This is a genomic window from Streptomyces sp. NPDC058697, from assembly GCF_042715345.1.
Taxonomy (GTDB): domain Bacteria; phylum Actinomycetota; class Actinomycetes; order Streptomycetales; family Streptomycetaceae; genus Streptomyces; species Streptomyces liliifuscus.
The window spans coordinates 1-55678 of record NZ_JBHXSU010000044.1 but is presented as its reverse complement, the minus strand read 5'-3'; the positions used below and the strand labels follow the sequence as shown (position 1 = coordinate 55678).

The 55678-nt window shown below is 70.6% G+C and carries 52 protein-coding genes (1 of these 52 cut by a window edge); 25 read left to right on the top strand and 27 right to left on the bottom strand.

The features are described from left to right. Window positions 1–987, bottom strand: partial view of an amidase gene (locus ACFWXQ_RS45640; RefSeq protein ID WP_383954418.1) — the 5' portion only. It extends 645 nt beyond the left edge of the window; the window shows 987 of its 1632 coding nt (coding positions 1–987); it begins with the start codon at window positions 985–987; the stop codon falls past the left edge of the window. A gap of 916 nt (window positions 988–1903) precedes the next feature. On the opposite strand from ACFWXQ_RS45640, the gene ACFWXQ_RS45635 reads away from it, so the two are divergent. Then, a complete protein-coding gene (locus tag ACFWXQ_RS45635; RefSeq protein ID WP_383954417.1) occupies window positions 1904–3184 on the top strand; it encodes an MFS transporter in 1281 nt (426 codons plus the stop codon). Window positions 3185–3248: 64 nt separating this feature from the next. On the opposite strand, the gene ACFWXQ_RS45630 is transcribed toward ACFWXQ_RS45635, so the two are convergent. After that, the gene (locus tag ACFWXQ_RS45630) at window positions 3249–3659 is read right to left on the bottom strand and encodes a VOC family protein (RefSeq protein ID WP_383954415.1); all 411 of its coding nucleotides are present in this window, start codon (window positions 3657–3659) and stop codon (window positions 3249–3251) included. Window positions 3660–3770: 111 nt separating this feature from the next. Next, window positions 3771–4163, bottom strand: a complete 393-nt coding sequence (locus tag ACFWXQ_RS45625) for a helix-turn-helix domain-containing protein (RefSeq protein WP_383954413.1) — start codon at window positions 4161–4163, stop codon at window positions 3771–3773. Window positions 4164–4347: 184 nt separating this feature from the next. On the opposite strand from ACFWXQ_RS45625, the gene ACFWXQ_RS45620 reads away from it, so the two are divergent. From ACFWXQ_RS45620 to ACFWXQ_RS45605, 4 genes are all read left to right on the top strand, one after another. Next, window positions 4348–4971, top strand: coding sequence for a tellurite resistance TerB family protein (locus ACFWXQ_RS45620; RefSeq protein ID WP_384090516.1), 624 nt, complete (start codon window positions 4348–4350; stop codon window positions 4969–4971). Window positions 4972–5175: 204 nt separating this feature from the next. Further along, on the top strand, window positions 5176–6093 hold the full coding sequence (locus tag ACFWXQ_RS45615; protein WP_383953708.1) for an SGNH/GDSL hydrolase family protein: 918 nt from the start codon (window positions 5176–5178) through the stop codon (window positions 6091–6093). 126 nt (window positions 6094–6219) lie between these two features. Then, window positions 6220–7581: an NAD(P)/FAD-dependent oxidoreductase gene (locus ACFWXQ_RS45610; protein WP_383953710.1), complete on the top strand. Its 1362-nt coding sequence runs from the start codon at window positions 6220–6222 to the stop codon at window positions 7579–7581. A gap of 222 nt (window positions 7582–7803) precedes the next feature. Continuing rightward, on the top strand, window positions 7804–8232 hold the full coding sequence (locus ACFWXQ_RS45605) for a cupin domain-containing protein (protein WP_383953730.1): 429 nt from the start codon (window positions 7804–7806) through the stop codon (window positions 8230–8232). A gap of 33 nt (window positions 8233–8265) precedes the next feature. Here the strand turns inward: ACFWXQ_RS45605 and ACFWXQ_RS45600 are convergent, their stop codons facing one another. The 6 genes from ACFWXQ_RS45600 to ACFWXQ_RS45575 all read right to left on the bottom strand — a co-directional run bounded on the left by ACFWXQ_RS45600 (window position 8266) and on the right by ACFWXQ_RS45575 (window position 14718). Next, complete coding sequence (locus ACFWXQ_RS45600; protein ID WP_383953712.1) at window positions 8266–9159, bottom strand: Gfo/Idh/MocA family protein; 894 nt, start codon at window positions 9157–9159, stop codon at window positions 8266–8268. A 146-nt stretch (window positions 9160–9305) separates the two neighbouring features. After that, a complete protein-coding gene (locus ACFWXQ_RS45595; RefSeq protein WP_383953714.1) occupies window positions 9306–11375 on the bottom strand; it encodes an iron ABC transporter permease in 2070 nt (689 codons plus the stop codon). 50 nt (window positions 11376–11425) lie between these two features. Continuing rightward, the gene (locus ACFWXQ_RS45590) at window positions 11426–12406 is read right to left on the bottom strand and encodes an iron-siderophore ABC transporter substrate-binding protein (RefSeq protein ID WP_383953716.1); all 981 of its coding nucleotides are present in this window, start codon (window positions 12404–12406) and stop codon (window positions 11426–11428) included. After that, window positions 12403–13272: an ABC transporter ATP-binding protein gene (locus ACFWXQ_RS45585; protein ID WP_383953718.1), complete on the bottom strand. Its 870-nt coding sequence runs from the start codon at window positions 13270–13272 to the stop codon at window positions 12403–12405. The genes ACFWXQ_RS45590 and ACFWXQ_RS45585 overlap by 4 nt, the downstream gene beginning before the upstream one ends. A 56-nt stretch (window positions 13273–13328) precedes the next feature. Then, a complete protein-coding gene (locus tag ACFWXQ_RS45580; protein ID WP_386270356.1) occupies window positions 13329–13892 on the bottom strand; it encodes an MSMEG_1061 family FMN-dependent PPOX-type flavoprotein in 564 nt (187 codons plus the stop codon). Between the two features lie 61 nt (window positions 13893–13953). Next, entirely contained in the window at window positions 13954–14718 is a 765-nt protein-coding gene (locus ACFWXQ_RS45575; protein ID WP_383953722.1) for a class I SAM-dependent methyltransferase, read from the bottom strand. 169 nt (window positions 14719–14887) lie between these two features. On the opposite strand from ACFWXQ_RS45575, the gene ACFWXQ_RS45570 reads away from it, so the two are divergent. Beyond that, the gene (locus ACFWXQ_RS45570; RefSeq protein WP_383953724.1) at window positions 14888–16039 is read left to right on the top strand and encodes an acyl-CoA dehydrogenase family protein; all 1152 of its coding nucleotides are present in this window, start codon (window positions 14888–14890) and stop codon (window positions 16037–16039) included. 6 nt (window positions 16040–16045) lie between these two features. On the opposite strand, the gene ACFWXQ_RS45565 is transcribed toward ACFWXQ_RS45570, so the two are convergent. From ACFWXQ_RS45565 to ACFWXQ_RS45540, 6 genes are all read right to left on the bottom strand, one after another. Continuing rightward, entirely contained in the window at window positions 16046–16591 is a 546-nt protein-coding gene (locus ACFWXQ_RS45565; protein ID WP_383953726.1) for a PaaI family thioesterase, read from the bottom strand. Between the two features lie 16 nt (window positions 16592–16607). Further along, window positions 16608–17582 (bottom strand): LLM class flavin-dependent oxidoreductase, encoded by a 975-nt coding sequence (locus ACFWXQ_RS45560; RefSeq protein WP_200393894.1) that lies wholly within the window; start codon window positions 17580–17582, stop codon window positions 16608–16610. Then, window positions 17579–20185 (bottom strand): GNAT family N-acetyltransferase, encoded by a 2607-nt coding sequence (locus ACFWXQ_RS45555; RefSeq protein ID WP_386270355.1) that lies wholly within the window; start codon window positions 20183–20185, stop codon window positions 17579–17581. Before ACFWXQ_RS45555 ends, ACFWXQ_RS45560 begins: the two co-directional genes overlap by 4 nt. A gap of 35 nt (window positions 20186–20220) precedes the next feature. After that, window positions 20221–21300 carry an amidohydrolase family protein gene (locus ACFWXQ_RS45550; protein ID WP_383953757.1) on the bottom strand — a complete coding sequence of 360 codons (1080 nt, stop codon included), beginning with the start codon at window positions 21298–21300 and terminating at the stop codon, window positions 20221–20223. A 98-nt stretch (window positions 21301–21398) separates the two neighbouring features. Further along, complete coding sequence (locus tag ACFWXQ_RS45545) at window positions 21399–22361, bottom strand: electron transfer flavoprotein subunit alpha/FixB family protein (RefSeq protein ID WP_383953758.1); 963 nt, start codon at window positions 22359–22361, stop codon at window positions 21399–21401. 60 nt (window positions 22362–22421) lie between these two features. Next, a complete protein-coding gene (locus tag ACFWXQ_RS45540; protein ID WP_383953776.1) occupies window positions 22422–23183 on the bottom strand; it encodes an electron transfer flavoprotein subunit beta/FixA family protein in 762 nt (253 codons plus the stop codon). Between the two features lie 174 nt (window positions 23184–23357). Here ACFWXQ_RS45540 and ACFWXQ_RS45535 point away from each other — a divergent pair, with 174 nt between their 5' ends. The 7 genes from ACFWXQ_RS45535 to ACFWXQ_RS45505 are packed head-to-tail and all read left to right on the top strand — an operon-like array spanning window position 23358 to window position 30316. Further along, complete coding sequence (locus tag ACFWXQ_RS45535) at window positions 23358–24683, top strand: phenylacetate--CoA ligase family protein (protein ID WP_383953760.1); 1326 nt, start codon at window positions 23358–23360, stop codon at window positions 24681–24683. Further along, complete coding sequence (locus ACFWXQ_RS45530; RefSeq protein WP_383953762.1) at window positions 24683–25420, top strand: hypothetical protein; 738 nt, start codon at window positions 24683–24685, stop codon at window positions 25418–25420. Before ACFWXQ_RS45535 ends, ACFWXQ_RS45530 begins: the two co-directional genes overlap by 1 nt. Continuing rightward, on the top strand, window positions 25420–26331 hold the full coding sequence (locus tag ACFWXQ_RS45525; protein WP_383953764.1) for an SDR family oxidoreductase: 912 nt from the start codon (window positions 25420–25422) through the stop codon (window positions 26329–26331). The genes ACFWXQ_RS45530 and ACFWXQ_RS45525 overlap by 1 nt, the downstream gene beginning before the upstream one ends. Window position 26332: 1 nt before the next feature. Beyond that, a complete protein-coding gene (locus tag ACFWXQ_RS45520; RefSeq protein WP_383953766.1) occupies window positions 26333–26803 on the top strand; it encodes a Zn-ribbon domain-containing OB-fold protein in 471 nt (156 codons plus the stop codon). After that, entirely contained in the window at window positions 26800–27948 is a 1149-nt protein-coding gene (locus ACFWXQ_RS45515) for a thiolase family protein (protein WP_383953768.1), read from the top strand. The genes ACFWXQ_RS45520 and ACFWXQ_RS45515 overlap by 4 nt, the downstream gene beginning before the upstream one ends. 29 nt (window positions 27949–27977) lie before the next feature. Then, entirely contained in the window at window positions 27978–29198 is a 1221-nt protein-coding gene (locus tag ACFWXQ_RS45510) for an acyl-CoA dehydrogenase family protein (protein WP_383953770.1), read from the top strand. Continuing rightward, window positions 29195–30316 carry an acyl-CoA dehydrogenase family protein gene (locus ACFWXQ_RS45505; RefSeq protein ID WP_383953772.1) on the top strand — a complete coding sequence of 374 codons (1122 nt, stop codon included), beginning with the start codon at window positions 29195–29197 and terminating at the stop codon, window positions 30314–30316. The genes ACFWXQ_RS45510 and ACFWXQ_RS45505 overlap by 4 nt, the downstream gene beginning before the upstream one ends. 12 nt (window positions 30317–30328) lie before the next feature. On the opposite strand, the gene ACFWXQ_RS45500 is transcribed toward ACFWXQ_RS45505, so the two are convergent. The 7 genes from ACFWXQ_RS45500 to ACFWXQ_RS45470 all read right to left on the bottom strand — a co-directional run bounded on the left by ACFWXQ_RS45500 (window position 30329) and on the right by ACFWXQ_RS45470 (window position 37850). Further along, the gene (locus tag ACFWXQ_RS45500; protein ID WP_386270354.1) at window positions 30329–32281 is read right to left on the bottom strand and encodes a protein kinase; all 1953 of its coding nucleotides are present in this window, start codon (window positions 32279–32281) and stop codon (window positions 30329–30331) included. Window positions 32282–32395: 114 nt separating this feature from the next. Further along, window positions 32396–33553 carry an acyl-CoA dehydrogenase family protein gene (locus ACFWXQ_RS45495; protein WP_383948570.1) on the bottom strand — a complete coding sequence of 386 codons (1158 nt, stop codon included), beginning with the start codon at window positions 33551–33553 and terminating at the stop codon, window positions 32396–32398. 37 nt (window positions 33554–33590) lie between these two features. Then, entirely contained in the window at window positions 33591–34115 is a 525-nt protein-coding gene (locus tag ACFWXQ_RS45490) for a DoxX family protein (RefSeq protein ID WP_383948568.1), read from the bottom strand. Then, a complete protein-coding gene (locus tag ACFWXQ_RS45485; RefSeq protein ID WP_383948565.1) occupies window positions 34112–35023 on the bottom strand; it encodes an SDR family NAD(P)-dependent oxidoreductase in 912 nt (303 codons plus the stop codon). The genes ACFWXQ_RS45490 and ACFWXQ_RS45485 overlap by 4 nt, the downstream gene beginning before the upstream one ends. Before the next feature lie 37 nt (window positions 35024–35060). After that, window positions 35061–36215 carry a CaiB/BaiF CoA transferase family protein gene (locus ACFWXQ_RS45480; RefSeq protein WP_383948562.1) on the bottom strand — a complete coding sequence of 385 codons (1155 nt, stop codon included), beginning with the start codon at window positions 36213–36215 and terminating at the stop codon, window positions 35061–35063. Between the two features lie 98 nt (window positions 36216–36313). Then, window positions 36314–37093, bottom strand: a complete 780-nt coding sequence (locus ACFWXQ_RS45475) for an enoyl-CoA hydratase/isomerase family protein (protein WP_386270353.1) — start codon at window positions 37091–37093, stop codon at window positions 36314–36316. 1 nt (window position 37094) lies between these two features. Beyond that, a complete protein-coding gene (locus ACFWXQ_RS45470) occupies window positions 37095–37850 on the bottom strand; it encodes an SDR family NAD(P)-dependent oxidoreductase (protein ID WP_383948556.1) in 756 nt (251 codons plus the stop codon). 95 nt (window positions 37851–37945) lie between these two features. Between ACFWXQ_RS45470 and ACFWXQ_RS45465 the strand changes: the two genes are divergently transcribed. From ACFWXQ_RS45465 to ACFWXQ_RS45440, 6 genes are all read left to right on the top strand, one after another. Then, on the top strand, window positions 37946–39088 hold the full coding sequence (locus tag ACFWXQ_RS45465) for an acyl-CoA dehydrogenase family protein (RefSeq protein WP_383948553.1): 1143 nt from the start codon (window positions 37946–37948) through the stop codon (window positions 39086–39088). 118 nt (window positions 39089–39206) lie between these two features. Then, window positions 39207–40697 carry an aldehyde dehydrogenase family protein gene (locus ACFWXQ_RS45460; RefSeq protein WP_383948550.1) on the top strand — a complete coding sequence of 497 codons (1491 nt, stop codon included), beginning with the start codon at window positions 39207–39209 and terminating at the stop codon, window positions 40695–40697. 27 nt (window positions 40698–40724) lie between these two features. Further along, window positions 40725–42323, top strand: coding sequence for an AMP-binding protein (locus ACFWXQ_RS45455; RefSeq protein ID WP_383948547.1), 1599 nt, complete (start codon window positions 40725–40727; stop codon window positions 42321–42323). A gap of 4 nt (window positions 42324–42327) precedes the next feature. Next, window positions 42328–43479 (top strand): thiolase family protein, encoded by a 1152-nt coding sequence (locus ACFWXQ_RS45450; RefSeq protein WP_383948544.1) that lies wholly within the window; start codon window positions 42328–42330, stop codon window positions 43477–43479. Continuing rightward, on the top strand, window positions 43476–43895 hold the full coding sequence (locus tag ACFWXQ_RS45445; protein WP_383948541.1) for a Zn-ribbon domain-containing OB-fold protein: 420 nt from the start codon (window positions 43476–43478) through the stop codon (window positions 43893–43895). Before ACFWXQ_RS45450 ends, ACFWXQ_RS45445 begins: the two co-directional genes overlap by 4 nt. A gap of 17 nt (window positions 43896–43912) precedes the next feature. Next, window positions 43913–44662: a FadR/GntR family transcriptional regulator gene (locus tag ACFWXQ_RS45440; RefSeq protein WP_234048055.1), complete on the top strand. Its 750-nt coding sequence runs from the start codon at window positions 43913–43915 to the stop codon at window positions 44660–44662. Window positions 44663–44694: 32 nt separating this feature from the next. On the opposite strand, the gene ACFWXQ_RS45435 is transcribed toward ACFWXQ_RS45440, so the two are convergent. Genes ACFWXQ_RS45435 through ACFWXQ_RS45425 form a run of 3 tightly spaced genes read right to left on the bottom strand, consistent with a single transcriptional unit; the run spans window position 44695 to window position 47700 of the window. Beyond that, complete coding sequence (locus tag ACFWXQ_RS45435; RefSeq protein WP_383948537.1) at window positions 44695–45717, bottom strand: LLM class F420-dependent oxidoreductase; 1023 nt, start codon at window positions 45715–45717, stop codon at window positions 44695–44697. Then, window positions 45714–46901 carry an acyl-CoA dehydrogenase family protein gene (locus ACFWXQ_RS45430; protein WP_383948534.1) on the bottom strand — a complete coding sequence of 396 codons (1188 nt, stop codon included), beginning with the start codon at window positions 46899–46901 and terminating at the stop codon, window positions 45714–45716. Before ACFWXQ_RS45430 ends, ACFWXQ_RS45435 begins: the two co-directional genes overlap by 4 nt. 4 nt (window positions 46902–46905) lie before the next feature. After that, window positions 46906–47700, bottom strand: coding sequence for an enoyl-CoA hydratase/isomerase family protein (locus ACFWXQ_RS45425; protein WP_383948531.1), 795 nt, complete (start codon window positions 47698–47700; stop codon window positions 46906–46908). A gap of 126 nt (window positions 47701–47826) precedes the next feature. Between ACFWXQ_RS45425 and ACFWXQ_RS45420 the strand changes: the two genes are divergently transcribed. Together ACFWXQ_RS45420 and ACFWXQ_RS45415 are read left to right on the top strand one after the other, a co-directional pair. Continuing rightward, window positions 47827–48693, top strand: coding sequence for a crotonase/enoyl-CoA hydratase family protein (locus tag ACFWXQ_RS45420; RefSeq protein WP_383948528.1), 867 nt, complete (start codon window positions 47827–47829; stop codon window positions 48691–48693). 247 nt (window positions 48694–48940) lie between these two features. Then, entirely contained in the window at window positions 48941–50350 is a 1410-nt protein-coding gene (locus ACFWXQ_RS45415) for a family 1 glycosylhydrolase (protein WP_383948524.1), read from the top strand. Here ACFWXQ_RS45415 and ACFWXQ_RS45410 read toward each other — a convergent pair. Continuing rightward, window positions 50329–50829, bottom strand: coding sequence for a MaoC/PaaZ C-terminal domain-containing protein (locus tag ACFWXQ_RS45410; RefSeq protein WP_200393868.1), 501 nt, complete (start codon window positions 50827–50829; stop codon window positions 50329–50331). The genes ACFWXQ_RS45415 and ACFWXQ_RS45410 overlap by 22 nt on opposite strands. 55 nt (window positions 50830–50884) lie before the next feature. Continuing rightward, window positions 50885–51706: an enoyl-CoA hydratase/isomerase family protein gene (locus ACFWXQ_RS45405; RefSeq protein ID WP_359724392.1), complete on the bottom strand. Its 822-nt coding sequence runs from the start codon at window positions 51704–51706 to the stop codon at window positions 50885–50887. A gap of 109 nt (window positions 51707–51815) precedes the next feature. On the opposite strand from ACFWXQ_RS45405, the gene ACFWXQ_RS45400 reads away from it, so the two are divergent. The 4 genes from ACFWXQ_RS45400 to ACFWXQ_RS45385 are packed head-to-tail and all read left to right on the top strand — an operon-like array spanning window position 51816 to window position 55520. Further along, window positions 51816–52934 (top strand): acyl-CoA dehydrogenase family protein, encoded by a 1119-nt coding sequence (locus ACFWXQ_RS45400; RefSeq protein ID WP_383948521.1) that lies wholly within the window; start codon window positions 51816–51818, stop codon window positions 52932–52934. Window positions 52935–52954: 20 nt separating this feature from the next. Beyond that, on the top strand, window positions 52955–54211 hold the full coding sequence (locus ACFWXQ_RS45395; RefSeq protein WP_383948518.1) for an acyl-CoA dehydrogenase family protein: 1257 nt from the start codon (window positions 52955–52957) through the stop codon (window positions 54209–54211). Next, window positions 54208–54756, top strand: coding sequence for a nuclear transport factor 2 family protein (locus ACFWXQ_RS45390; protein WP_383948515.1), 549 nt, complete (start codon window positions 54208–54210; stop codon window positions 54754–54756). Before ACFWXQ_RS45395 ends, ACFWXQ_RS45390 begins: the two co-directional genes overlap by 4 nt. After that, window positions 54756–55520: an SDR family NAD(P)-dependent oxidoreductase gene (locus ACFWXQ_RS45385; RefSeq protein WP_383948512.1), complete on the top strand. Its 765-nt coding sequence runs from the start codon at window positions 54756–54758 to the stop codon at window positions 55518–55520. Before ACFWXQ_RS45390 ends, ACFWXQ_RS45385 begins: the two co-directional genes overlap by 1 nt. The last annotated feature ends 158 nt before the right edge of the window (window positions 55521–55678 follow it).

Here is a 55678-nt window from a genome sequence, read left to right as displayed (position 1 = left end):
GGCGTGGTGGCTGTAGCCGAAGTACACCGCTCGCGGTACGCCGATGCGGGCCCCGCGCAGTCCGTCGGCGTCGAGGAAGCGGGTGTAGTCGCGATGGAAGTGGCCCCGGCTCGCCCCGGTCGCCGGATCGCGGTCGTCCACCCCGACGAGCGTGCCGAGCAGGATCGCGGCGTCGCGGACCGTCCGCGCGATCGGACCGACGCTGTCCTGGCTCGGCACACCGGGGATCATGCCGCCGCGCCCGACCAGTCCGACGGTCGGCTTCACCCCGACGACGCAGTTCGCCGAAGCCGGGTCGATGATCGAGCCGTTGGTCTCCGTACCGATTCCGGCCACACACAGGTTGGCCGCGGCGGCGACCGCGGTGCCCGAACTGGACTCGTTCGGTGACCGGTCCAGTTTGTAGGGGTTCCTGGTCTGGCCGCCGCGAGCACTCCAGCCGGCGTGGTGGGTGAGCGACATTCCGCCGGCCCATTCGCTGAGATTGGTCTTGCCGAGGATGACGGCACCGGCCGCGCGCAGCCTGGCGGCGACCGTGGCGTCCCTCGTCGGGCGCAGACCCTCCAGGGCGAGTGATCCGGCCGTCGTGTGCATCCGGTCCGCGGTCTCCACCAGATCCTTGAGCAGGATGGGCATGCCGTGCAGGGGTCCACGATGAGCCCCCTCGGCGTCCAGGCGCCGAGCCTCTCGCAGCGCTTCGGGATTGACCTCGATCACCGCGTGCAGGAGCGGGTCGACGCGTTCGATGCGCTCCAGATAGTGGCGGGTGAGCTGTTCGGCGGTGAGCCGTCCGTCGTCCATCCGCCGGCGAAGCTCGACGATGCCGAGCTCGTCCAGTTCCGTTGTCGCCGGGTGTGCCGTGTCCGCGGCTCGTCCCGTGGTCGAGGCGTCGGCGCGGGCGGGGGCTGCGCCGAGCCAGGGTGCGGCTGCCGCGGTGGTGCCGAGGGCGAGCACGGTGCGGCGGCGTGGGGCGTTGATCCGGTCCATGCACTGGACGTTAGAGGCGCGGCCGAGGTTTCTCGCTCCGGCTGTCCCCCGGCTCCGTGCTGGAAGCAGCCCCCGGTCACCCAGGGGGCCAGCCGGAACGCCGTGCACGGCAGACCTCTGCGGACGATTCCATCGCTTGTGTGGATTCAAGTCGTTTGTCTGGTACGGGCGTTGGGCCACGGCCAGCGTGCCGGACCGGACGCCGCGTACAACGAACCGAACACCTGTCAGCTGTACTTCCGGCAGTTCGACCCGTCCTCGCCACCCCGACCGGTCGGTCCGGGACGACCCGAACTGTCCATCTCCCCGCTGGAGTTGACACCTGTGTCCGGGCGGCGGTGTGGGCGTGGCGCGCCAAACTCGTGCGCAATCCGTGGTTGATTGCGCAACAAGGCGTATGGCAAGGTCCTTTCACAACTGTCGGGCGTGCCGCTTCATACCGCAGGCCTGATTTCCCTCTTGCCCCCACTCGAGTGGAGTCCGCGTGCCCAAGAGCTCGCACCCTGGCGTGGACGGACAGCGTCCCCGTCACAGCCATGCCCGCCGCCGAGCGGAGCGGCACGAGTGGGCCGGCCGGCATTCCTTCGGCGCACGGTCGAGGGAAACCCAGAGGCATGTCCGACGAGGCCACGCAGCCGTTCAAGGGCCCGCGCCCACGGTGCGCGGACGGCGGTGCGACGGCCGCGTATCGCGTACGAACAACGCCTGATGCCCTGCTGATCGAATGCGGAGCCGCCCGCTCGACGCGGCCGATGACGGAAGCTCCCCGAGTGCCGGTCGCCGCCTCGCAGGAACGGCTCCCGTGCATACTTCCGGCCTCAGGCCATGAACCCTCGACCGGGTCCTTCATGTGGAGGACCGCCAGGTCGGCCCTCCCCTTTTGTCATGCCATCGCTGACTGAAAGCACCCCACTCCGTGACCATCTCCGTTTACGAGGGCCAACCGGCCGGTCGGCACGCAGCCATTCCCCAAGGCAGCCTGCTCCGCCGGGTATACGCACCCCGAGCCTTTGACGCGCTCGCCTTCTCCATGTGCACCTACGCCATGCCGCTCCTGGTACTGGCCACGACCAAGTCCGCGTCCCTGACAGGCCTGGCCTTCGCGCTCGAATGGCTCCCGCGGGTGGCGGCCTTCGGTCTGGCGGGCGACCTCGTCGACCGGCGTGGGGCCGCGATCGTGTTCTTCCTCGCCTCCCTGGCACGGGCGCTGCTCGTCGCGGCGGGAGGCGTCGCCCTGTTCATGCTTCCGAGCGGGACGGCCGAAACGGTCACCGTGATGGCACTGGCCGCCGGAACAGGCGCCCTGACACAGTTCAGTTTCATAGCCAACGAAGCCGTGGGCGCGATCGTCAGCCGGCGTACGGCGGGCCAGGCGCACAAGGTGCAGGCGGTGCTGATCGGGATCGACCAGACCGCCACCCTCACCGGGCCCGCGCTGGGAGGTGTGCTCCTGCTCGCCGGGCCGAGCCATATGCTCGCCGTCCTCGGGGTGTTGTCCGTCCTCGCGGCCTGTCTCGCCCTGCAGACCCCGCCCACGCCCCTGCGCGGCTCCGCGAAGAACGGGGTGCGACGGCAGGCTGGGCTCAGGACCGGGTGGAACACGCTGAGTTCACTGCCTGTGCTGAGCTGGCTCGTGGCCGGGCTGGTCGTCTCCAACCTCGCGCTCGGGCTGCTGCAGGCGGCCAGCCCGATCATCGTGATCGAGCGCTTCGGACTGACCTCGGCAGCCGTCGGCACCCTCTGGTCGGCGGCGGCGGCATCCACCCTGCTCGCCGTAGCGGCCTGCCGGCTCGCGCTCAACCGGCTGGGCCTGTGGGGCGTCGGCGTGGTCTGTTCCACCGTCGCGTCCGCGGCCTGCCTCGCCCTGGCCCAGGCGCCCACCTACATCTCGTACGTCCTGGTCATGGCGCTCTTCATGGCCGCGGACGGCGGCCTGACCGTCGTGCTGCGCACCCTGCGCTCGCTCCTCATACCCCCGGCCGCCTTCGGAAGCACCCTCTCGCTGACCATCCTGCTTCTGCTGCTGCCCTTCCCGGTCGCGGGAATCGTGGTTGCTCTGACACCGTTGTCGGCGCTCCAGCACGCCATCCTGGTGTGCGGCATACTCCAGGCCCTCGCCCTCGGCCTGGCGTTCATGCGGCTGCGGGGCGATCCGGTCCTGCAGGGTTCCGGGAACATGACCCGGGCGACAGCCTGACCACTGACCCGGCGGGTATCGGCGTCCGGCCACCGGTCGGGCGCCGATACCGCTGTCCGGAGCCCTACTCCTTCGGCTGGGTGAAGCGGATGCTGTTGCCGAAGGGGTCGCGGAGCCCGCAGTCGATTCCGTACGGACGCTCGGTGGGCTCCTCGGTGAACTCGACGCCCCGGGCCAGCAGCTTCTCGTACGTCTTGCGGCAGTCGTCGGTGGTGAAGATGAGGTGGCCGCCCATCGCCCCCTTGGTCAACAGCTCCCGTACCTGCTGTGCCGTCTCCTCGGACAGCGCCGGAGGGCCCGGCTTCTCCAGCAGGATCTGGCGGTCGGGGTGACCGGGGACGTTGACGGTCAGCCAGCGCATGAAGCCCAGGGGCACGTCGGTGTTGACCTCCAGGTCGAGCTTGCCCACGTAGAAGTCGAGGGCCTCGTCCTGGTCGAGGACGTAGATCTGCGAGTGCGTGATAGCGGTGAACATGTCCATCACGCTATCGAGCCGGCCGGACGAAAACTTATCCAAAACTGCTCAGCCGACGGGACGGTGCGGGCCGTGCCGACGGTATGGGCCGTGCGGCCGGTCAGCGGACCGTCAGTCGCTCGGGCGCATCCACGCCATGGCGAAACACGTCGGTACGGCGGCGGTCACCGCTTCCCGGCGGTACGCCCTCGGTGACCGGCCGACGATGTCGCGGAACGTGCGGCTGAAGGTGCCCGGGCTGCCGAAGCCCACCTCGAAGCAGATGTCCGTCACGCTGTGATCGGTCTCCCGCAGCAGGAACATCGCCCGCTCGACCCGGCGGCGCTGCAGATAGCGGTGCGGTGTCTCGCCGAACGTGGCCCGGAAGGTGCGGGTGAAGTGCGCCTGGGAGACATGGGCGATCCGGGCCAGGGCCGGGACGTCCAGCGGCTGTGCGTAGCCGCGGTCCATCGCATCCCGTGCCCGAAGCATGCGACGGTTGCTCTCCTCTGCGGCACGACTCACGCCGCCATCACATCACGGACCCGCGCGGCCCGTGAAAGACGCCGCAGACAGGGATTGTTTTACGTTGCCTTTGCCATTCGGGAACCCTGGTGGCCGCGAAGAGCGTTCACTTGTCGCGGGGCGTGAACCAGCGCCACCGATGATCAGTACCGGACAGGCAACAGCAGAAGCCGAGGTGGCAGTAGTGGCGATGTGGGACCGGCTCAAGGACCAGGCCAAGAACCTCCAGCAGTCCCAGGGTTCCAGGGGATCGGGCGGACAGGGGCAGGCCCCCTATGGGCAGGGTCAGGCTCCGCACGGGCAGGGCCAGGCCCCGTACGGACAGGGCCAGGGCGGTGGCCACGCGTCCGGTTCGTCCTCCGGTGGCTCCAAGGCCAAGCTGGTCGGGCTGCTCAAGTCCCAGCTCGCGTCGGTCAAGACCGAGCTCAAGAGCGGCTCCTACCGGGACGCCAGCATGGCCATGTGCGCGCTCGTGGCCGCGGCCGACGGACATGTGGAGCAGGCGGAGAGGCAGCGTGTGGAGGAGCTGATCGTCTCCAACGAGGTGTTGCAGAACTTCCCGGCGGACCAGCTTCGCCAGCGCTTCAACAAGCACCTGGACCAGCTCATCGCCAACTTCGAGCTGGGCAAGGCCGAGGCGCTGCGGGAGATCGCCAAGGCCGCCAAGAAGCCGGCGGAGGCCCGCGCGGTCATCCAGACGGGCATCGTGGTCGCGGGTGCCGACGGGCACTTCGAGCAGTCCGAGCAGTTCGCCATTCGCGACGCCTGCGCCGCCCTCGGTCTGTCACCCACGGAGTTCGGCGTCTGACAGGGGCTGCCGCCGACTCCGCACCCCCCCGCGGAGTCGGCGGCTTCGTGGTCACGCCGAAGCCGATCCACGGCGCGAACCCGTCTCCTCCTCCGTCCTACCTGCCTCTGTCCTGAGGGCGAACTGGCCGGTATACAAGTTCAGTCACCGTGCAAGGGAGCGCCGTCGGCGCCCCGGCTCGCGGTACTGGACCCAGGGGGAATCTTGAAGAACCGTCGCACCCAGTCCGGCAGCACGGCCCCGAACCGCCGACGGGCGACCGCCGTGGGAGCGGCGGTCAGCGGCTGCGCCCTCGTCGTCGCGTCCGCGGCACCCGTCGCGGCGCACGGTGGCGGCCACGGCCGGGGCACGGACTACGTCTCGCTCGGGGACTCCTACACCTCGGGGCCGGGGATCCCGACGCAGGTGGACGCGAACTGCGCCCGCTCCGACCACAACTACCCCTCACTCGTCGCCGCGGAGCGCAGAACGTCCACCTTCAAGGACGTGAGCTGCGGCGGCGCCACCACCGAGCAGATGTGGAAGGCACAGGGGACCAACCCTCCACAGCTCAACGCCGTCCAGCGGGACACCGATCTGGTGACCGTCCAGATAGGCGGCAACGACATCGGGTTCAGCTCCATCATCAGCACCTGCGCCCAGCTGAGTTCGCAGGACCTCTCGGGGGACCCCTGCCGACGGCACTTCACGTCCTCCGGGGTCGATCAGCTGACCCTGAGGATCCTGGAAACGGCACCCAAGATCACCCGTGTGCTGCGGGCCGTGCACGCCAGGGCGCCGCACGCCCGCGTGCTCGTCGTCGGCTACCCCGCTCTCCTGCCGGACGACGGCAGCGGCTGCTACCCCTCGGTGCCGTTCGCGGCCAAGGACTTCCCCTATCTGCGCGACACCGGCAAGCGTCTCAACCTGATGATGCGCGTGGTGGCGCGGTTGAACGGGGCCGAATACGTTGACACGTACGGACCCACGATCGGACACGACATGTGCAAGGCCCCGGACATCCGCTGGGTCGAACCCCTGCGACCTGCCTCGCCCGCGGCCCCGGCCCACCCCAACGCCAAGGGCGAGGCGGCCATGGCACGTGCCGTGCTGCGGAGCCTGAGCAAGGGGCACGGACACTGACGGACCTCCCACGAGGAGCACGAGGAGTGCGTCCGCTCGCCTCATCGGGGGATCAGCACGTGCGAAGGGGGGACTCAGGGGGCAGAGGGTCCGTGGGAAGCCAGAACGTGCGCGGCCGGTGAAGGGATGGACATCGTGGTACGACCGAAGATCTTGGTGGTGGGAGCGGGCTTCGCGGGAGTCGGGTGCGTCCGGCGCCTGGAGCGCAAACTCGGATCCGACGAGGCCGACCTGGCGCTGGTGACGCCGTTCTCCTACCAGCTCTATCTGCCGCTGCTCCCACAGGTCGCCTCAGGAGTGCTGACCCCGCAGTCGATCGCCGTGTCGCTGCGCCGCAGCCGCAAGTACCGCACGCGCATCATCCCCGGTGGTGCCATCGGTGTGGATCTGAAGGCCAAGGTCTGCGTCGTCCGCAAGATCACGGGCGAGATCGTGAACGAGCGGTACGACCACATCGTGCTGGCTCCGGGGAGTGTCACGCGCACCTTCGACATCCCGGGTCTTACGGACAATGCCCGCGGTATGAAGACGCTCGCCGAGGCCGCGTTCCTCCGTGACCACGTCATCTCGCAGCTCGACCTCGCCGACGCCAGCCAGGACGAGGCCGAGCGGGCGGCGCGGCTTCAGTTCGTGGTCGTCGGCGGCGGCTACGCCGGTACGGAGACCGCCGCGTGCCTGCGGCGCCTGACGCAGAACGCGGTCAAGCGTTATCCGCGGCTCGACCCGAAGCTGATCAAGTGGCATCTGATCGACATCGCACCGAAGCTCATGCCCGAACTGGGTGACAAGCTCGGACGAAGCGCTCAGGAGATCCTGCGCAAGCGGGGTATCGACATCTCGCTGGGCGTCTCCATCGCGAAGGCGGGCCCGGACGAGGTCACCTTCACCGACGGCCGGGTGGTCCCGACCCATACGCTGATCTGGACCGCCGGAGTCGCGGCGAGCCCGCTCATGGCCACCCTGGGCGCCGAGACGGTCAAGGGGCGGCTGGCGGTCAGCTCGGAGATGTCCCTGCCCGGCCACGACGGTGTCTTCGCACTCGGCGACGCCGCCGCCGTACCGGACGAGGCCAAGGACACGGAGGGCGCCATCTGCCCGCCGACCGCCCAGCACGCGATGCGCCAGGGCAAGCACGTCGCCGACAACGTCATCGCGTCGCTGCGCGGGCAGCCGATGACCCCGTACGTCCACAAGGACCTGGGACTGGTCGTCGACCTCGGTGGCACCGACGCCGTGTCCAAGCCGCTCGGTATCGAGCTGCGCGGCCTGCCCGCCCAGGTCGTCGCCCGCGGCTACCACTGGTCGGCGCTTCGCACCAATGTGGCGAAGGTCCGGGTGGCGACGAACTGGGCGCTGAACGCAGTGGCCGGCCATGACTTCGTGGGCACCGGACTGCTGTCCCGTTCGTCCGCGAAGCTGCGGGACTTCGAGCACACCAACGCGTACCTGACCCCGGAGCAGATCCGGGAGCGTACCGAGAGCGGGTGACGCGCGGGCCGCGAGCGTACGTGTCCCGGCGGGACGCGAGTGGACCGGTGGGCGCACGAGTGACCCGGAGCGATCCGGGTCACTCGTGTGTGGACGGCGATGCGCGGGGGCAGTGAGCCTGTCGGGCCCAAGTCGACGGAAGGGCCCATGAGTTGGCCGATCCGGAGGGGGAGTCCCATGAGCAGCATGTCTCGGCTGGGCAAGGTCCGCAGAACGTTCGTCATGACGGGCTGTGCGGCCGCACTGGCCTTCGGGTCGTCGTCCGCGCTCGCCACTCCCGGCAGCGGGGTCACCGGCACGGTCCTCGCCCAGGGCACCTCGGCCGGAACACTGAAGGTCAAGGCCAAGGGGCGTACGGACGTCATCGTGCGGTCCATCACCATCGCACCGGGCGGCACGACCGGCTGGCACTACCACCCGGGCCAGCTCATCGCCGTCGTCAAGTCGGGCACACTCACCCGCACCTTGCAGGACTGCTCCGTGGAAGTCAGCACGGCGGGCACGTCGTTCATCGAGCCCGCCGGGTCCCGCCACGTCCACGTCGGCCGCAACCTCGGGACCGAGCCGGTCGAGCTGTACGTCACCTACCTCGTGCCCAAGGGCAGCCCGCTGTCGCTCGACGCGGACGCTCCGGCGTGTGCCGGGAGCTAGGCACACGTCGGAGAATTCGGTTCCGCAGCGCTCTCAGTGGACCTGGGGGGCGGTGCCGAGCTGTGCCTCGGCGTCGGTGAGGATCTCCGTCACCCGCAGGCCGAAGGCGGCGTCGCACGGATGCGGGCGGCCGGTGCGGGCGGCTTCGAGGAGGGCGTCGGCAGCCCGGGTGAGCGCCTCGACCGCTCCTTCGGCGGACCCGGGCAGAACGCTGACCCCGGCCTTGCCGCGCAGCTCGACGGCGGCTCCGGCGGCCGCGGGCGGGGCCGTCAGACTGAGAGTCAGGGTGCTCGACGCCCCGCTGACGTGGTGGAGCACCAGGTGAACGGTGTCCTTCGGGCCCCGTGCGGCGGCGGCCACGCGCTCGACATCGCCGAGAATCGGCAGCAGCACGGACAGGGCGTGCGGGCCGACATCCCACAGGCCGCCCTTCTCCTGCCGCCAGGGCGACGCCGCGAACGGGCTGTCACTCGTGAACACGGCGCCGAGCCACTCCGCACGCGCGGTGAACCAGCCCTCCGTAGCGGCCTGCTCGGCGATCCAGTTCTGAATCTCGGGCTGGAAGCGGCTGGTGAAGAAGACGACCGATGCGACGCCGGCCCGCTCCACCGCCTCGACGACGGCACGCCCCTCCTCCACGGTCGCCGCGAGAGGCTTGTCGAGCAGCAGATGGCAGTTGGCCCGCGCGGCGCGCGCCGCGAGCGGGGCCTGCACGGACGGAGGCAGGGCAATGGCAACCGCGTCCACCTCGGCGAGGAGGGCGTCGACATCCTCGTACGCGCGCGTCCCGTGACGGTCGGCCAGCGCCTTGGCCGCGTCGGCGCTCCTGCCCCACACCCCCACGAAGTCCAGTTCGCGATGCCCGCTCAGGGCGGGAGCGTGAGCCAGGTCGGCCCAGGGCCCAGTACCGAGCAGTCCGATGCGCATGCCGCCACCTCTCGTCGTGCCTGTCTCATGAGGGGCCGCCGTCCGTGATCGTCCGGCGCCACCCGGGGTGAGCTTTTCACGCAGGCCCGGGCGCTGCCCAGCCCCACCCACCGCACCGGACAGCGCGAGCACGCGGTCCTGCGGGGCTAGCGCCGGCTTCGTACCAGCAGATACAGGAAGTACGGCGTGCCGATGACCGCCGTCATCAGGCCGGCGCCCAACTGGGCGGGGGCGATGACCGTGCGGCCGAGGAGGTCGGCCGTGCAGACGAGCGCTGCGCCGAGGAGGACGGCGACCGGCACCACCCGTACGTGCCGTCGGCCCACGAGGGCACGTGCCGCGTGCGGGGCCACGAGGCCCACGAAGCCGATGGTGCCGGCCGAGGCGACCGCGGTCGCGCTGAGCAGGACACCGACCACCAGGAAGCCGAGCCTGGCCGGGGAAAGTCGCAGACCGAGGAGCCGCGGTGTGTCCGCGTCCAGGGAGATGAGGTCCAGCTCGGTGCGCCGGGCGACCGCGACGACAAGGCCCAGCACCAGCACGAGCGCGACGGGCAGCACGTCCGGCATGGTCCGGCCGTACGTCGAACCGGACAGCCAGGTCAGCGCCTTGGTGGCGTTGAACGGGTCGGTGAGCACGATGAGCAGGCTGACCAGCGCCGTCGTACCGGCGGCCATGCCGATGCCGACGAGGACCAGCCGGTTCTGCTGGTAGCCGCCCCGGGCGGCCAGCCCGAAGACGATGACGGAGGTCACCGCGGCGCCCGCGAACGCGGCACCCGCCACGCTCCAGGTACCGGCGACCGGCACGGTGGTGACAAGGAGTACGGCGCCCAGCGCGGCTCCGCCGGACACGCCCAGGACACCCGGCTCCGCGAGCGGGTTGCGGGTCACGGCCTGCACCAGCGTGCCGGCCAGGGCGAGCGCCGCGCCCGCGCACAGGGCCGCGAACACCCGGGGCATCCGGGTGTCGAGGACGAAGGACACGGTCTGACCGGCCCGCCCCTGCGCCCAGTTCACGACATCGCCGAGCAGCAGCTTGCTGTCGCCCAGCAGCGCGCCGGCGATCGTGACGCCGACGACCACGGCGACGAGGGCGGCCAGCGTGACCAGGAACGCGGCCCGGCTGGGGATGCGCAGCCGGGCCGGTGCCTCGGCTCCGGACGTGTCCCGCAGCCGCAGGGCCATCACCACCAGGAACACGGCGCCGATGAGGCTGGTGACGACACCGGTGGGCACGGCGACCGCCGTGTCGGAGGGCACCAGGGCACGCAGCAGCACGTCCGACCCGAGGACGAGCCCCGCGCCGACCACACCTGCCACGGGCAGGCTCGTACGGGTGCGGACGAGGCCCCGGAACCGGCGGGCGAGCGGACGCACGAGGGCCGGTGCGCACAGCCCGACGAAGCCGATGGGCCCGGCGAGCGTGACGGCCGCCGCGGACAGCAGCGTTGCCAGTACGACCACGGTCACGCGGGTGGCACGGACCGGGACGCCCAGGCCGCGCGCGGCGTCGTCGCCGAGGGCGAGTGCGTCGACCCGACGGGCGGTCAGCAGCAGGCCGACGAGTCCGATCAGGGCGACGGGCAGCATCTGCAGGACGCCGTCGAAGCCGTTCTGGCTGATGCTGCCCTGGTTCCACTGGTAGAGGCCCTCGGTCTGCTCGGGGAACAGCAGGAGCAGGCTCTCCGTCATGGACGTCAGGCCCAGCGCCAGCGCGGTACCGGCGAGGACCAGTCGTACGGTGCCCGTGCCGAGTCCGGACAGGGCGAGTACGACGGCCGCGGCCAGGAGCCCGCCGGTGAAGGCGACCCCGGAGGAGGCGAGCAGCGGGAGCGAGACGCCGGTGGCGCCGACCAGCCCGAGCGCCAGGTACGAACCGGCGTTCACCGCGAGGGTGTCGGGAGCGGCGAGCACATTGCGGCTGACGGCCTGCAGTACGGCGCCCGCCACGCCGAGGATGACGCCGACCAGGATGCCGGCGGTCATCCGCGGCAGCCGGGAGGCGATCACGACCGACGCGTCGGACGGATCGGCCTGCCCGGTCAGGGCCTTGAACACCTCGGCCGGTCCGACGGCGGCGGTGCCCTGGGTGATGTCGACGACGCCGAGGACGGCGACCAGGAGGACGAGCCCGGCCGTCACCGCGGCCGCGCCCGTCCGGGACGCGGCCGTCGGCGGACGGGTGACGGCGGGAGGCGTTGTGGTGACGGCCATGGCTCCGTTACTTCGTCTGCTTCTGCTTCTTCTGCTTCTTTCCGGGTCGTCTACTTCGTCAGCGCGTCGACGACGGCGTCGATGTACGCCTCCATCGACTGGGGGCCGCCGAACATCCAGATGCCGTCGGGGAGTCGGTGCACCTTGTCGGCCTTCACGAACGGCAGGGATGTCCATACGGCGTTCTTCGCCAGCGCGCCGGTGAAGGGCGTGCTGCCCTTGTCGCCGTCGTTGCCTATGTAGGCGAACTGGACGTCCTTCGGCAGGGCGGTGAGGCCCTCGACGTCAGTGGTCCCCAGGCCGTAGGCCGCGTCACCCTTGATCTTCCAGGCGTTCTTCAGGCCGATCTGCTCGTTGACGGCCCCGATGAGCGAGCCGCTGGTGTACGGGCGCAGGGAGACCTGGTTGGAGGTGACGTAACCGTCGGCGAACGCGAAGTCCGTGCCGTCGAGACCGGCGTCGGCCAGGGCCTTCTTGCCCTCGGCGACCTTGGCCTCGAAGTTCGTACGGGCCGTCTCGGCCTTGTCGGTGGTGCCGGTGGCCTTGGCGATGAGGTCGAGGTTCTCCAGCATCTGACCGACCTGGTCCGAGGCGTCCGCGGACTTGATCCCCAGCACCGGGGCGATCTTGCGCAGCTGCTTCACGGCCGCGGGCGGCAGGTCGGAGGAGGCCACGATGAGGTCGGGCGAGAGGGAGGCGACGGTGTCCATGCTCGGCTCGCCGCGCGTGCCGATGTCCTTCGGCTCGTTCTTCAGCGGGACGGCGCTGTCCCAGGTCTTGTAGCCCTTGACGTCGGCGACGCCCACGGGGTCGACGCCGAGCGTGATGAGGCTCTCGACCTCGTTCCACTCGGTGGCGACGACTTTGGTGGCCGGGCCGTCGAGCTTGAGCTTCGCGCCGGTGCCGTCGGTGAGGGTGATGGCCTCCGACTTCGTCTCGGACTTGTCCGCGGCGGGCTCGGTGGTGCCGCAGGCGGCAAGGGCGAGTGCGGCGGCGGTGGTGGCGGCCGCAGTGAGCAGGAGGCGTCTCATGAGGTGGTGCCGAGCCTTTCGGTTCGAGTGTTCCGTGTGTGATGGCGACCGATCGGGCGGGTGCGCAGTCGGCCGGTGAGGGGGTCTGTGTCGACGTCGATCCGGATGCCGTAGACGGCGGTCAGGCGTTCCGGGGTGAGGACGTCCTCGGGCAGGCCGTCGGCGACGATCCGGCCCGCTTCGAGCAGCGTGATCCGGTCGGCGATGGCCGCCGCCTGGTCGAGGTCGTGCAGGACGACTCCGACGGCGATCCCGTGGTCGTCCGCCAGGTCGCGGATGAGGTCGAGGAGTTCGACCTGATAGCGCAGGTCGAGATAGGTGGTCGGCTCGTCGAGCAGCAGCACACCGGTTTCCTGGGCGAGGCAGCTTGCGAGCCACACCCGCTGCAGCTGACCGCCGGACAGGTGGTCGGCGCCCCGCTCGGCGAGGTCCGTGACACCGGTCAGGGCGAGCGCGCGGTCGACCGCGGCCGACGCGTCCGGATCGGGCCGGCCGAAGCGGCCCCGGTACGGGTAGCGGCCGAACTCGACGACGTCCCGCACGGTCAGTCCGCTGGGCGTGGGGCGGCCCTGGGTCAGCAGGGCGACGTGGCGCGAGAACTCACGGGCACTCAGGGCGAGGCCGTCGGTGTCGCCGTCGATCCTGAGCGTGGCGTGGCGGCCCCGCTGCAACCGGGCGATCGTGCGCAGGAGCGTCGACTTGCCGCTGCCGTTGGGACCGACCAGAACGGTCACCTCGCCGGGCCGGAGCGCGACCGCGGCATCGTGCACGACGTCGACGCCGTCGTACGACACGGTCACACCCGTGGCCGACAGTTCATGACCGCGCAGACGAGGGGTTTCGGCTGCTTCTTCACCAGATCTCACGCGGTGAAGGTTAGCCTAACCTTAATTGATCTTGATGGGGGTGCCCTGGTGCCGGCTCAGCCGGTCTGCCAGGACGCCGGATTCCACACTCCCGAGCGGCGCAGCGACTGGGGGCAGTGCAGGTAGATCTCGTCGATCTCCAGGACCAGGGCCAGCTCGGGGCGCTGGTCGTCCAGCTTCATGGCGTCGAAGAACGGGGCGTCGGTGAGGATACGGGCCCGGCCGTTGACCCGCAGGACCTCCTTGCTGCCGGGTATCAGGTACAGCAGACCGGCGTGCGGGTTGTCGAGGATGTTGTGGAAGCTGTCGCCGCGCCGGTTCCCCGGCCGGTCGGGCAGGGCGATCGTGCCGGAGTCGATGACGTACGTGAAACCCGGGGCGTCCCCGCGCGGGGAGACGTCACAGTTGCCGCGTGCGTCGGAGGTGGCCAGCAGGCAGAAGGGTGAGCGGGCCACGATGTCCTGGTCCTTGTCGGTGAGCCGGTCGTGAACCTTCTCGATCACCACGGGCCAGGGCTCGCCCAGCAGTTCACGCAACTCGGCGCTCGACCCCAGCTCGACCCAGCCTTCTTCGGTCGCCGTGTCCGGCCTGTTCCCGGCGGTATCGATCGTGTGCGGCAAGGCCGACTCCCAACGTACGTCCAGCGAGCAGTCGCGTATGGAACATCATCCGACGTTAGGCTTACCTTACTTCTCGGTCCGGACGTGCGTGTACGACGGTCAGGCCGCACCGGTACGGCTCGTCGAGCTCGCTGTCGGAGAAGAGCCGGGCCAACTCGGTGCGGTTCGCGTCGAGGAGTCGGACTCGCTCGGCGGGGTCCATGACCACGAAATGCGAGTGCGTGCCGAGGTTGCGGATGTGCTCCTCGACGGTGATCCGGCGCGACCATGTGACCTCACGGGTGGCCACCCCGACCGGGAACGGGGCGAACAGCTCGGCCACCGTCGTCGGGAAGCCGCGGGTGAAGGGCGCGAGCCGGTCCTCCTCCGCCGCGACCCATGGGACGCGGACGTCGGCCTGGTTCCACCACAGGGCAAGCACGCCGTGCGGGCGCAGCACGCGCAACGCCTCGGGGACGGAACGGGCCGGGTCGGTCCAGTGCCAGGCCTGCGCATAGGCGACCACATCGAAACTGCCGGCGGCGAACGGCAGGCGATTCCCCTCGCCCCGAACCAACGGCACCTCGGGCTCCGCCCGGCGCAGCTCCGCGGCCATTCCGGCGCCCGGCTCCATCGCTACGACACGGGCACCGCGCTCGCACAGGAGCCGGGTGGCGATGCCGGTGCCGGCCCCGCAGTCCAGCACGTCGGCGCCGGCCAGCGGTTGGCCGGCGAGTTCCTCCATGGCGTCGAAAAGTGCGGGCGGATAGCCGGGGCGGGTGGCGGCGTACTGCGTGGCGACGGTGTCGAAGGACAGGGCGCGGGCCTGGTTCGCGGGTAATGCCATGCCTGCGATCTTTCCGGGCGGAGGGCGCAGTTGTCACTGGTTGACCCACCCTGCCGGGGGATTCGGTGGAGTTGGCGCAGCCCTCATCCGGGAGTACCCGCCCCGCCGCCTATCCGCTAACATAGAATAATTAGATAGATGAATAGGCTAGTGGTGGCGAGGAGTGGCCGTGGACTTCGGGCTGACCGACGAGCAGGACATGTTGCGCGCGACGGCACGGCAGTTCGTCGCCGATGTGTGCCCGGCCGAGAAGGCGAAGCAGTGGGACGAGGAGGGCGTGGTACCGCCCGAGCTGTTCCGGGGGATGACCGAACTCGGTTGGTTCTCGCTGCCGTTCAGCGAGGAGGAGGGTGGGGATGGTGGCGGACCACTTGAGCTCGTTCTGATCGCCGAGGAGCTCGGGCGGGCCAGTTTCGACGTCGCCATGTGCTACATCGGCGTGCTCATCCCGGGAATCACCGTGTTCCGGTGGGGCAACGAGGCACAGCGTGACTTCATCCGCGAGCAGGTCATGACCGGACACCACCGGCTCGCCGTCGGCCTCAGCGAGCCGGACAGCGGCTCCGACGCCGCCGCGCTGCGCACCACCGCGGAGGACCACGGCGACCACTTCCGCGTCCGCGGCCAGAAGGCGTGGTGCACGGGCGGCGGGCTCCCCGACACGACCATCGCGACCTATGTGCGCACGGGGCCCCGCGAACCCAAGCACGGCGGAATCAGCCTGCTGCTCGTCGACCCCGCGACCGACGGAGTCGAGGTACGCCGGACCCCGACGCTGGCCCGGCACATCCTGGGTACCAACGAGGTCTTCTTCAACGACGCCCTCGTACCGAAGGAGAACCTCGTGGGGCCGCGCGACGAGGGCTGGAAGGTCATGCTCTCCAACATCGAACTGGAGAAGGTGATCATCAGCGGGGGGTATCTGGGCGCCGCACAGGCCACGCTGGACGAGATGCTGGAGTACGCGCGCACCCGGCACGCCTTCGGCCGTCCGATCGGCAACTTCCAGGCACTCGCCCACGCGATGGCCGATCTGCAGACCGAGATCGACTCCGCCCGGCTGCTCGCGTACCGCGCCGCCTGGCTGCTCGCGCAGGGCAGGCCGTGCACCCGTGAGGGTTCGATGGCGAAGCTGAAGGGTTCGGAGACGTACGTGGCGGCTGCCAGGCTCGGAATGCAGGTCTGCGCGGGGCACGGGTTCTCGACGGAGAGCGTGATGAGCTTCCGCTACCGCGAGTCGATCGTCGCCACGATCTCCGGCGGGACCAGCCAGATCCAGCGCAACGGGATCGCCCGCAGCATGGGCCTGCGGTCCTACTGACCGCTCTCACCGGTTCTCGGGGTCCCCGCCCTGTCCGGCCAGCCACTGCGCGTGCCGCGTGTAGTGGCTGTGATCGCGCGTCACCCAGATTCCGGAGGCGCGGGCCAGCACCGCTCCGCCCGGCGGCAGCGTCAACTCGCCCGCGATGTACCAGCGGGAGCCCTCCCTCCGGTCGGCCCACACCCGCAGTTCCAGGGGCCGTTCCACCGGTACCGGCTTCACGAAGCTCACCGTCAGTTCGGCCGTCACGCTCATCACGCCGTGCAGCAACGGGAGATGGCCGAGGCAGTCGTCCAGGACGGCCGCCGTCCAGCCGCCGTGCGCGACATCGGGCCCGCCCTCGTGGGAACGCGGGCAGCTCAGCTCGAACCTCGCCACACCGTCCTCGTCGAGCCGTTCGCGCTCCACGCCGAGCCGGCAGGAGCCGAGGGCGCGGCACCCACCACAGAGGGTCACGCCCCCGGCGGTCCGGGGCGGCTCCGGCAGCCCCGCACCCGCCCAGTGCCCGTTCGGGGGCGTCACACCGGTCTTGCCTGTTCCCGTCGTCGACATGGCGGAACTCCTCGTGTCAGACATCGGCAAGCAGCGGGCGCAGCTTCCCGGCGATGAGCTGGACCTGGCGGGCGACCATCTCCTCGGGCATCCCGGCCAGCGAGGCCCACAGGAACACCCCTTCGACCGGCAACCCCGCCACGTACGCCTTGATGGCATCGGCGGTCTCCTGCGGTGTGCCGTACAGGAACTGGCCGACGCCGGTCGCGCTCAGCCCCGTCTCCCGCCACTTCTCGGGGTTGATCGGACGGGGAGCCGGCTGGTCGGTCCCCTCCACCATGTACCGGCGGTAGCTGTCCCATTGGTAGGAGAGATGCTTGCGGACCACCGGCCAGTCGGCCTCCGGGTCCTCGGTGACGAACGTGGTGAACGAACCCTGCATCCGGCCCGCCGACACGTCGTAGCCGCTCTCGGCGAGTCCTTCCCGGTACGGCTCCAGCAGCGCGGGGTTGAGCGACAGCAGCCCGGTGCCCAGCCGGCCTGCCCGGCGGGCGCCCTGCGGACCCTGGTAACCGAGCCAGATCGGCAGCGGGTCCTGGACCGGGCCGGGCGTCACCAGCGACTCGGCCCACAGCCCGCGGATCTCCCGCACCCGCTGGTCGGTCGTGGAGTAGCGCTTGGTCAAGTCGGCGTCGTACAGCCGGTATTCGGGCACGCGATAGCCCGTGCCGAGTCCGAGGTCCAAGCGGCCGTCGCTGATGATGTCCACGAGCGCGGCCTGTTCGGCGATCTCGGGGGCCGCGTGCAGCGGTGCCGGGATGACCGCGGTACCGAGGCGGATCCGCCGTGTACGGGCGGCCGCCGCGGCCGCCATGGTGAGCGGCTGAGGGAGGTATCCGTCCTCGAAGCCGTGGTGTTCGGAGAACCAGACCGAGTCGATGCCGAGCCGGTCCGCCTCCTCGCACATCTCCAGGGCGAATCCGTAGACCCGGGACCAACTCTGCCGCCAGGGCGGGGGATTGCGCATGTCGAAGTAGATGCCGACCCTCACGAGGGGCCACCTTTCCTGGTTTCGTCAGCGAGCCGGATCGTCGCGCGGGTGACGGCGACCCCGTCCCCGGGCGGCAGCAGCCGTATCGGACGCAGCTCCATCGCCTCGATCTCGGGCAGGTCCTCGACCATCGCGGAGATCCGCAGGACGGTCTCCTCCAGCGCCGCGAGGTCCACGCCCGGGCCGCCCACCCTGCCGTCCAGCAGCGGAGCCGCCCGCAGCGAGCGGACCATCTCCCGGGCGTCCCGGTCGCTGAGCGGAGTCACCCGGTGGGCGACATCCGCCATCAGATCGGCGTAGTCCCCGGTGAGGCCGAAGGCCACCACCGGGCCGAACACCGGGTCGGCGCCGACGGAAAGAAACGCGTCCGGGCCGGAACCCAGCCCAGTGCCCGGCCCAGTGCCCAGCTCAGAGCCCGGCCCGGAGCCCGTTCCGGTGTCCCGTACGGCGATCCCGTACGAGTCCAGCAACTCCGTGGCGATACGCGGCGGTACGGGTCCGGGAGCGCATCCGGCGAGCAGTGACTTGGCCCGGCCGGCGTCGATCCGGGGGAGATCCGGGATGACACCCGCGGGCGTACTCCGCCATGCCTGATAGGCGGCCGCATGCCCGAGCGAGGCCGCCGCCGATTCGGGGAACGCGTAGGTGGGGACGACGAGTTCGCCGCGGTGGAGGAGATCGGCGACGCCCGCGCCGCCCAGGAAACTCGCCACCACCGGCTTCGAGGGCGCGGCCTCGGCCGCGTCGAGAATCGCCGCAGCCACCTCGTCGGGCTTGTCCGCCAGCGGGGGCATGAACAGGACGATGGCCGCGTCGATCCCGTTGTCGGCCAGCACGGCGTCCAGTGCCCGCCGGTAGTGCGCGGCGGTCGCCATCGGGGTGAGGTCGACCGGGTTGGCGACCTCCGCCCCGGGGCCCAGGGCCGCGCGGAGCGTCTCCCGGGTGCGCTCGCCGAGCGGGGGCACGCGCAGGCCGCTCGCCGCGCATGCGCCGACGGTCAGTGCCGCGGGGCCGCCCGCGTTGGTGATCACCGCGACGCTGTTGCCGGGCGGGGGAGGCTGGTGGGCGAGCAGCAGCGCCGCGTCGAACAGCTCCTGGAGGCTGCGCGTACGGATCACGCCGGACTGGGCGAACAGCGAACTGACCGCCGAATCGGAGGGACCGGCCGCCGGATCCACGCGACCCACCGAATCCCCTCGACGTGCCGGGCCTCCACGAACTCCGGGGCCTCCTCGAACCCCCGAGTCCACCTGACCCGTCGCGGGCGCGTGACCCGGGTGGACCGCGATGATCGGCTTGCGCGGTGCGACGCGGCGGGCGATGCGCGCGAACCGGCGCGGATTGCCGAAGGTCTCGACGTGCAGCAGGATCACCGAGGTCTCGGGGTCCTCCTCCCACCACTGGAGCAGGTCGTTGGTGGACACGTCCACGGCATGGCCCACCGATACGAACCCGGAGAAGCCCAGCCGCAGCCGCCGGGCGAAGTCGAGCACCGCGAGTCCCAGCGGCCCGGACTGGCTGGACATCGCCACCCGGCCGGGTGTGGGCAGGGCGGGCGAGAAGGTCGCGGCCAGCCTCGCCGCGGGTGTCGTGTTGACCACGCCCATGCAGTTCGGGCCCACCAGCCGCATCCCGGAGGCGCGGGCGAACCGGGACAGCTCCAGCTCGGCCGACCGCCCGGCCGCACCTGTCTCCCCGAAGCCGGTGGAGACGACGACCACCGCCTTGACGCCGGCCTCCGCGCACTCCCGTACGACCTCGGGCACCGCCTCGGCGCGTACGGCGATCAGCGCCAGGTCCGGCGGCTCGGGCAGCTCCCGGACGCTCGGGTACGCCCGGGCTCCGGCGACCTGCTCGGCCCGTGGATTGACGGGGAACACGCTGCCGCGGAAGCCGCCTCGCAGCAGGTTGGCCACGATCTCGTGACCGATCGTCAAGGGGCGCCGGTTGGCGCCGATCACCGCGACCGACCGGGGTTCGAGCAGGGGGCGCAGAGAGCGTCGTACGGCCGTGTGCTCGCGGCGCTCGGCCCGGGCGACCGCCTGGGCCTGCGGGTCGACGGCGATGTCGAAGTGCACGATCTGGCCGGGCGGCCCGGACTCGACCCGGTAGCCGGAGCCGAGGAACACGTTGATCATGCGGGTGTTGTCGGCGAGGACGTCGGCCTTGAGGACCCGGATGCCCCGGGCGCGGGCGGCAGCGGCGATGTGTTCCAGCAGCAGCCTGCCGAAACCTTCGCTCTGGTCGTCGTCCCGGATGGTGAAGGTGACCTCCGCGTGGTCCGGGTTCTCGGTGTCACGGACATAGCGCACCAGGCCCGCGATCTCGTCACCGGCCAGCGCGACCAGCGCCAGCTCGTTGAGGTAGTCCACGTACGCGCCGCGCCGGATCACGTCGTCGCGCGCCCGGATCACCGGGCCGAGCGAGCGGTAGGCCAGAGTCGCCCGCGACAGGCCGCCGACGAAGGCGACCAGACGGTCGGCGTCCTCCGGCCGGATGGGCCGGACGAAGGTCGACCGCCCGGTCCTGACGAGTCCGGGCTGTTCCAGGTCATCGGGATACGCGGGCTGTTCCAGGTACTCTGGATCCGGGGGAGTGGTCACTGTGCCGTCCGGTGTCCTCGCGTCGCCGACGCCGCTCAGACGGCCGCCTCCTGGGGAGTCTGCTCGGGCAGACGGAACAGTTCGTTGAAGGTGCCGCGGGTGACGCGCTCGCGGATCTCGTCGGACACACCGTCGAACAGCTCGTGCAGGGTGGACTGCGTGTGCCCGTACGTGCCTTCCAGGTGCGGGTAGTCGTCGCCCCACATCACATTGCGGTAGCCCGTCGACTCGACGATCTCCACCGAGCTCTTGTCGTGCTGGAAGGAGGCGTACACCTGCTGCCTGATGATCTCGCTGGGCAGTCGGCTCAGCTTCGGCCGTACGAACATGCCGTGCTGGCGGTAGGCCTCGTCCATCCGGTCGCCGATCGCCGGCACCCAGCCGGCGCCGCCCTCCGCGATGAGGATCTTGAGGTCGGGGTGACGGTCCAGGGCACCGCCCGCGACCATGTGCGAGACGACGCGCATGCCCGGGTAGGTCGTCTCCATGTAGTTGACGACTGCGCCGCCGGGTCCGCGGAAGACGACGTTCTCGCCGCCCGTACCGATGTGGAAGCCGAGCACGAGACCGGCCCGCTCGGCCGCGGTCCACAGCGGCTCCCACAGGTCGAGGCCGTACTCCTCACCGGGCCGGGTGGAGCACGGCAGGAAGACCGACTGGAAGCCCAGCTCCGCGACCCGCTCGACCTCGGCGACCGCGTCCTCGACGTTGGTCGTCGAGACGCAGGCGGGGGTGATGATGCGCTTCTGCTTCCCGAGGACCTCGGAGTGCGCCCAGTCGTTCCAGGCCCGTACGGTCTCCCGGGCGAGCTCCCGCTCGGTGATCGAGCAGAGCCAGAACCCCATGGAGGGAAAGGCGAGTTGGCCCCAGACGCCCTCCTGGTCCAGGTCCTTGAGCCGGACGTCGAGGTCCCGGGCGCCCGGTGGCCGCATGGCGTCCATGAAGTCGTTCAGCTGGCGGTCGATGCGCTCGCCGTCGATGTAGAGCACCTCGTACTTGTCGCCGCGTTCGCTGCGCGGCGCACGGTCGGCGAGGCGCGGCGGCAGCGCCCGGATCCAGAGGTCGTCGGGTTCCATCACATGGGAGTCCCCCGAGTTGACCCAGATCTTCGTCATGGCGCTCCTTCGGGTCAATGGATGTAATCAGTTAGCGATTTTAATCGTATCGGCCTCCGGGTGGAAGGCCGGGAGGGGTGGAGATCAGCAAGCGGAGATCAGCTTCGGTGCCGCTCGATCTCCTCCACCAGCTGCGGGAGCACCTGGAAGAGGTCCCCCACGACGCCGTAGTCGGCCAGCTCGAAGATGGGGGCGTCCTGGTCCTTGTTGACCGCGACGATGGTCTTGGAGGTCTGCATGCCCGCGCGGTGCTGGATCGCCCCCGAGATGCCGGCGGCGAGGTAGAGCTGCGGGGAGACCTGGGTGCCGGTCTGGCCGACCTGGTGGCTGTGCGGATACCAGCCCGCGTCCACGGCGGCGCGGGACGCCCCGACGGCCGCGCCCAGGGTGTCGGCGACGCGCTCGATGACCGCGAAGTTCTCGGCGCCGTTCACCCCGCGGCCGCCGGAGACCACGATGTCGGCCTCGGTCAGCTCGGGCCGGTCACTCCGTTCCCGTGGTGTGCGGGACAGGACCTTGGCGGCGGCGGAGGCGGGGCCGAAGGTGACGTCCCACTTCTCGACCTCGGGTGTGACGGGGGCCGGTTCGGGGGCGGCGGCGTTCGGCTTGACCGTGATCACCGGGACGCCCCGGGTGACATGGGCCGTCACCTGGTACGTCGCCGCGAACGCGGACTGCTCGGTGACCGGGCCGTCCTCGCCGGCGACGACATCGACGGCGTCCGTGATCAGCCCCGACTCCAGGCGGAGCGCGACCCGCGCGGCGGTCTCCTTGCCGTCCGGGTTCGAGGGCAGCAGGATCGCCGCCGGACCGGTGCTCCCGGCGATCTGGGTGAGCGCGTCCACGGCCGGAGTGACGAGGAGCTCGTCGACCTCGGGTGCGTCCACGACGTACACCTTGTGCGCGCCGTACCGGCCGAGCGCCTCGGTCGCGGAGTCCGCGTTCCGCCCGAGGAAGACGGCCGACGGTTCGCCCAACCGGCGCGCCAGGGTGAGTAGTTCGAGGGTCGGCTTGCGTACGACGCCGTCGGTGTGATCGACGAGTACGAGGATCTCGGCCACGGTGATGCACTCCTCCTGTTGGAACGGTTCCGGGGCGGGGCGGGGCAGCGCGGGGCTCGGTCAGGCGAACTTCTTGGCGGTGAGGAACGCGGCCAGCCCGGCGCCGCCCGTACCGTCGTCGGCGACGATCTCCCCCTTGGAGCGCGGCGGACGTCGGGTCGCGGTGTCCACGGCCGACCGCGCACCGGCCCGGCCGACCTGCCCGGCGTCGATGCCGAGGTCGGTGAGATCGAGGGTCTCCAGGGGCTTTTTCTTCGCGGCCATGATCCCCTTGAAAGAGGGGTAGCGGGCGTCGCCGGAGCGGTCGGTCACCGACACGACGGCGGGAAGTGAGCCCTGGACCCGCACGGTCGCGGAATCGCCCTCGCGGCGGCCGGTGACCGTGCCGTCCTCGACCGTCAGCTCCTCCACGTGGGTGACGGCGGGGACCCCGAGCCGTTCGGCCAGTAGCGCCGGTACGACGCCCATGGTGCCGTCCGTCGAGGCCATCCCGCACAGGACGAGGTCGAAGCCGTGCCGTTCGATCGCCCTGGCCAGCACGAGTGAGGTGCCGAAGGCGTCGCTGCCCTCGATGTCCTCGTCACTCACATGTGTCGCAGAGTCGCCTCCCATGGCGAGCGCCTTGCGCAGGGCGTCCTTCGCGTCGTCGGGACCGACGGTGAGATAGCTGATCTCGGTGTCGACGCCCGACTCGGCGATCCGCAGGGCCTGTTCGACGGCGTACTCGTCGAGTTCGGACAGCAGGGAGTCGACCGACTCGCGGTCGGTGCTCCCCTCCTCGGTGAAGGTGCGGTCCGCCGTGGCGTCGGGCACGTGCTTCACGCAGACAACGATCTTCACAGTGTTCTCTCCGTGCTCTGCCGAAGGTCTAATGAGTGCTAATAGTTAACTATATGGATCGCGGGAGCGCGAGAGTCTCCCGAAAATCCGTCGAATTGGTTGACTGATTGTGCTGATAGCTGGAAGATCTGGGCAGCCGAGCCGCGAGGAGGCGCCATGGGCGGTGACAGGGACACCGGGGACAGGTACTTCGAGCCACAGGTGGAGACCATGCCCCGCGACCAGCTGCGGGCACGGCAGGAAGAACGGGTCGTGGAACTCGTCGAGTACGCCTACGGCAACTCCGCCTTCTACCGCGAGCTCTGGGACGAGCACGGGGTGCACCCACGTGACATCCGGTGCCTGGAGGACTTCCGGGCGCGCATACCGTTCATCACGAAGGACATGGTGCGCGCCCACCGGGCCCGCACCGGCGACCCCTTCGGCGGCCTGCTCTGCGTGCCCGTCGAAGGGCTGACCTCCGTCTCCTCCAGCTCCGGCACCACCGGCGACCCGGAGTTCTTCGCCGAGATCTGGGAGGACGCGCCGCCCCTGGTCACCGCACAGGTGCGTGACCTCTGGGAACTCGGCCTCAGGCCCGGCGACCGGGTGCTCAGCCCGCCAGGCACCTTCCGCAACCTCATGGACCCCGGCTACCAGGCGCTCGGCGCCGTGGTGATCGAGGTGGACACCTGGCTCGGGAAGATGAACGAGGTCGTCGACGCCCTGCGCACCTACCGGCCGGCCTACCTGCAGATGATGTATCCGCAGATGGTGGAGCTGGAGCACCTCGCCGAGAAGACGGATCTCAAGGAGGCGTTCTCCTCCCTCAAGGGCGCCTCGTGCGCCGGGCAGCCCCTCAGCCGGAAGATGCGCGAACGGATCCGCGACGACTGGGGCATCGACGTCTACGAGTACACCAGCGCGGCCGACACCGGCACCGCCTGGGAGTGCCGGGAGCACGACGGCTTCCACCTCTGGGAGGACACCGTCTTCGCGGAGTGCGTCGAGGTCGACGAAGAGGGCGGATGGCGTGACGTCCCCGAGACGGACCTCGGCGAACTGGTCGCCACCGACCTGGACAACCGGGCCGCCCCGCTGATCCGCTACCGCAGCGAGGACCTGGTCCGCCTCTCGGGCGACCGCTGCGGCTGCGGGCGTACCCACGCCCGGATGTGGGTGGCCGGGCGGCGCGGCGACGAGACGCTGGTCCAGGGGCGTTCCGTGGTCCTGCGGGACATCTGGCAGGCCGTGGAGGACCAGCCGGAGACGGCGTCGGGGGTCTTCCAGATCGTCCGGGACCGACGCGAGGTCGACGAACTGCGCCTGCGCGTCGGCTACGACCCGGGGCTCACCGCGGATGTCGACGCCCTGGCAGGGCGGCTCGGCGAGGCCGTGCGGGAGCGGACCGGAGTCAAGCCGGTGCTCGACATGCGCACCGAGGAGGACCTGTTGAAGACCATGACCAGCGTCGCCAAGTTCCCCCGGGTGGTGAAGAGTTGATGGCCCGCGCCGACACCCTGGCCCGCGCCAGGACACTTGACCGCCCCGAACTGGCCTACCTCGTACGCTTCCCCACCGCCGACGGCATGCGGGACATGGAACTGACCTGGGCGGAGCTCGCCCGGGACACCGACTGGGTCACCGCACGGCTGAGGGAGCACGGACTCACCGCCGGGCAGCGGGCGTTGCTGACCACCTCCGGCTTCGAGGGGTTCTGGGGCCGCGCGGTGATCGGTGCTCTGCGAGAGCTGAAGGTGACATACGGAATCGCCGAGGCGATGGGCTGGGACCACCGCCGGACCTCGGTCTTCCACCGCGAACTGAACCCGCACGCGGTGATCGGCCTCTCGGCGGAGACCCTGGAGGGGCTCGCCGGAGCGGCCGATCTCGGTGAGATGTTCAGCTCGACGTCCCTCGTACTGGCCCGGCCCGCGGCCGTACCGATACTCCGCGGAGTGGGCGTGTCCGCCTGCCTGATCTCCGCCGTGGGGCCGGCTCTCGCGCTGGAGTGCCCCGAGCGGTGCGGCGCGCACGTCAACGGTGCCGAATGGCGCCTCGGCGAGCGTGCGGACGGACAGCTGTACGTCGCGGCGGGGGAGGGGCGTGCCTCGCCGCTCCCCGAGACACCGCTCGGCATGGCGGGCCGCGTCGCCACCGGCAGGTGCGCCTGCGGCAGCGAGGACCCGCGAGTACTGCTCGGCGACGCCAACTCGCCGTATTCAGCAAGGAGTCGATGATGTCCGAAGGAGTGGTCGACGGCCGTGTCGTGGTCGTCACCGGGGCCGGCAACGGGATCGGCAGGGCGCACGCCCTGGCGTTCGCCGCGCACGGCGCGAAGGTCGTGGTCAACGACCTGGGCGGTACACGCGACGGAGGGGGCTCCTCGGCCGGGCCCGCTCAGACCGTGGTCGACGAGATCGTCGAAGCCGGCGGCGAGGCGGTGACCAACACGGACGACATCTCCACCTGGGAGGGCGCCGGCCGGCTCGTCCAGCAGGCCGTGGACACCTACGGCGGCCTCGACGTACTGGTCAACAACGCCGGCATCCTCCGCGACCGGATGATCGTGTCGATGACCGAGCGGGACTGGGACAGCGTGCTCGCCGTCCATCTCAAGGGCAGCTTCGCCACCCTGCACCACGCGGCCGCGTACTGGCGGGTGCGGACCAAGTCCGGTCACGACAACGACGCCAGGGTGATCAACACGACGTCGCCGTCCGGCATCTTCGGCAACCCGGGCCAGTCGAACTACGGCTCGGCGAAGGCGGGCATCGCGAGCCTCACCGTCATCGCCGCGGCCGAACTCGCCCGCTACGGCGTGACGGTGAACGCCATCGCGCCCACCGCGCTCACCCGGCTGACCGAGGACATCGAGATGATGAAGCTGGCCGCCGAGAGCGAGGACCTGACCCCGGAGGCCATCTCGCCGCTCGTGGTGTGGCTGGGCTCGGCGGCGTCGCGCGAGGTCACCGGCCGGGTGTTCGGCGTCGTCGGCAACCGGATCACCGTACTGGAGGGCTGGGTCAACGGCCCCGGCGCGAGTGCCGAGACCCGGTGGACGCCGGAGGAGCTGTCCTCCGTCGTCCCGAACCTGGTGGCCAAGGCGGCTCCGAACGCCGACGCCCTCGGCAACCGGAACGGGGCGTGACATGACGACAACGCAACAACCGGTCGCCGAAGGCCTGTTCACCTGGCCGCCCTCCGAATCCGAACCCCTCCGGCTCATCGGCTCCGAGTGCACGGCATGCGGTCTGGTGAGTTTCCCGGCGGCCTCGGACTGTGTCCGGTGCGCGAGCGACGAGTCGAAGACACGGCTGCTCGCGGACCGCGGGACGCTGTGGACGTACACGGCTCAGAACTTCCGCCCGCCGTCCCCGCCCTACGACGGCCCGGAGACCTTCGAGCCGTACTCCGTCGGTTACGTCGAACTCCCCGGCGAGCTGCTGGTCGAGGCCCGGCTGACCCAGCCCGACCCGGAGAAGCTGCGGATCGGGCAGGACATGCGGCTGACGCTCGTGCCCTACGCCGTGCGGGCCGACGGCACCGAGGTCATGACGTTCGCGTTCGCCCCGGCCGAAGCGTCCGCCCAGGCAGATCCGGTGGAGGAGGAGTCGTCATGACCGAGGCAGTCATCATCGGGGTGGGGCTCCACCCCTTCGGCCGGTTTCCCGGCAAGCCCGCCATGGACATGGGCGCGGACGCCGTACGGCTGGCGCTCGCCGACGCGGGCGTGACCTGGCCACAGATCCAGGGCGGTTACGTCGGCAGCTTCGAGGTCGCGAACCCGGACGCGATCGTCGGCAAGCTGGGCCTGACCGGCGTTCCGCTGCGCGGCGTGTTCAACGGCTGCGCCACGGCCGGTACGGCGGTGGCCCTCGCCGCCCGGGCCATCGAGACCGGCGAGCACGACCTGACCATCGCCATCGGCCTGGACAAACACCCGCGCGGCGCGTTCGCCGCCGACCCCTCCGTGGCCGGCATTCCCTCCTGGTACGGACAGACCGGGCTCTTCCTCACCACCCACTTCTTCGGCATGAAGATCAACCGCTATATGCACGACCACGGCATCTCCCACGAGACGCTCGCGCGCGTGGCGTCGAAGAACTTCCGCAACGCGGCCGGAAACGAGAAGGCCTGGCGCCGAACTCCCCTCACACCGGAGGAGATTCTTGCTTCCCCGGTCCTCAACTACCCGCTCCGCCAATACATGTACTGCGGCCCGGACGAAGGCGCCGCGGCCCTCGTGCTGTGCCGTGCCGACCAGGCCCACAAGTACACCTCCACGCCCGTACGGATCCGGTCCACCTCCCTGCGCAGCCGCAGGCTCGGCGCCTTCGAGGTGCAGAGCCCGTCGTTCCCCGTCGGAGAGCCGGTGGAAAGCCCGACGGTGGACGCCGCGCGCGAGGCGTACGAACGGGCCGGCATCGGACCCGAGGACGTCGACGTCGCCCAGCTCCAGGACACCGACGCCGGGTCCGAGATCATCCACATGGCGGAGAACGGCCTCTGCAAGGACGGCGAACAGGAACGCCTCATCGCCGAGGGCGCCACCGAGATCGGCGGCCGCCTCCCGGTCAACACCGATGGCGGCCTGCTCGGCAACGGCGAGCCCATCGGGGCCTCCGGCCTGCGCCAGATCCACGAGATCGTGCTCCAGCTGCGCGGCACGGCGGGCACCCGGCAGATCCCCGGCACACCGCGCGTCGGCTACACCCACCTGTACGGCGCGCCGGGCGTGTCCGCGGTGACGATCCTCTCGACCTGAGAGCGACACGAGAACACAGGGAACCCGTGATGGAACAGGACATGCAGGACTTCGCCGCCGAGGCGCGCCGCTTCCTCGACGCCCACGTGGCGAAGGCCCCCGACCGCACCGCCTTCACCTGGGGCGAGGGCGACGACTCGATGGCGTACTTCAGCAGCCTCCCGCCCGAGGAGGAGCGCGAGCACGTGCGGCGGGCGCGGGACTGGCAGCGGATCCGCCACGAGAACGGCTTCGGCTGGATCACCGGCCCGCCCGAGTACGGCGGCCGCGGCCTCACCCCCGTCCACGACCTGCTCTACGACGCCATCGAGTCCGAGTACGACGTCGCCGACACCGGCACGCTGAGCGTGATCGGCCTGGGCATGATCGGCCCGACGATCCTCGCCCACGCCCAACCCCACCTCAAGGACCGCTGGCTGCCCGCGATGTACCGCGGGGACGCCATCGCCTGCCAGCTGTTCAGCGAGCCGGGCGCGGGATCCGACCTGGCGAGCGTGGCGACCCGGGCCGTGCGGGACGGCGAGGACTGGGTGCTCAACGGGCAGAAGGTGTGGACGTCGGTCGCCCAGCACAGCCAGATCGGCCTCGCGCTGGCCCGAACGAACCCGGACGCGCCCAAGCACCGCGGCATCACGGCCTTCCTGGTCCCCATGGACGCCCCCGGTGTCGAGGTCCGGCCGCTCAGGCAGATGACCGGCGGCGCGGACTTCAACGAGGTCTTCCTCACCGACGTACGCGTCCCCGACGACCACCGCCTCGGCGAGGTCGACGGCGGCTGGACCGTCGCCCTGACCACCCTGATGAACGAGCGCGCGACGGTCGGCAGCGAGGGCGCGGGACCTGTGGCCGCCGCTCTGTCCCCGGACCGGCTCTCGGCTCTGATGCGCGCCACCTGGACCTGGGACGACCGTGCCCTGCGCGCCCGTCTCGCCGAACTCCTCGTGGACGCCATGGCGACCGAACACCTCAACACGCGCGCCCTGCGCACCCTGCGGGCGGGCGTCACACCTGGCCCGGAGAGGTCCGTTGCCAAGCTGATGTACGGTCAGAACCTCACCAGGGCCGCCCACTTCGTCGCAGACTGCCTCGGACCCCGGATCGTCGCCGACACCGGCAAGTGGGGCACGTATGCCTGGTCCGAACTCCTCCTGGCCACCCCGGCTTTGCGCATCCTCGGCGGCACCGAGGAGATCATGAAGAACATCCTCGCGGAACGGGTCCTCGGTCTGCCGAAGGAGGCACGCGCATGAGCGCCGACGAAAGCGAGCTGAGGGAACTCCGGGCCTCCGTAAGGGAGTTCCTGGAAGCCAGGTCTCCTGAGGAGGCGGTCCGCAAGCTCATGGAGAGTGATCCGCGCTTCGACCCCGACGTGTGGGCCCAAGCGGCCGATCAACTGCGGCTGCCCAGCCTGGTGATCCCCGAGGAGTACGGCGGCGACGGCTTCGGCCCGGTCGAACTCGGCGTCGTACTGGAGGAGATGGGGCGCGCCCTGCTGTGCGCGCCGTTCTTCGCCACCGTCGTCCTGGCCGCCCAGGCCCTGCTGGCCTCGGGCGACAGCGAGGCATGCGCCCGCCACCTCCCCGGCATCGCCTCGGGCCGGACCACGGCCGCCCTCGCCGTCGCCGAGGACAGCGGCTCCTGGGACCCCGCCCTGATCTCCGCACGTGCCGTGCCGGACAGGGGTGGAGACGGCGCCTGGCGACTGAGCGGGCGCAAGGCCTTCGTCATCGACGGTATGACGGCCGATCTGCTCCTCGTCGTGGCCCGCACGGTCGCCGGCCCTTCACTGTTCGCCGTCGACCGGCGGGCGACGGGGCTGGAGTCCGAACCGATGGAGACCCTGGACGCCACCCGCGCGATGGCCCGGCTGACGTTCGACGCCGTGCCCGCCACCCTCGTCGGCGCGGACGGGGCCGGTGGCCGCGTCATGGCGAAGGTCCTGGACATCGCCACGGTCGGACTGGCCGCCGAACAGGCGGGCGGGGCCCGCCGGTGTCTGGAGACGAGCGCCGACCACGCCCGTACCCGGCACCAGTTCGGCCGGCCGATCGGTTCCTTCCAGGCGGTCAAGCACAAGTGCGCGGACATGCTCGTCCAGGTGGAGCTGGCCGAGGCGTCGTCCCGTGAGGCGGCGCGGGCGGCCGCCGAGGGTGACCCCGATTTCCCGGTCGCCGCCGCCGTCGCCCACGCGTGCTGCTCACGGGCCTACGTGTTCGCGGCCATGGAGAACATCCAGGTCCACGGCGGCATCGGCTTCACCTGGGAGCACTCCGCCCATCTGTACTTCCGGCGGGCCAAGTCCTCACAGCTGCTCTTCGGCGGCCCGGCGGTGTACCACGAGCGACTCCTGGACCGGCTCGGCATCTGAACCGGCCCTGCGTCAGGACCAGTTCCACATCTGGTTGCTGTTGCCCGCGCAACTCCATCCCTGCACCCGTTGACCGTCCTGGCCGGAGGTTTCGGCCTCCGCGTCCAGGCAGCGGCCGTCCGGGACGCCGACCAGTGTTCCGCCGCCACCGAGCCGCCATCTCTGGGCGCTCTTCCCGTCGCAGTTCCTGGCGCGGATCTGCTGGCCGTCATGGCCTGCCGTGCCGGAGTCCAGGCAGAGCTGGTTGCCCTGGTTGACGACGAGATACTGGGAGTCCTGACCGGACACCCGGTACAGCGCCCACTTCTGGGTGGCCGTGCCCTGGCATCCCCACACCTGTGCGTCCGGCTCGCGGACGTCGAGGCACCGGGCGACGGACGCGCCGTTGATGCTCTGGGTCACGGTGACCGAGCCGGCCCTGACCGGCCCGGGCGGCCTGCCGTACAGCAGCTTCTTGGTCGCCTCGGCGACCTTCCCGTCGACGGTGACACCGCCCTGGCTCTGGAGAGCCCTGACCGCGGTGACCGTCGCGTCCCCGAACCGTCCGTCGATCGTGACGCGCAGGCTGTGCCCGACGAGAAGCATTTGCAGTGCCTCGACGCAGACGCCCTGGGACCCCGGCACGATCTCGGCGGGACAGGGGGCGGTTCGGATGTCCAGCGTGGCGGGATCCGGTGAGTCCCCGGCACTGGGGGACCTCTCCGCCGCCTGGCCGAGGCCCGACTTCGACGGACCGGCCGTGGGCGCCTTCTGTGAACCGGTGGGCACCGAGGCCGGGTTCTCCGTCAGGGCGGACGACGCCTCCGGCCCGGCGCCGGCCGAGGGTGCGGTGTCGCCCTGCCGCAGCAGGGCGACGGTGATGCCCCCGGCGACCAGGACGCCCGCCATGGCAGCGGCGCCCGCCAGCAGTTTTCTGCGCCTCCCGGGCGTCGGCGCGGTAGACGCGCCGGACGCGACGGAGCCGGTGGTCGGGTCCATGGGCGGCGTCGCGGCGAGGGCGGCGGCCCGTGTGTCGTGCAGGGGCGCCCACTTCGGTGCGGACCGGGGCGGCTGGCCGTCCGGGGCCGGCAACTGGTGCCCGATGGCGGTCCTGAAGACCGCCTCCGGTAAGGGGCGGCTGCGAGGATCCTTGTCCAGACAGGCACGGATGAACGCGGCCAGCTCCACGTCGACGGCCGCCACCTTGGCGAGGACTTCCTCCCGCGGCGGTTCGAAGGCCACCCGGTGCAGGACGTCGACACCCGTCCCCTCGCCGAACGGCGCCCGCCCGGTGACGGCGTAGGCGAGGGCGGAGGCCAGCGCGAAGACGTCGGAGGCGACGGTCACCTCGTTGCCCCTGACCTGTTCCGGGGACATAAAGGCGGGGGTGCCCACGTTCTGGCCAGTGGCGGTGATCGAGGCGCTGTCGGTGGCCTGGACGACACCGAAGTCGATGACGCGGGCACCGTCGGCCGCCAGGATCACATTGGACGGCTTGAGGTCACGGTGGACGATCCCCGCGCGCCAGATGGCTTCGATCGCACGCCCCATGTCGGCCGTCAGCCGCCAGGCCACCGTGGCGTCGATCGGCCCGCGCGCGGTGACGACTTCGTCGAGCGTCGGCCCGGGCACGTACTCGGTGGCGACCCACACCAGGTCCTCGTCGAAGCCACTGCCCAACAGCCGTACGATGTGCGCCCCCTGGACGCGGTCCAGCGCACCGACCTCGCGCTCGAAACGCTTGCGAAAGAGGGGGTCCTCCGCGTATTCGGAGCGGATCACCTTGACCGCGGCCATTCCCGTCCCGCCGACGGTGTCCCGGCCCAGATAGACCCGGCCCATCCCGCCGCTGCCCAGTCGTGACATCAGCACATAGGGGCCGACCCGTGCGGGATCGTTCTTCCGGAGCGGGACCGGGGCCGGCGGGTCCATGCCGACCGCCGCGTAGGCGAGCGCGACGGACCGGTTGAGCTGGAGGTCAGTCATGGGGGATCCCGGTCTCTCGCGTGACATGTGCGACGAGCGCGGCGTGCGCGACTGACGTCGGTCAGCGGGAGACTATCCCAACATCCTTGCGAAAATGGCGAGTTGGTGTTCGATTCAACCTTGTGTCGCCTTTCCCAGCAGTGCCTTCGCGATGATCACCTGCTGGACCTGGCTCGTGCCCTCATAGATACGGAACAGCCGGGCGTCGCGGTAGAAGCGCTCGACGGCGACCCCGCGCATATAGCCCGCGCCGCCGTGGATCTGCACCGCGCGGTCCGCGACCCGCCACACCATCTCGCTGGCGAAGTACTTCGTACAGGACGGGCCGATCTTGGTGTCCGTACCGGCGTCGAACGCGCGGGCTGCCTCCAGGACCGTGGCGCGTCCGGCGTAGTAGTCGGTCATCGAGTCGGCGACCAGACCCTGGACCAGCTGGAAGGAACCGATCAGCCTGCCGGACTGGCGGCGGGTGCCGGCGTACTCGACCGACTCGTGGACCAGCCGCTCGGCCATGCCCACGCAGAGCGCCGAGATGTGCACCCTGCCGTGCGCGATGCAGCCCATCGCCGTGCCGAAGCCCCGGTTCAGACCGTCCTCGCCCCCGACGAGCGCGGCGGCCGGTACGCGTACGTCGTCGAAGAACACGTCCGCCGTCCAGGCGCCGAACTGGCCCATCTTGTGGTCCTTCGGAGCCACGGTGAGGCCCGGCGTGCCGGCCGGGACCAGGAACGTGGAGATCCCACGGGTGCGCGGGGCATCGGGGTCGGTGCGGGCGAACACCATGAACACGTCGGCGAGCGGGGCGTTGGTGATGTACCGCTTGGCGCCGTTGATCACCCACTCGTCGCCTTCCAGGTGGGCGCGCGTGGTCAGCGTCGACGGGTCGGACCCGGCCTCGGGCTCGGTGAGCGCGAACGACGCCAGTACGTCACCGGAGGCGATCCTCGGCAGCCACTCGGCCTTCTGTTCCTCCGTGCCGCCGACCATGAGGACATGACCCGCGATGCCGTTGTTGGTCCCGAACATCGACCGCAGGGACGGGGTCGTGTAGCCGAGCTCGAACATGAGCTGGGCCTCCTCGTACATCGACAGACCCAGCCCGCCGTACTCCTCGGGCAGCGCGAAGCCGAACAGGCCCATCTTCTTGGCCGCCTCGCGGATGTCCGCGGGCATCTCGTCCTTCTCGTCGATCTCCGCCTCCAGCGGCACGACACGCTCCCGGACGAAGCGCCGGACCTCGGACAGCACCGCGCTGAAGTCAGCCGCGTCCATGTCGACTCCCTGATAGTCCTGATAGCCCTGGTTGTAATCAGTGATCTGTTTGTGTCTCGTCCGGCTTCCGCTCCGGCCGGTAACACACCGCGAGCAGCGCCGCCGCGCTCGCCGTGCCGATTCCCGTGGCCAGCAACGCGGGCCCCACACCCGCGCGTTGGCGCTGCAGCAGCCCGTCGAGCGAGTACCTTCCGTTGCCCAGCGCCGCCAGCGCGACGGCCGCGCCGCCCACGACACCGACGTACTCCCAGCCGCCCTTGAAGACGAAGAAGCCCTTGCCCCGGTGGTCGGTCCGGGCCGCCACGGCCATCAGGCCGACGGCTGCCGCCGCCGGGAGGGGGTTGGCCGCGCCCAGGGTGATGCCCACGCCCGCCGCCATCTCGGTCCCGGCGGCCATCCGGGCGTGTACCTCGGGCGGCTTCAGGCCGAGCGCCTCGAACCAGCCCGTCGTGCCCTTGATCCCGCCCGGCCCGGCGACCTTGTTCCAGCCGTGCGCGAAGAGCATCGGGCCGAGCGTCGCGCGGAGCACGAGAGCCGCGACGTCGTGTCCCCGGGCCTTCACTGGCCCACTCCGGTGGCCCGGCCGGCGGGGGCGACCCCGTACAACTGCGGTACGGCGTCGACGAGTTCGTCGTACGTCAGTGCCTCGCCCGACCGGCTGGGATGGACGCCGGCGACGGTCCAGCCCTGCAGCCGGTTCAGCCGGTTGCCCTCGATGCGCAGGACCTGGCCGGTCAGCCAGGCCGAGGCGTCGGAGGCCAGGTAGACGACGACACCGGAGGCGTTGGCGGGATCGCGCGGATCGAAGCCGTCGACGGCCTGCAGGGATGCGCCGACGTCCAGTCCGTCCGTCATCCGCGTGGCCGCGATCGGTGAGATGGCGTTCGCGGTGACGCCGTACCGGCGCATCTCCAGGGCCGTCAGGACGGTGAGCCCGGCTGTCCCGGCTTTCGCCGCGCCGTAGTTGGACTGGCCCTGGTTGCCGAACAGGCCGGTCCCGGACGTCGTGTTGATCACGCGGCCGGCGACGCGCTCACCGCGCTTCGAAGCCTCACGCCAGTACGCGCACGCGTGCCGAGTCAGCGCGAAGGTGCCCTTGAGATGCACCGCGATCACCGCGTCGAACTCGGCCTCGCTCATCGAGAACAGCATGCGGTCGCGCACGATCCCGGCGTTGTTCACGACGATGTCGAGGCGGCCGAACTCCGCGACGGTGTCCGCGACCATGGCCTCCGTCGCCGCCCAGTCCGTCACCGAGGAGTGGTTGGCGATTGCCCGGCCACCGAGCTTGCCGATCTCGGCGACGACGTCGTCGGCGGGGGAGTCGCCCGTCCGTTCGCCGTGCACGCCCGAGCCGAGATCGTTCACCACCACGGTCGCGCCGGCCTCGGCGAGCGCCAGGCAGTGCGCCCGGCCCAGCCCTCTCCCGCCGCCGGTGACGATGGCGACCTTGTCGTCGAGGATGCCCACGCCGTACCTCCTGAGCAGATCTGTCGGGTCAGTTGAGTCAGTTGAGTTCGCGGAGTACTTCGTCGGTGTGCTCGCCGAGCGTCGGCGCGCCCCCGCGTGGCTTGTCGTCGACGCCCCAGAAGGCGACGGGTGTCGCCACCGTCCGCAGCATCGGGGCGTCACCCATGCCGGGCTGTTCGACGAACGCCCCGACCGCCTCCGCCTGCGGATCGGCCGACACCTCCGCCAGGGTCTGCACGGGCGCCCACCACACGCCCTCGGCGTCGAACCGCTCCGCCCACTCCTCCAGCGGACGCCGCGCGAACTCCTCGTCGAACACGGCGATCAGTTCGCGTACGTGGCCACGCCGGGCCTTGCCGGTGGCGAACCGCTCGTCCGCCGCCAGGTCCTCGCGGCCCAGCGCCTTGACGACACCGGGCCAGTGGCGGCTGCCCTCCAGACCGACCAGCCAGAACCAGCGGTCGTCGGAGGCCCGGTAGGAGTTGTAGAGCGGCGACTCGTGCTCGGTGCGGTGTCGGGTACGTCCGCGCTTGCCGAAGAAGTTCTGCAGGGCCAGATCGTTGCCGTTGGCGTACGTCCCGGAGCGGAGCAGCGACACGTCGACCACACCGCCCTCACCCGTACGTCCTCTTCGCAGCAGGGCGGCCAGGACGCCCGCCACCAGGTTGGACGCGGCCGTACGGTCGCCGAGGCCGGGGCGGATGCCGGGCGGCGGCTCTCCGGCGGGGTTGAGCATGGCGGCGATGCCGGGGCGGGCCCAGAAGGCGGAGACGTCGTACCCGGCCCGGTCGCGCTCGGTGCCCGTCCAGCCGTAGCCCGTCAACGTGCCTATGACGAGGCGGGGATGGCGGGCACGCAGCTCGTCCGGTGCCAGGCCCAGGCGTTCCAGCGCGCCGGGGCGGAGATTGGTGACGAAGACGTCGGCGCGCTCAAGGAGCCGCTCCAACGCGTCCTTGCCCTCGTCCGACCGCAGGTCGAGGACGATCCCGCGTTTGCCGCGGTTGTCGGTCTCGAACGGGGGCGCGCTGTCGATGTCCTGGCCGACGTGCCGGAGGGTGTACCGGTTGGGGTCACCGGTCGGAGCCTCCACCTTCACCACGTCGGCGCCCCAGTCGGCGAGCATGGTGGCCGCGGCAGGTGCCGCCACCCACATGCCCAGCTCGACGACGGCAATGCCCTCCAGTGGCCGCACGGTCCACCACCTCCACACCGGTTCGGATCAGTCGGGATCTGACAGGGGTCTGTCGTGGGTTTGTCACGGGGTCTGTCATGGGTTTTCGGGAACGCTCGCTATCTGCCGCGGAACTCTCCCGGGCGGCGCTCGCGGAAGGCCTTGAGACCCTCGGCCCGGTCCTCGGTGGAGAACAGCACCGAGACGGTCTCGCGCTCGTACGCGATCGCCGTCTCCAGATCCATGCCGAGCCCGTGGTCGATCAGTCGTTTGCCGGCCGCGAGCGCCAGCGGTGCCCCGGCCGCCAGCACGGCGGCCAGCGCCTCGGCGGCGGCGAGTGCTCCGCCGCGCTCGGCCAGTTCGTTGACCAGACCGAGCTGCCAGGCCCGTTCCGCGTCGATCGGCTCGCCGGTGAGGATCATCTGCTTGGCGATCGCGGGCGGCACCAGACGCGGCAGCCGCTGCGTGCCGCCCGCGCCCGGCAGTACGCCGAGCTTCATCTCGGGCAGACCGAGCCGCGCACCCCGCTCCACCACCCGCAGGTCGCAGGCGAGCGCCAGCTCAAGCCCGCCGCCGAAGGCGAACCCGTGGACGGCCGCGACCGAGGGTTTGGGGAACTCCTCCAGAAGCGCATACACATCGGTCAGGCGCTCCACGAACGCTCGGAACTGTCCGGGTGCCGTGAACGACTCGATCTCGCTGATGTCGGCGCCGGCCGAGAAGGCGCGGCCCGCTCCCGTCAGGACCAGGGCACGGACGTCGTCGTTGTCCCGTACGTCGTTCAGCGCCTGTGTGATCCGGTCGACGGTCTCGGAGCCGATGGCATTGAGCTGGCCTGGCCGGTCCAGAGTCAACACGGCCAGTCTGTCGCGGAGTTCGACGTGCAGCACGGTGCTCACCTCAGACCATCGTGAGGCCGCCGCTGACCGAGAGCGTCTGCCCGGTCATGTAGGCGGCGTCGTCGGACGCGAGGAAGGCCACCACACCGGCGATCTCGGCGGGCCGGGCGACTCGGCGCAGCGGGATCGCCCGCACGGTCGCGTCGTACATCTTCTGGCTGTACTCGGCGACCTGGCCGAGCAGCGCGGTGTCGGTCGGCCCGGGACAGACGCTGTTGACGGTGATGCCGTGCCGGGCGACCTCGCGGGCCAGCGCCTTGCCGAAGGCGATTACCCCGCCCTTCGTCGCGGAGTACACCACCTCGCCGGACGAGCCGACCCGGCCGGCGTCCGAGGCGATGAGGACGACCCGGCCGCCGCCGCGCTCGGTCATCGAGTCGAGCACGGCCCTGGTCATCGTGAGGGTGCCTCGCAGATTGACCGCGATGATCCGGTCCCAGGTCTCCTCGGTGCTGTCGACGAAGCGGCCGATGACGTCGACGGCCGCGTTGTTGACCAGGATGTCCACCGGGCCGAGTTCGGCGGTCACCCGCTCCACGGCCCGGCGCACGGCCGCGCTGTCCGAGATGTCCACGCCGACGCCCGTCGCGCGGACGGAATGCCGTTCGGCGAGTCCGGCCGCGACCTTCACGGCGGCCTCCTGGTCCAGGTCGCAGACGGCGACCGAGGCTCCCTGGGCGGCGAGTCGGTCGGCGATCGCCTCGCCGATGCCGCGGCCCGCTCCGGTGACGAGCGCCACCTTGTCCCGTACGCTCACGCGCCCTCCCTCGCCCAGTCTCCGATACAGCGCTATCGTATAACTACTTCAGCTAAATAAGCGAGATGTGAAAGTGGAGAGGAGTGGAGCCGCGTATGCGCCGTACGATCTTCACCGCGGAACACGAGCTGTTCCGGGACACCGCCCGCACCTTCTACCTGCGGGAATGCGCCCCGAACACCGAGCAGTGGGAGCGGGACGGTCAGGTGGGCAGGGCCGCGTGGGCGGCCGCGGGCAAGGCCGGGCTCATCGGCTGGCAGTTCCCGGAGGAGTACGGCGGGCAGGGGATCTGGGACTTCCGCTACAACGCCATCATGGCGGAGGAGATGGCGGCCACCAGCTCGGTCGGCATCGGGCTCGGGCTGCAGAACGACGTGATCCCGCCCTATCTGATGCACCTCACCACCCCGGAGCAGAAGGGCCGTTGGCTGCCCGGGGTGGTCAGCGGCGAAATCATCTGCGCCCTCGCGCTGTCCGAGCCGTCCGCCGGGTCCGATCTCAAGGGCATCCGCACCACCGCCCGCCGGGACGGTGACGAGTGGGTGATCGACGGGTCCAAGACCTTCATCACCAACGGCATCCTGGCCGACCTGGTCATCGTCGCCTGCAAGACCGACCCGGACGCCGGGCACAAGGGCATCAGCCTGATAGTCGTCGAGCGTGGCACCGAGGGCTTCGAGCGCGGACGCAAGCTCGACAAGGTCGGGATGAAGGCCCAGGACACCGCCGAGCTGTTCTTCCATGACGTCCGCGTCCCCGTCGAGAACCTCATCGGGCAGGAGGGGCGCGGTTTCTACCACATGATGGGCAACCTCCCGACCGAGCGGCTGGCCATCGCCGTCTCCTCGCTCGCCGCGGCCGAGCGGGCCTACGCGCTGGCGCTGGAGTACGCCAAGACCCGTACGGCGTTCGGGCAGCCCATCGGGCAGTTCCAGGCGAACCGCTTCGCCCTCGCCGACATCAAGGCCAAGCTGGGCGTCGCCCGGGTCTACGTGGACGGCTGCATCATGGCCCTCTTCCAGGGCGAGCTGACGCCCGAGGAGGCGGCCGCGGCCAAGTACTGGACCTCGGAGACCGGCTGGGAGGTCATCGACCGCTGCATGCAGCTCTTCGGCGGCTACGGCTACGTCAACGAGTACGAGATCGCGCGCATCTGGCGGGACAGCCGGGTCCAGCGGGTGTTCGGCGGGACCTCCGAGATCATGCAGGAGATCATCGGGCGCTCGCTCGGCCTGTGAACAGGTGGGGGCGGGGCGTCCTCCAGCCATTGCTGAATCCATTGACTACCTTGGCTAAATAGGTTAACTATTTGTCCTGGATGCATGGACGGCGCCGAACGGTCTCAAGGAGGCATCCGTGGTCACGGTCGATGTGAAGCTGCACCAGGACAGAGCCGAGCACGACCTGCCGCGGCCGCGGCTGGTCATCGGCGGCAAGGACATCACCGACACCAGCGGCGGCCTCTACGAGCACAGGAATCCGGCGACCGGCCTGGTCCAGGCGTACATCCCCCTCGCGGGTGCCGCCGAGGTGGACCGGGCCGTGGCCGCCGCACGCCAGGCCTTCGAGGTGTGGGGCACCATGCGCCCCGCCGAGCGCCGCCGACTGCTCACCCGCTTCGCCCAGCTTCTCCGCGACCACATCGCCGACTTCGCGGCCGTCTGCCCGCTGGAGAACGGCGTCTGCATCGGCGGCTGGGCAGAGAACGTCGGACCGCACGTCGCCGAGTGGACCGAGTACTACGCAGGCTGGGCCGACAAGATCGAGGGCATGGTCGGCGCGGCCTACAGCCCGCACGAGAACGTCGAGTACACCATCGCCGAGCCCTACGGCGTCATCGGTCACATCATCACCTGGAACTCGCCCGCGCTCTCCCTGGCGATGAAGGTCCCGCCCTCGCTCGCCGCCGGCAACACCGTGGTCATCAAGCCGGCCGAGTCGACACCGTTCTCCGCGCTGCTCTTCGCCGATCTCGCCCGCGAGGCGGGCATCCCCGACGGCGTGATCAACGTGGTCACCGGGCTCGGTGACGCGGGCGCCGCCCTGGTGACGCACCCCGGGGTCGACAAGATCTCCTTCACCGGCGGACCGGCCACCGCGCGCCGCATCATGGCCGACGCGGCGCTGAGCCTCAAACCCGTCGTGTTCGAGCTGGGCGGCAAGTCCGCCAACCTGCTCTTCGCCGACACCGACCTGGACACCGTCGTGCCCTACTGCGCGGCCTTCGCCATGAGCAACACCGGGCAGGGCTGCGCGCTGCCCACCCGGCTGCTGGTCGAGCGGCCGATCTACGACGAGGTCGTCGCGCGTGTCACCGGGGTCGTGGCCCACCTGCCCGTCGGCGACCCGCTCGACCCGACGACGTACATAGGCCCCCTCATCAACGAAGCCGCCCGCGACCGCGTCCAGTGCGTGATCGACAAGGCCGTCGAGGGAGGTGCGGGCAAGCTCGTGTTCGGCGGTGAACGCATCGACTCCGACGGCTACTTCGTGACCCCGACGGTCTTCGCGGACGTCGACAATCGCAGCGACCTCGCCCAGCAGGAGATCTTCGGCCCGGTCCTGGCCATCACTCCGTTCGACACCGAGGACGAGGCCGTCGCCCTGGCCAACGACAGCGAGTACGGCCTGTCCGCATACATCCAGTCCCGTGACATCGCGCGCGTCAACCGCCTGGTCCCGCGTCTGAAGGCCGGCACTGTCTACGTCAACCCCGGGCCGAATCCCATCACTTCGCCCGCCACGCCTTTCGGCGGCGTCGGCCTCAGCGGGTTCGGGCGGGAAGGCGGACGGGCCGGCCTGGAGGAGTTCATCAACGTCAAGGGTGTCGGCATCGGCCGCGTCTGACCCTCACCTTCCGAAGCCTTTGGAGCCATGAGCATGCATTCCGCCCGCCGCCTGACGCTCGGCGACATCATCCGCGAGCACCGAAGGTCCTTCCCCGACGGTATTGCCCTGGTCGACGGCGAAGTCCGGCTGACTTGGCCCGAGTTGGACGAGCGCACCAACCGACTCGCCAACGCCCTCGCGGGCGCCGGGGTCGGCCCGGGCGACCGCATCCTGTGGCTGGGGCAGAACTCCTTCCGGATCTGGGAACTGCTCGGCGCCGCGGCGAAGACCGGTGCCATGGTCTGTCCCGGTTACTGGCGCTGGGCCGCCCCCGAAATGGCGTTCGCGGTCGAGGACTTCGACCCCAAGGTCGTCGTCTGGCAGGACGAGGAGATCGGCGACACGGTCGGCAAGGCGCGTGCCGAACTGGGCAGCGACCACAGGGCGTTGTGGCTGCGGCACGACGCCGAGAGCGCTGCGAGTGCTGCGGGCGCCGAGTCGTACGAGTCCTTCCTGGCCTCCGGATCGCCCGAGGACCCGTCCGCCGACGTCGACCCGGACTCGGCCCTCCTGGTCATCTACACCGCCGCGATCACCGGTCGGCAGTCCGGCTCGATGCTCTCGCACCGGAACCTGCTCGCGATGGGTGCGAGCAGCGCCTGGATGGGCGACATCGGCCGGGAGACCGCGTTCCTCGGCGCCGGACCGATGTTCCACATCGGCAACTACCAGTTCTGGGGCGTCCCGGCCTTCGTCCACGGCGGCAAGAACGTCATCGTCCGACGCGTGATCGCCGAGGAACTGCTCCCGCTGCTGGCGGCGGAAGAGTGCACTCACGCCTATCTCATGCCCCCGACCATCGCGCAGCTCGTCGCCCTGAACCAGGAGGCCGGCCACGACCTCTCCCACCTACGGGCCAGCGTCGCCGCACCCCTCTGGCAGGGCACTGTGCCCACGGACGAGAGCCGCTTCACCCGCAACGGCGGCGGCGAAGGCCGTGGCTACGGGCAGACCGAGGTGACCGGATTCGCCGTGACCGGCGCCCACGGGGGCTCAGGCGCAGGCAACGCGGGACGACCGGGGCCCTTCAGTGCCGTACGCATCCTGGACAGCGAGGGCAAGGAGTGCGCGATCGGTGAGGCGGGCGAGATCTGCGTACGCGGTGACCTCGTGCACCTCGGCTACTGGAACCGGCCGGAGATCAACGAGGAGCGCTTCCGCTTCGGCTGGTGGCACACCACCGACCTCGGACGGCGTGAGCCCGACGGCACGATCAGCTTCCTCGGGACGACGACGCGCATGCTCAAGTCGGCGGCCGAGAACATCTTCCCCGCCGAGGTGGAGAACTGCGTGGAGTCCCATCCCGCGGTGAAGGAGGCCGCCGTGATCGGCGTGCCCAACGAACGCTGGGCCCAGGACGTCAAGGCCGTCGTGGTGCTCCACCAGGACGCCGAAGAGGTCACGGCCGCCGACATCGTCGAGCACTGCCGGTCGCGCATCGCCTCGTACAAGAAGCCGAAGACGGTGGAGTTCGTCGAGGCGCTGCCCCGTACCAAGGACTTCGCCAAGGACTACGAGGCACTCGACGAGCGGTTCGGCGGTGGCGGCTATCCCGGCGGCGACACGCTGGGCGCGGGACGGTGACCCCGTGAACGACCGGCAGCCCGTAGTGGTCGGCGTCCACGCCACCGAACAGGCGCTGTCCCTCCCCGACCGTGACGCCATGGACCTCGCCCTCGAAGCGGTGTCCGGAGCGATCGCCGACGCCGGGCTGACCCCGGCGGACGTCGACGGCGCCCAGGTCGACTGGCCAGGCCCCGGCGGCGTACCCGGCGAGGGCAGCTCATGGGCCCGCATGCTCGGCCGGGACCTGCGCTGGACGAGCGACTCGATGCTCGACAACGCGGGCTCCCGGGGCCTGTTGAAGGCGGCGGCGGCCGTACGGGCCGGACTGGCGGACACCGTCGTGGTCGGCGGCTGCAAGCTGGTCGCGCGCGGGGCAGGCCCCGTCGGGGCCGGTGTACCGCTGGAGTTCGCCGATGTGTGGGGCAGCTATGTGGTCGCGCAGTTCGCGCTGGTGGCGGCACGGCACATGCACGAATACGGCACCACGGCCCGCCAGTTGGCCGAGGTCGCCGCGACGATCCGCAACAACGGCACGACCAACCCCGAGGCCATGATGTACGGCCGCGGTCCGTACACCGCCGACGACGTGCTCGCCTCCCGCATGGTCGCCACCCCGTTTCACCTGCTGGACTGCTGCGTCGTCGGCGAGGGCGGCGCCGCACTCGTGGTGACCACCGCCGAACGGGCCCGTGACCTGCCGCATCCGCCCGTCGCCGTACTCGGCGGAGGCATGGAGTACCACCAGGCCGCGTACGCCAATCCCGCGCTGCACCGGGAGGTCGGGCAGCTCGGCCGCGACGCCGCCGCCCGCGCCTACGCGATGGCGGGCATCGGCCCGCACGACGTGGACGTGTTCTCCCTCTACGACCCCAACTCCTTCGAGATCATCAGGCAGTTGGAGATCCTCGGCCTGTGCGGGGAGGGGGAGGGCGGACCGCTGGCAGCCAGTGGTGCCATCGCCGTCGGCGGCAAGCATCCCGTCAATCCGGACGGCGGCTGCCTGGCATACGCGTGGAACGGGACACAGCAGATGACGCTCAAGGTCGTCGAGGCCGTACGCCAGTTGCGCGGCAGCGCGGTGCACCAGGTCGAGGGCGCGGAGCTGGCGGTCGTCGGCAACGCCGGATCCGGGGCACAGCACTACGAGATGAGCGTGCTGGGGAGGACCCGATGAGCCGGCCCGTACCCGTCCCCACCCCGCTGTCCCGGCCGTTCTGGGACGCGGCGAGTCGCGGAGCCCTGGTCGTGCCCCGCTGCACGAGCTGCGGCCTGCGCTTCTTCGTGCCCGAACCGGCCTGCCCCGGCTGTATGTCCCGGGACTGGGGGTACGTGCCCAGCGAGGGCCGCGGGACCGTCTACTCGGTGACCGTCGTCCACCGGGCGCCCGGCCCCGGCTTCGACACACCCTTCGCACTCGCCGTGATCGACCTCGACGACGGCGCCACCCTGCTCTCGCATGTCGACGCCGGAGATCCGGACGACGTCGTCATCGGCATGCGCGTACGCGTGGACTTCCGGGCCTTCACGGACGAGATCACGCTCCCGTACTTCGTACCGGACACGAGACACGAGCGACTGACAACCGAATGAGCGTGGAGGTGGGCGCGGTGACGAACACGCCGGTACGGGTCCCCAAGATGGCCGAGCTGGTGGCGGCACAACTGCGCCGCAAGATCGTGCGCGGGGAGCTGACGGAGGGGGAGGCGCTGCCGGCCGAGACGGCGCTGATGGAGGAGTTCGCCGTCTCCAGACCGACACTGCGCGAGGCGTTCCGGGTGCTGGAGTCGGAGTCGCTGATCAGCGTGCGCAGGGGAGCCAGGGGCGGAGCGCGGGTACAGATCCCGGAGGGCACCGTGGCCGCCCGTTACGCCGGGGTGGTCCTCGAATACCGGGGCACGACCCTCAAGGACGTCTACGACGCCCGTACGGTCATCGAGGCGCCGTGCGCCGGGCTGCTCGCCGAGCGGCGCACGGACGAGGACCTGGAGCGACTGCGGGCCGCCGTCACCGAGGCCGAGGCCCTGATGGACGACCCGTCGGCCTTCATCCGCGCCCACATGGAGTTCCACGCCCTCGTCGTCGAACTCGCGGGCAACGAGACGCTGAGCGTCCTCAACGGCATGGTCCGGCACATCATCGACCAGGCGAACTGGTCCCACGTCGACCTCGACGCGGGCAGCCCCGAGAACGTACGGGCCAACCGCCGCGGCTTCCGCGCCCATGGGGCACTCGTCGAACTGGTGGCAGCGCGCCGGGCCGAGGCCGCCGAGGAGCTGTGGCGCGTCCACCTCCAGGAGGCCGAGGACTACCTGCTCCAGAGCAGGTCCATGACGACGGTCCTGGACCTGCTCGGCTGACGGACAGCAGCAGACGACTGACAGCGCGGCCGTCAACTGTCGTGCAGTTCCTGCACGATCGGCTCCCACACCTCGGCGTCGATCTCGTACGCGGTGTAGAAGGACACCCGGTCGACCAGCGACCCGTAGCGGCGGCGGATCTCGGCCGCCACGCGCTGGGGCTCCGCCACCACCGCGAAGGTGTGCAGCACGTCGTCGTCGACGAGCCCGCCCATCGCCTCCCACTTGTCGTCGCGGTCCGACTTCGACAACGCGTTGAGCTCGTCGCCGAGTTCGCCCCAGCCGTGCAGCTCCAGGACACCGCGGTAGGCGGGGGTGCTGCCGTAGAAGGCGATCTGGCGCCGGGTGCCGTCCACCGCGCGGGCCAGCTCCTCCTCGGTGCGCCCGGTCGCGGTCAGCAGCAGATGGGAGACGGAGAAGTCGCCGCGTGTACGGCCCGATTTGGCCAGCCCGGCCTCGACGGTCGGCAGGGTGACCTCCCGCAGATACCGCTCGGTGGTGAAGCCGTGCGCGAGCAGCCCGTCCGCCACCTCGCCCGCCACCCGGGTCATCGCCTCCCCGACTGCGGCCACGAAGACCTGGGGCGCCCCGCCGGTGGCGGGGGGAGGAGAGAAGAACGGGGACATCAGCGTGTGCGTGTAGAAGTCACCACGGAAATCGAGCTTCTCGCCCTCGTTCCAGGCGGCCCAGATGGCGCGCAGCGCGCTCACGTACTCCCGCATCCGGGCGGCGGGCCGGCTCCACGGCATGGCGAAACGCCGCTCGATGTGCGGCTTGATCTGGCTGCCGAGGCCGAGCACGAAGCGTCCGCCCGCGTAGCTCTGCAAGTCATGGGCGGTGTAAGCGAGTTGCATGGGTGAGCGGGCGAAGGCCACCGCGATGGCCGTACCGACCTCAAGTCGGTCGGTGTGCTCGGCCGCCAGCAGCAGCGGCAGGAAGGGGTCGTGCTTGGACTCCGAGGCCCACAGGCCGTCGTAACCGGCCTTCTCGTGGTGCCGGGCCTCCTCGACCACCTCGGCGGTGCGCCACACGTTGAGCTTCCCGTCGACCTTCATACCGCTCCTCCGACCGCGTTCGTGCTGCTGCTGTCCATGCCGATGCGCTGTGCGAGCAGTTCCCGGTGGTACGCCGGATCGCCGAACAGCAGTTGTGAGGTCTTGGCCCGCTTCAGATAGAGGTGGGCCGGGTGCTCCCAGGTGAAGCCGATGCCTCCGTGGACCTGGATGTTCTGCTCCGTCGCCTGCAGACAGGCGTCGGAGCAGAACGCCTTGGCCAGGCTTGCCACGGCGGGCAGTTCCGGGTCATCGTTCTCGGCCGCGAGCAGCGCGTAGTGCGCGGCGGCGCGGGCCGACTCCACCTCCAGCAGGACGTCCGCCAGGAGGTGCTTGACGGCCTGGAACGAGCCGATGGCCCGCCCGAACTGGTGCCGCACCTTGGCGTACTCCACCGCCATGTCGAGCGCGCGGGAGGCCACTCCGACCTGCTCGGCGGCCAGCGCCACCGCGGCCCGGTCGAGCACCTCCTTCACCAGGTCCCAGCCGTCGCCGCTGCTCGTACGGAGCCGGGTCGCCGGTACGTCGTGGTAGTCGAGGCGTGCCTGCCTGCGGGTGGGATCCATTGTGGGCAGGGGCTCACGGGTCAGTCCGGCCGCGTCGCCGTCCACCCAGAAGATCCCGATGCCTTCGCCGGTACGGGCCACGGTGAGGACGACATCGGCGGCGGCGCCGTCGAGCACGAACATCTTGTGCCCGGTCAGCAGCCAACTCCCCGCCGACTCACGCGCGGTGAGCCGGATGCCCTCGGCGTCCCAGCGGGTAGGGGCACCTCCCAGGCCGTCAGAGCCCGGGGGAGAGCCCTCGGTCAGGGCCAGCGTCCCGACCAGCTCACCGGAGGCCAGGCCCGGCAGCAGCCGCTTGCGGGCGTCCTCGTCGTCGCAGCGCAGCAGCGTGGTGGTCGCGAGCACGGCCGACGCGAGGAACGGCGCGCACAGCAGCGCCCGCCCCAACTCCTCCATCACCACGCCGACTTCGACCGGTCCGTACCCGGCACCGCCGTACTCCTCGGGGACGGCGAGCCCCTGGAGACCGAGCTCCGTTCCCATCCGGCGCCACAGTGCCCGGTCGAAGCCCTCCGGGGTCTCCATCAAGCGCCGCATCTCGGTCTCGGGGGAGGTGTCCGTGAGGAACGCCCGTACTGTGCGCCGCAGTTCCTCCTGCTCCTCGCTGAACGCGAAGTCCATGCCTTCAGCCCTTCTCGACGGCCCGGCGACGGCCGCGCGACGCGATGATTTTCTCCACGACGGCGATGTGATCCGGGTCGTGCATGGTGTCCCGCTCGGCGAGCAGGGCAGGTTCCAGGACGCCGGCCATGGCCTGCTCCAAATGCAGGTTCACCGCCCGCTTGGTCTCGCGCAGCGCCCGCGCGGGCAGGGCGGCCACTCGCATCGCCAGGTCCATGGCCTCGTCCAGCAGCTTGTCCTTCGGTACGACGCGGTTGGCGATGCCCAGTCGGACGGCGTCCTCGGCGCCGACCCGGTCGCCGAGGAACAGCAGTTCCTTCGCCCGGGTCAGACCGACCAGCAGCGGCAGGACGAGCGCCCCGCCGTCGCCCGCGACCAGCCCGACCTGGACGTGCGGGTCGGCGATGTAGGCGTCGTCGGCGATCAGCACCAGGTCGCTCAGCAGCGCCAGGCTGCAACCGAGGCCCACGGCGGGCCCGTTGACCGCCGCGATCACCGGCAGCGGGCAGCGGACCATGCCGGTGATGATCCGCCGGGCCTCGTCGACGTTCCGCTCCCGGAAGGCCGGGTCGCGCTGGACCCGGGTCATGATGTCGAAGTTGCCCCCGGCGCTGAACGCCCGCCCGCGACCGGTGAGTACGACCACTCGTGCCTCGGGGTCGTCGGCGAGTGTGTCCCACACCGACGCGAGACCGGAGTGCAGCTCCTCGCTCATCGCGTTGAGCTGTTCCGGCCGGTTCAGCTCGATCAGCCGGACCGGCCCGTGGGAGGTCACCACCAGATCCGCCGGATCAGTCATGTCCGCACCACCGCAATCCATCAATGAGTCAGTAGAGTGTAATGCTATAACTAATTAAGCTAACTGGGAACCGGTCGCGGAGCGGCGAGGCCGGCCGCAGGGTGACGAGGCTGACGGAGGACGCGAATGCCGGAACAGGAGTACGAGACCGTGCGGGCCGAGGTGGCGGACCGGATTCTCACCGTCACCCTCAACCGGCCGGAGAGGCTGAACGCCTTCAATCCGCAGATGATGCGCGACCTGCTGGACGTCCTGGACGCGGCCGACGCCGACGACGAGGTGCGTGTCGTGGTGGTGACCGGAGCCGGCCGGGGCTTCTGCGCAGGCGCCGACGTCAGCTCCGGAGGCTCGTCCTTCGACCACCGCAAGGCGGGCGCCTGGCACCGGGACACCGGCGGCCGGGTCGCGCTGCGGATCTACTCCAGCAACAAGCCGGTGATCGCGGCCGTCAACGGCCCGGCGGCGGGCGTCGGGGCCAGCATGACCCTGCCCATGGACATCCGGCTGGCGTCGACCTCCGCGAAGTTCGGTTTCGTCTTCGCGCGCCGCGGGATCGTGCCGGAGTCCGCCGCGAGCTGGTTCCTGCCGCGGGCCGTGGGGATGCAGCGGGCCATGGAGTGGGTGGCGACCGGCCGCGTCTTCGGCCCCGACGAGGCTCTGGAGGCCGGGCTTGTCCGCTCCGTCCACCCGCCGGAGGAGCTGCTGCCGGCCGCGTACGAACTCGCCCGTGAGATCGCCGAGAACACCTCGGCGATCTCGGTCGCCCTGTCGCGCCAGATGATGTGGCGGATGCTCGGCGAGTCCCACCCGATGGCCGCGCACCGCCTCGACTCGCGGATCATGAGCCAGATCGGCGGTGGCCCGGACCCGGTCGAGGGCGTCGAGTCGTTCCTCGCCAAGCGGCCGCCCGAGTTCCCCGGCCGGGTCAGCAAGGACATGCCGGCCGTCCACCCCTGGTGGCAGGAGGAGGAGTTCCGGCCCTTCGGGGAGTAGCCCCGACCTCGACGATCCCCGACCGGATCATGGCCGAAACGCCCCCCTGTCCCACGGCCCCGGGACGGTCACGAGATCATCGACACCGCCCTCGACAAGCTCGACAAGGGCCGAGTGATCGTCCGCCGGCGTCTTACGAATTGATGAGATCTGTCCGAAACATTGTCGTAGTTTCCCTGAAGTGTTAGCGTCCGCACGGCGTTCATTCAGTTGAATGCGTTAAACCATTACGCCCTGGACGGTGACCATGAGCGATGGTTTCCTGTACGAATCGTTCCGTGGTGTCGACTGGGGGGTCGCCACCGCGGACGCCATCGCGGCCCCGCCGCCGCCCCCGCCCGAGCGCGGCGGGCACTTCCGGCAGTGGACCGACGACGTCCGGGAACTGGTCGGTGTCACTCCCGACGCGCACCGGATGGTGGCCGGGTGGCCACGGCTGCAGCCCGACGGCCCCGGCGCCTGGGACCGGCAGGCCCTGGACCGCTGCGACCGCGCCCTCGACTCGCTGCTCGAACTCGGTCTACGGCCCGGCCTGACGCTGCTCGACCGGTCACTGCCGCCCTGGCTGGAGGCTTCCGGCGGCTGGCTCGCCCGCGACACCGCGGAACACTTCGCCGCCTATGCCGCCGAGCTGGGCCGCCGCTTCGGTGACCGCGTGACGCGCTGGATCACCTCCACCGACCTGGCCGGGCCCACCCTCGCGGACCATGTGGCCGGGATGTACACACCGGGCCGGGGAATTGGCCGCGCGGGCCTGCCCACGGTCCACCACATCCTGCTGGCCAATGGACTCGCGACCCAGGCACTCAGGGCGGCCGGTGCCGGCGGCCGCATCGGCACCACGGTCACCCTCGTCGGCGGCTACCCGGCCACCGACGACCCCTTCGACCGACTCGCCCTGGAACGCCTGGAGAGCTGGACCAACCGCCTCTTCCTGGACCCCATGCTGCTCGGCGAGCACATGGTGACCGAGGACGATGTCTCACCGGTCGAGGCCACCGGCTGCGTACACCTCGGAGACCTGGAGATCATCGCCACCGCCCAGGACATGTTGGGCCTCTCCTGGCACACGCCCTTCCGCGTCACCGCACCGGAGAACCTGCCCCACGTACTGCCGGCCGACAAGTGCCAGGGCACCCTCAACGAGGTGAACCGCCTGCTCGTCGGCCTCGGGTTCGCGATCACCCCGTTCGACGACGTGGAGACGACGGCGTACGGCTGGCCCCTCATCCCCGAGGCGCTCGCCGACGCCGTCGCGGACCTCCACGACCTGTACGGGGAGCTGCTGCCCCCGCTGTCCGTCATCGACAACGGCATGGGCGATCTGGACCTGGTCGACGGGACGGGGCACAGCGACGACACCCGGCGCCGGTCACTGCTGCGCGCCCGGCTCTCCTGGCTGGGCCGGGTGATCGCACGCGGTGTGCCCGTCTGCGGCTACGAGTACTGGTCGGTGCTCGACAACCTGGAGGCGAAGTTCCGCTACACCCGCCTCTACGCGATGGCGGTCCCGGACCACGAGCCCCCGCCGCGTCCGCCGATGCCCTCGGACTGGGTGCGTGGAGGGGCGTTCGCGAGCCCGGCCCCGTCCGGTGCCGCGACCGGTCTGACGCTGGTGCCGACCGGGCCCCGGGCTCAGAGCGTCGGAGCCCCGTAGTCCCTGCCCCGGATCAGCCGTACCGGGGTGTAGACGAGCACGTCCTCGTCCCGCTGATTGCGTACGGTGATCCGGCTGGTCACCACGCCCCGGCCGGGCTTGCTGGAGGGGCGGGAGTCCGTGGTCTCCACGACCGCGTACAGCGTGTCGCCGACGTACACCGGCCCCTGCACCGTCAGCTCCATGTGCAGGAAGGCGAGGCCCGTGCCGTGCAGCACGTTCGTCTGCAGTACGAGTCCCTCGGCGATGCAGTACGTCAGCGCCCCCGGGACCAGCCGGCCCGTGTAGCCGCCGTCCGCGGCGTGCGAGGCGTCCCAGAAGAGCGGCTCGTTGAAGCCGCCCCAGGTGATGAAGTTGACCAAGTCCGTCTCGGTCACGGTGCGGCGGGCGGTCCGGAAGATCTGGCCCTTCGGCATCTCCTCGTACGTCATCCCCTCGACCAGCGCAGGGATCTCGGTGGCGGTGTACTCCGATGTCATGGCGGGCTCCTCATGTACTCGTGGGCGTTCGCAGGCGTCTGTGGGTGTCCGTCGGTCAGAGGTCGATCGGGTGCTTGTCCGCCACGCCCTCGAAGTCCGGGGCACGCTTCTCGCGATGGGCGGCCAGCCCTTCGACGACCTCGTGCCCGCCGAACCCGAAGAACTCCAGGCCCAGTGAGGCCTCGAAGATCGGCTGGGCGGTGCGGTACCAGTGGTTGAGGGACCGCTTGGTCCAGCTGATGGCACTGGCGGGCCCGGCGGCCAGGGCGGTCGCCACCCGCAGACCCTCCGCGTGTACGTCCTCGTCGTCGACGCACTTCGACACGAGGCCGATGCGCTCGGCCTCCTCGCCGGTGAGCGTCTCGCAGGTCAGCAGGTAGTACTTGGCCTTGGCCATACCGCACAGCAGCGGCCAGCAGATGGCGGCGTGGTCACCGGCCGCGACCCCGAGCCGCGTGTGCCCGTCCACGATCTTCGCCCTGCGCCCGGCGATGGAGATGTCCGCCAGCATGCCGACGACCAGCCCGGCGCCGACCGCCGGCCCGTGAATGGCGGAGACCACCGGCTTGGAGCAGTTGATCACCCCGTACACCATGTCCCGCGCCTCACGCATGACCCGGGCACGCACCGCGTACTCCTCGGTCAGGGCATCGATGGAATCGAAGGTCCCGCCGGCCGAGAACGCCTTGCCCGCTCCCTGGACCAGCACCGCGCGCGTCTGCTCGTCCCGGTCGACGACCGCCCAGACATCGGCGAGCTCACCGTGCATCCGAGGGTCCACGGCGTTGAGGTTCGGGGCGTCGAGCACGATACGGAGCACGCCGGACGCGGGCCGCTCGAACGTCAGGCTCGTGAACTGGTCGTAGAGATCGGTCACGTCGCGCTCCTGGTGTATTCAGTGCGGATACTATAATTATCTAACTGTATCGAGGGGTGGGCTAGCAAGCGGGCGGCAACCGCTTCGCACCGAGGACGGGAAGCGCGGCATGGATCTCACCTTCAGCGAGGAACAGGACGAACTGCGCAAGGTCGTACGGTCGTTCCTCACCAGGCACGCCACGGAGGCCGACGTGCGCCGCCTGGCCGCGGACCCGAGCGGATACGACCCGGTCGTCTGGCGGCGGATGGCCACGGAGATCGGCCTGCAGGGACTGGCCGTGCCGGAGAAGTACGGCGGCTCGGGCTTCGGCTACGTCGACCTCGGAGTCGTCTTCGAGGAGGCCGGCCGCGCGCTGCTGTGCGCGCCGTACTTCGCCACCGTCGCCCTGGCCGCCGAGACGCTGCTGCGCTGCGACGACGAGGCCGCTCGTGGCGAGCTCCTCCCGGGTATCGCGTCAGGCGAGACCGTCGCCACGCTCGCGCTCACCGAGGAGAACGGCCGGTGGGACGAGTCGGGGATCCGGTTCACCGCCCATGAGGGGGCGGGCGGTTGGCGGCTGACCGGCGTGAAGATGTACGTCCTCGACGGACACCTCGCCGACCTGCTCCTGGTCGCTGCCCGCACCCCCTCCGGCGTCAGCCTGTTCGCCGTCGAGGCCGAAGCGCCGGGCCTCTCCCGCACGCCCCTCCCGACACTCGACCAGACACGCAAGCAGGCCCGGGTGGAGTTCGCGAACACTCCCGCCCGCCTGCTGGGCCCCGAGGGCGCCGCCTGGCCGGCCCTCGAACGCACCCTCGCCGCGGCCTCCGTACTGCTGGCCGCCGAGCAGGTCGGGGGAGCGGCCGCCGCGCTGGACGCCGCCGTGGAGTACGCCAAGATCCGCGAGCAGTACGGACGGCCGATCGGCTCGTTCCAGGGGATCAAGCACAAGTGCGCCGACATGCTCGTGGAGATCGAGTCCGCCCGCTCGGCCGCGTACGGCGGACTGTGGGCGCTGGACGCGGGCGACGAGGCGGAGATCGCGATCTCGGCGGCCCTCGCCCAGGCGTTCTGCTCGGAGGCCTTCACGAAGGTCGCAGGCGACAACATCCAGGTCCACGGCGGCATCGGCTTCACCTGGGAACACCCCGCGCACCTGTACCTCAAGCGGGCCAAGAGCTCCGAGGTGCTGCTCGGTACGCCGTCGTACCACCGGGAGCGGCTCGCCGCCCGGCTCGGCATCTGATCATCGGCAAAGGAGCTGGCATGGAGCTGGACTTCGGGCCCGCGGTACGCGACTTCCGCGACGAGCTGCGGGACTGGCTGGCCGAACACCTCGTGGGGGAGTTCGCCGAGCACCGGGGCGTGGGCGGCCCCACCGACGGGGCGGCCTGGGAGGTCCGCCTCGCCTGGGACCGCGAGCTGGCGGCCGGGAACTGGCTGGGGGTCGGCTGGCCGCAGGAGTACGGCGGACGAGGACTCGGGCTCCTTGAGGAGATCGTCTTCGAGTACGAGTACGCCCGCGCGAACGCCCCCTACCGGGCCACCGTCAACGCCCTCGACCTCCTCGGACCGATGCTCCTCGCGATGGGCAGCGAGGCACAGAAGAAGCGCTTCCTGCCGCCGATCCTCGCCGTCGAGGAACTCTGGGGCCAGGGCTTCAGCGAACCGGGCGCCGGTTCCGATCTGGCCTCCGTACGCACGAGGGCCGAGCGCGCCGACGGGGGCACGCGGGCCGAGCGCGCCGACGAGGGCACCTCCTTCGGGGGCACCTCCCGCCCGACCGGAGTCGAGAGCGGGGGCGAGTGGGTGGTCAACGGGCAGAAGGTGTGGACCTCCTTCGGCATCCACGCCGACTGGCTCTACGTCCTCACCCGCACCGACCCCGACTCCCGGCGGCACAAGGGACTGACGATGCTGCTGGTCCCCGCCGACCAGCCGGGGGTGGACATCCGGCCCATCCGCAACCTCGCGGGCCAGGACGAGTTCGCCGAGGTCTTCTTTTCCAACGCGCGCACCGACGCCGACATGGTCGTGGGCGAGGTCGGCCAGGGCTGGCGCACCGCGATGGCCACCCTCGGCATCGAACGCGGCACCACCCTGCTGCCCCAGCAGCTCACCTTCGAGCGAGAGGCCGAGGCGCTGATCGGCCTGGCCCGTGAGCGGGGCGCGCTCGACGACCCGATGCTGCGTCGGCGGATCGTAGACGCCTGGATCTCCGTACGCATCATGCGCACCACGAACCTGCGGACCATCGCCGAACTGACCGCGGGCCGCACACCGGGACCGCAGGCCACCACGGCCAAGCTGTACGCCTCGACCCGGCACCAGCAACTCGGCCATCTGGCCATGGAGTTGGCGGGGCCCGCCGGGCAGATCGTGGGCGAGGACTACGGCCTGGACACCCGGCAGCGCTCCTTCCTGCTGTCACTCGCGGAGACGATCTACGGCGGGTCGAGCGAGATCCAGCGCAACATCATCGGGGAACAGGTCCTCGGCCTGCCGAAGGAGCCCCGGCCATGAGCGACGCAGTGGGTCGGCAACTGCATGCCACGGGACGGTCCTTGGAGGACCGCATCGACCGCATCGAGTCGCACCTCGTCATTCAGCAACTGCCCGTCCGCTACGCGCTCGCCGTGGACGCCCGCGACCTCGACGCCTGGGCCGGCTGCTTCCGGCCGGACGTGGAGATGGGGCGGCACGGCCGGGGCCGGGAAGCCCTGCTGGCTTACATCGAGCCTCTCGTCCGCGGTTTCCGCCGGTCGGTGCACCAGATATGCGGCCACCGCATCGAGTTCACCGACCGCGACACGGCGACCGGTTCCGTCTACTGCCGTGCCGAGCACGAGGTGGGCGACCGGTGGATCGTGATGGCGATCCGCTACCGGGACGACTACGCGCGCGTGGACGGCGAGTGGTACTTCTCGCGCCGCCGTGAGCAGCACTGGTACGCGGCCGATGTGACCGAGCGTCCCCAGGCGGTGGGTTTCAACGGCTGGGAGGGGTCCGGAGAACCGGCGCTCCCTGACGCCTTTCCCTCATGGGCGCCCTTCTGGAAGGACATGTGATGCAGCGAGGCACACGGCTGGCCGCGAAGACGGCTCTGGTCACCGGCGGAGGGCAGGGGGTCGGTCGCGGCATCGCGCTCGCGCTGGCCGCCGAGGGGGCGGCCGTGGTGATCACCGGCCGTACCGAGAGCAAGCTCAAGGACACCGCCGGGGAGATCGCCGAGCGTGGGGGGCGGGCGTACACCGTCGTCGGGGACGTGGGCGAACGTGCCGACGTCGACCGCATGGTGGCCGAGACGGTACGGGAGTTCGGCGGGCTGGACGTGCTCGTCAACAACGCGCAGTCCTCGGTCCAGCGGCGGCTGGAGAAGACGTCGTACGAGGATGTCGAACTCACTTACCGCAGCGGGCCGTTGGCGGTGTTCCATGCCATGCAGGCGGCGCTGCCCCATCTCAGGGAGAGCCGCGGCAGCGTCGTCAATCTCGGCTCCTCGGCTGCCGTGCAGGGTGAGGTGACCTTCGCGGCGTACGCGATGGCCAAGGAGGCGATCCGTGGGCTGACCCGGGTTGCTGCGCGTGAGTGGGGTGCGTACGGGATCCGGGTGAACGTCGTCTGTCCCGCCGCGCTCAGTCCGGCGGCGGAGGAGTACCTGGCCGCGCATCCGCAGAAGGCGGCCGAGCTTGCCCGCGAGATTCCGTTGGGCCGGCTGGGGGCTCCGGAGGCGGACATCGGCCGCGCGGTGGCCGCACTCGTCAGCGATGACATGGCGTATCTGACGGGGGCGACGCTGATGCTGGAGGGGGGTCGGACGCTGATCGGGTGACCGGTGCGTCCGGCGGGGCCGAGTTTTTCGCCCCCGCCGCCCCTACCCATTCCCGTCCTTCTGGGGCTCCGCCCCAGGCCCCGTGGGGTGGGTTTTTCGGGTGCGGGCCGGTGGGGGCTGGTCGCGCAGTTCCCCGCGCCCCTAAAGACCTAGGGGCG

What these genes read in the sequence shown, in the direction of transcription:
- ACFWXQ_RS45630 (WP_383954415.1), bottom strand. Translation starts at nt 3,659, where the DNA reads ATGTTCACCGCTATCACGCACTCGCAGATCTACGTCCTCGACCAGGAC.
- ACFWXQ_RS45610 (WP_383953710.1), top strand. Translation starts at nt 6,220, where the DNA reads ATGGACATCGTGGTACGACCGAAGATCTTGGTGGTGGGAGCGGGCTTC.
- ACFWXQ_RS45605 (WP_383953730.1), top strand. Translation starts at nt 7,804, where the DNA reads ATGACGGGCTGTGCGGCCGCACTGGCCTTCGGGTCGTCGTCCGCGCTC.
- ACFWXQ_RS45600 (WP_383953712.1), bottom strand. Translation starts at nt 9,159, where the DNA reads ATGCGCATCGGACTGCTCGGTACTGGGCCCTGGGCCGACCTGGCTCAC.
- ACFWXQ_RS45595 (WP_383953714.1), bottom strand. Translation starts at nt 11,375, where the DNA reads ATGGCCGTCACCACAACGCCTCCCGCCGTCACCCGTCCGCCGACGGCC.
- ACFWXQ_RS45590 (WP_383953716.1), bottom strand. Translation starts at nt 12,406, where the DNA reads ATGAGACGCCTCCTGCTCACTGCGGCCGCCACCACCGCCGCCGCACTC.
- ACFWXQ_RS45575 (WP_383953722.1), bottom strand. Translation starts at nt 14,718, where the DNA reads ATGGCATTACCCGCGAACCAGGCCCGCGCCCTGTCCTTCGACACCGTC.
- ACFWXQ_RS45565 (WP_383953726.1), bottom strand. Translation starts at nt 16,591, where the DNA reads ATGTCGACGACGGGAACAGGCAAGACCGGTGTGACGCCCCCGAACGGG.
- ACFWXQ_RS45550 (WP_383953757.1), bottom strand. Translation starts at nt 21,300, where the DNA reads ATGACGAAGATCTGGGTCAACTCGGGGGACTCCCATGTGATGGAACCC.
- ACFWXQ_RS45535 (WP_383953760.1), top strand. Translation starts at nt 23,358, where the DNA reads ATGGGCGGTGACAGGGACACCGGGGACAGGTACTTCGAGCCACAGGTG.
- ACFWXQ_RS45530 (WP_383953762.1), top strand. Translation starts at nt 24,683, where the DNA reads ATGGCCCGCGCCGACACCCTGGCCCGCGCCAGGACACTTGACCGCCCC.
- ACFWXQ_RS45525 (WP_383953764.1), top strand. Translation starts at nt 25,420, where the DNA reads ATGTCCGAAGGAGTGGTCGACGGCCGTGTCGTGGTCGTCACCGGGGCC.
- ACFWXQ_RS45520 (WP_383953766.1), top strand. Translation starts at nt 26,333, where the DNA reads ATGACGACAACGCAACAACCGGTCGCCGAAGGCCTGTTCACCTGGCCG.
- ACFWXQ_RS45515 (WP_383953768.1), top strand. Translation starts at nt 26,800, where the DNA reads ATGACCGAGGCAGTCATCATCGGGGTGGGGCTCCACCCCTTCGGCCGG.
- ACFWXQ_RS45510 (WP_383953770.1), top strand. Translation starts at nt 27,978, where the DNA reads ATGGAACAGGACATGCAGGACTTCGCCGCCGAGGCGCGCCGCTTCCTC.
- ACFWXQ_RS45505 (WP_383953772.1), top strand. Translation starts at nt 29,195, where the DNA reads ATGAGCGCCGACGAAAGCGAGCTGAGGGAACTCCGGGCCTCCGTAAGG.
- ACFWXQ_RS45500 (WP_386270354.1), bottom strand. Translation starts at nt 32,281, where the DNA reads ATGACTGACCTCCAGCTCAACCGGTCCGTCGCGCTCGCCTACGCGGCG.
- ACFWXQ_RS45495 (WP_383948570.1), bottom strand. Translation starts at nt 33,553, where the DNA reads ATGGACGCGGCTGACTTCAGCGCGGTGCTGTCCGAGGTCCGGCGCTTC.
- ACFWXQ_RS45465 (WP_383948553.1), top strand. Translation starts at nt 37,946, where the DNA reads ATGCGCCGTACGATCTTCACCGCGGAACACGAGCTGTTCCGGGACACC.
- ACFWXQ_RS45455 (WP_383948547.1), top strand. Translation starts at nt 40,725, where the DNA reads ATGAGCATGCATTCCGCCCGCCGCCTGACGCTCGGCGACATCATCCGC.
- ACFWXQ_RS45445 (WP_383948541.1), top strand. Translation starts at nt 43,476, where the DNA reads ATGAGCCGGCCCGTACCCGTCCCCACCCCGCTGTCCCGGCCGTTCTGG.
- ACFWXQ_RS45435 (WP_383948537.1), bottom strand. Translation starts at nt 45,717, where the DNA reads ATGAAGGTCGACGGGAAGCTCAACGTGTGGCGCACCGCCGAGGTGGTC.
- ACFWXQ_RS45430 (WP_383948534.1), bottom strand. Translation starts at nt 46,901, where the DNA reads ATGGACTTCGCGTTCAGCGAGGAGCAGGAGGAACTGCGGCGCACAGTA.
- ACFWXQ_RS45425 (WP_383948531.1), bottom strand. Translation starts at nt 47,700, where the DNA reads ATGACTGATCCGGCGGATCTGGTGGTGACCTCCCACGGGCCGGTCCGG.
- ACFWXQ_RS45420 (WP_383948528.1), top strand. Translation starts at nt 47,827, where the DNA reads ATGCCGGAACAGGAGTACGAGACCGTGCGGGCCGAGGTGGCGGACCGG.
- ACFWXQ_RS45415 (WP_383948524.1), top strand. Translation starts at nt 48,941, where the DNA reads ATGAGCGATGGTTTCCTGTACGAATCGTTCCGTGGTGTCGACTGGGGG.
- ACFWXQ_RS45410 (WP_200393868.1), bottom strand. Translation starts at nt 50,829, where the DNA reads ATGACATCGGAGTACACCGCCACCGAGATCCCTGCGCTGGTCGAGGGG.
- ACFWXQ_RS45400 (WP_383948521.1), top strand. Translation starts at nt 51,816, where the DNA reads ATGGATCTCACCTTCAGCGAGGAACAGGACGAACTGCGCAAGGTCGTA.
- ACFWXQ_RS45395 (WP_383948518.1), top strand. Translation starts at nt 52,955, where the DNA reads ATGGAGCTGGACTTCGGGCCCGCGGTACGCGACTTCCGCGACGAGCTG.
- ACFWXQ_RS45390 (WP_383948515.1), top strand. Translation starts at nt 54,208, where the DNA reads ATGAGCGACGCAGTGGGTCGGCAACTGCATGCCACGGGACGGTCCTTG.
- ACFWXQ_RS45385 (WP_383948512.1), top strand. Translation starts at nt 54,756, where the DNA reads ATGCAGCGAGGCACACGGCTGGCCGCGAAGACGGCTCTGGTCACCGGC.